The sequence below is a fragment of the Vibrio intestinalis genome, from assembly GCF_025195085.2.
GTDB lineage: Bacteria > Pseudomonadota > Gammaproteobacteria > Enterobacterales > Vibrionaceae > Vibrio > Vibrio intestinalis.
This window is the reverse complement of sequence record NZ_JANAVY020000009.1, coordinates 57,672-115,342: the sequence shown is the minus strand read 5'-3', so window position 1 is coordinate 115,342 and position 57,671 is coordinate 57,672. Positions and strand designations below refer to the sequence as shown.

The 57,671-nt window shown below is 46.2% G+C and carries 39 protein-coding genes; 25 read left to right on the top strand and 14 right to left on the bottom strand.

All coding sequences use genetic code 11. From position 1 onward, the window contains the following. Positions 1–305: 305 nt before the first annotated feature. Positions 306–779, bottom strand: coding sequence for an aminoacyl-tRNA deacylase (locus tag MU515_RS13135; protein WP_260260910.1), 474 nt, complete (start codon positions 777–779; stop codon positions 306–308). Then, a complete protein-coding gene (gene ygfZ, locus MU515_RS13130) occupies positions 772–1,737 on the bottom strand; it encodes a tRNA-modifying protein YgfZ (protein WP_260260884.1) in 966 nt (321 codons plus the stop codon). Before ygfZ ends, MU515_RS13135 begins: the two co-directional genes overlap by 8 nt. A 228-nt stretch (positions 1,738–1,965) precedes the next feature. On the opposite strand from ygfZ, the gene MU515_RS13125 reads away from it, so the two are divergent. Continuing rightward, a complete protein-coding gene (locus tag MU515_RS13125) occupies positions 1,966–2,226 on the top strand; it encodes an FAD assembly factor SdhE (RefSeq protein WP_260260883.1) in 261 nt (86 codons plus the stop codon). Between the two features lie 102 nt (positions 2,227–2,328). Here the strand turns inward: MU515_RS13125 and nadB are convergent, their stop codons facing one another. Further along, the gene (gene nadB, locus MU515_RS13120) at positions 2,329–3,942 is read right to left on the bottom strand and encodes an L-aspartate oxidase (RefSeq protein ID WP_260260882.1); all 1,614 of its coding nucleotides are present in this window, start codon (positions 3,940–3,942) and stop codon (positions 2,329–2,331) included. A 314-nt stretch (positions 3,943–4,256) separates the two neighbouring features. Between nadB and rpoE the strand changes: the two genes are divergently transcribed. From rpoE to acpS, 11 genes are all read left to right on the top strand, one after another. Beyond that, positions 4,257–4,835, top strand: coding sequence for an RNA polymerase sigma factor RpoE (gene rpoE / locus MU515_RS13115; RefSeq protein WP_260260881.1), 579 nt, complete (start codon positions 4,257–4,259; stop codon positions 4,833–4,835). A 25-nt stretch (positions 4,836–4,860) separates the two neighbouring features. Next, positions 4,861–5,478 carry a sigma-E factor negative regulatory protein gene (locus MU515_RS13110; RefSeq protein WP_260260880.1) on the top strand — a complete coding sequence of 206 codons (618 nt, stop codon included), beginning with the start codon at positions 4,861–4,863 and terminating at the stop codon, positions 5,476–5,478. After that, a complete protein-coding gene (gene rseB / locus MU515_RS13105) occupies positions 5,475–6,431 on the top strand; it encodes a sigma-E factor regulatory protein RseB (protein ID WP_260260879.1) in 957 nt (318 codons plus the stop codon). Before MU515_RS13110 ends, rseB begins: the two co-directional genes overlap by 4 nt. A gap of 5 nt (positions 6,432–6,436) precedes the next feature. Next, positions 6,437–6,907, top strand: coding sequence for a SoxR reducing system RseC family protein (locus MU515_RS13100; protein ID WP_260260878.1), 471 nt, complete (start codon positions 6,437–6,439; stop codon positions 6,905–6,907). Between the two features lie 156 nt (positions 6,908–7,063). Then, positions 7,064–8,857, top strand: a complete 1,794-nt coding sequence (gene lepA / locus MU515_RS13095) for a translation elongation factor 4 (protein WP_260260877.1) — start codon at positions 7,064–7,066, stop codon at positions 8,855–8,857. Between the two features lie 178 nt (positions 8,858–9,035). Then, complete coding sequence (gene lepB, locus MU515_RS13090) at positions 9,036–9,932, top strand: signal peptidase I (RefSeq protein ID WP_260260876.1); 897 nt, start codon at positions 9,036–9,038, stop codon at positions 9,930–9,932. A 68-nt stretch (positions 9,933–10,000) separates the two neighbouring features. After that, positions 10,001–10,678 (top strand): ribonuclease III, encoded by a 678-nt coding sequence (gene rnc / locus MU515_RS13085; protein WP_260260875.1) that lies wholly within the window; start codon positions 10,001–10,003, stop codon positions 10,676–10,678. Next, complete coding sequence (gene era / locus MU515_RS13080) at positions 10,671–11,651, top strand: GTPase Era (protein ID WP_260260874.1); 981 nt, start codon at positions 10,671–10,673, stop codon at positions 11,649–11,651. Before rnc ends, era begins: the two co-directional genes overlap by 8 nt. Before the next feature lie 96 nt (positions 11,652–11,747). Beyond that, entirely contained in the window at positions 11,748–12,470 is a 723-nt protein-coding gene (recO, locus tag MU515_RS13075) for a DNA repair protein RecO (protein ID WP_260260873.1), read from the top strand. Further along, positions 12,467–13,201: a pyridoxine 5'-phosphate synthase gene (pdxJ, locus tag MU515_RS13070; RefSeq protein WP_260260872.1), complete on the top strand. Its 735-nt coding sequence runs from the start codon at positions 12,467–12,469 to the stop codon at positions 13,199–13,201. Before recO ends, pdxJ begins: the two co-directional genes overlap by 4 nt. Positions 13,202–13,225: 24 nt before the next feature. Then, positions 13,226–13,606 (top strand): holo-ACP synthase, encoded by a 381-nt coding sequence (gene acpS / locus MU515_RS13065; RefSeq protein WP_260260871.1) that lies wholly within the window; start codon positions 13,226–13,228, stop codon positions 13,604–13,606. Positions 13,607–13,691: 85 nt separating this feature from the next. On the opposite strand, the gene barA is transcribed toward acpS, so the two are convergent. Beyond that, positions 13,692–16,481 carry a two-component sensor histidine kinase BarA gene (gene barA / locus MU515_RS13060; RefSeq protein ID WP_260260870.1) on the bottom strand — a complete coding sequence of 930 codons (2,790 nt, stop codon included), beginning with the start codon at positions 16,479–16,481 and terminating at the stop codon, positions 13,692–13,694. A 154-nt stretch (positions 16,482–16,635) separates the two neighbouring features. Here barA and rlmD point away from each other — a divergent pair, with 154 nt between their 5' ends. The 5 genes from rlmD (at position 16,636) to eno (ending at position 24,660) form a co-directional block, all read left to right on the top strand. After that, positions 16,636–17,961: a 23S rRNA (uracil(1939)-C(5))-methyltransferase RlmD gene (gene rlmD / locus MU515_RS13055; protein ID WP_260260909.1), complete on the top strand. Its 1,326-nt coding sequence runs from the start codon at positions 16,636–16,638 to the stop codon at positions 17,959–17,961. An 89-nt stretch (positions 17,962–18,050) separates the two neighbouring features. Continuing rightward, a complete protein-coding gene (gene relA / locus MU515_RS13050) occupies positions 18,051–20,270 on the top strand; it encodes a GTP diphosphokinase (protein WP_260260869.1) in 2,220 nt (739 codons plus the stop codon). A 366-nt stretch (positions 20,271–20,636) separates the two neighbouring features. Continuing rightward, positions 20,637–21,440, top strand: a complete 804-nt coding sequence (gene mazG / locus MU515_RS13045; protein ID WP_260260868.1) for a nucleoside triphosphate pyrophosphohydrolase — start codon at positions 20,637–20,639, stop codon at positions 21,438–21,440. Between the two features lie 201 nt (positions 21,441–21,641). Then, on the top strand, positions 21,642–23,282 hold the full coding sequence (gene pyrG, locus MU515_RS13040; protein ID WP_260260867.1) for a CTP synthase: 1,641 nt from the start codon (positions 21,642–21,644) through the stop codon (positions 23,280–23,282). A gap of 79 nt (positions 23,283–23,361) precedes the next feature. Beyond that, complete coding sequence (gene eno, locus MU515_RS13035; RefSeq protein ID WP_260260866.1) at positions 23,362–24,660, top strand: phosphopyruvate hydratase; 1,299 nt, start codon at positions 23,362–23,364, stop codon at positions 24,658–24,660. A 394-nt stretch (positions 24,661–25,054) separates the two neighbouring features. On the opposite strand, the gene MU515_RS13030 is transcribed toward eno, so the two are convergent. Next, positions 25,055–26,296, bottom strand: coding sequence for a multifunctional CCA addition/repair protein (locus tag MU515_RS13030; RefSeq protein WP_285892441.1), 1,242 nt, complete (start codon positions 26,294–26,296; stop codon positions 25,055–25,057). 59 nt (positions 26,297–26,355) lie between these two features. Here MU515_RS13030 and MU515_RS13025 point away from each other — a divergent pair, with 59 nt between their 5' ends. Together MU515_RS13025 and MU515_RS13020 are read left to right on the top strand one after the other, a co-directional pair. Beyond that, complete coding sequence (locus tag MU515_RS13025) at positions 26,356–27,963, top strand: ExeA family protein (protein ID WP_260260865.1); 1,608 nt, start codon at positions 26,356–26,358, stop codon at positions 27,961–27,963. Continuing rightward, positions 27,963–28,742, top strand: a complete 780-nt coding sequence (locus MU515_RS13020; RefSeq protein ID WP_260260864.1) for a general secretion pathway protein GspB — start codon at positions 27,963–27,965, stop codon at positions 28,740–28,742. The genes MU515_RS13025 and MU515_RS13020 overlap by 1 nt, the downstream gene beginning before the upstream one ends. Positions 28,743–28,816: 74 nt before the next feature. Here MU515_RS13020 and MU515_RS13015 read toward each other — a convergent pair whose 3' ends face one another. The 3 genes from MU515_RS13015 to MU515_RS13005 all read right to left on the bottom strand — a co-directional run bounded on the left by MU515_RS13015 (position 28,817) and on the right by MU515_RS13005 (position 31,651). Then, positions 28,817–29,428, bottom strand: a complete 612-nt coding sequence (locus tag MU515_RS13015) for a TIGR04211 family SH3 domain-containing protein (RefSeq protein WP_260260863.1) — start codon at positions 29,426–29,428, stop codon at positions 28,817–28,819. A 152-nt stretch (positions 29,429–29,580) separates the two neighbouring features. Next, positions 29,581–30,840, bottom strand: a complete 1,260-nt coding sequence (locus MU515_RS13010) for an inorganic phosphate transporter (protein WP_260260907.1) — start codon at positions 30,838–30,840, stop codon at positions 29,581–29,583. A 130-nt stretch (positions 30,841–30,970) separates the two neighbouring features. Then, on the bottom strand, positions 30,971–31,651 hold the full coding sequence (locus tag MU515_RS13005; protein ID WP_260260862.1) for a TIGR00153 family protein: 681 nt from the start codon (positions 31,649–31,651) through the stop codon (positions 30,971–30,973). Positions 31,652–31,856: 205 nt separating this feature from the next. Here MU515_RS13005 and MU515_RS13000 point away from each other — a divergent pair, with 205 nt between their 5' ends. Then, positions 31,857–33,374, top strand: a complete 1,518-nt coding sequence (locus MU515_RS13000; RefSeq protein WP_260260861.1) for a CYTH and CHAD domain-containing protein — start codon at positions 31,857–31,859, stop codon at positions 33,372–33,374. Between the two features lie 25 nt (positions 33,375–33,399). Here MU515_RS13000 and MU515_RS12995 read toward each other — a convergent pair whose 3' ends face one another. Beyond that, positions 33,400–34,194 carry a potassium channel family protein gene (locus MU515_RS12995; RefSeq protein WP_260260860.1) on the bottom strand — a complete coding sequence of 265 codons (795 nt, stop codon included), beginning with the start codon at positions 34,192–34,194 and terminating at the stop codon, positions 33,400–33,402. Between the two features lie 120 nt (positions 34,195–34,314). On the opposite strand from MU515_RS12995, the gene MU515_RS12990 reads away from it, so the two are divergent. From MU515_RS12990 to hldE, 3 genes are all read left to right on the top strand, one after another. Then, on the top strand, positions 34,315–35,571 hold the full coding sequence (locus tag MU515_RS12990) for a methyl-accepting chemotaxis protein (RefSeq protein ID WP_260260859.1): 1,257 nt from the start codon (positions 34,315–34,317) through the stop codon (positions 35,569–35,571). A 185-nt stretch (positions 35,572–35,756) separates the two neighbouring features. Further along, the gene (gene glnE / locus MU515_RS12985) at positions 35,757–38,597 is read left to right on the top strand and encodes a bifunctional [glutamate--ammonia ligase]-adenylyl-L-tyrosine phosphorylase/[glutamate--ammonia-ligase] adenylyltransferase (protein ID WP_260260858.1); all 2,841 of its coding nucleotides are present in this window, start codon (positions 35,757–35,759) and stop codon (positions 38,595–38,597) included. Between the two features lie 60 nt (positions 38,598–38,657). Beyond that, a complete protein-coding gene (hldE, locus tag MU515_RS12980; RefSeq protein ID WP_260260857.1) occupies positions 38,658–40,088 on the top strand; it encodes a bifunctional D-glycero-beta-D-manno-heptose-7-phosphate kinase/D-glycero-beta-D-manno-heptose 1-phosphate adenylyltransferase HldE in 1,431 nt (476 codons plus the stop codon). A gap of 101 nt (positions 40,089–40,189) precedes the next feature. On the opposite strand, the gene MU515_RS12975 is transcribed toward hldE, so the two are convergent. From MU515_RS12975 to gltB, 5 genes are all read right to left on the bottom strand, one after another. Then, positions 40,190–41,953: a diflavin oxidoreductase gene (locus MU515_RS12975; RefSeq protein ID WP_260260856.1), complete on the bottom strand. Its 1,764-nt coding sequence runs from the start codon at positions 41,951–41,953 to the stop codon at positions 40,190–40,192. A 31-nt stretch (positions 41,954–41,984) separates the two neighbouring features. Continuing rightward, entirely contained in the window at positions 41,985–47,444 is a 5,460-nt protein-coding gene (locus MU515_RS12970) for a glutamate synthase-related protein (protein ID WP_260260855.1), read from the bottom strand. A gap of 293 nt (positions 47,445–47,737) precedes the next feature. Beyond that, positions 47,738–48,166, bottom strand: coding sequence for a DUF1499 domain-containing protein (locus MU515_RS12965; RefSeq protein ID WP_260260854.1), 429 nt, complete (start codon positions 48,164–48,166; stop codon positions 47,738–47,740). 172 nt (positions 48,167–48,338) lie between these two features. Next, entirely contained in the window at positions 48,339–49,808 is a 1,470-nt protein-coding gene (locus MU515_RS12960; protein WP_260260853.1) for a glutamate synthase subunit beta, read from the bottom strand. After that, positions 49,808–54,346 carry a glutamate synthase large subunit gene (gene gltB / locus MU515_RS12955; protein ID WP_260260852.1) on the bottom strand — a complete coding sequence of 1,513 codons (4,539 nt, stop codon included), beginning with the start codon at positions 54,344–54,346 and terminating at the stop codon, positions 49,808–49,810. Before gltB ends, MU515_RS12960 begins: the two co-directional genes overlap by 1 nt. A gap of 539 nt (positions 54,347–54,885) precedes the next feature. Here gltB and mnmL point away from each other — a divergent pair. Further along, a complete protein-coding gene (gene mnmL, locus MU515_RS12950) occupies positions 54,886–55,824 on the top strand; it encodes a tRNA modification radical SAM protein MnmL/YtqA (RefSeq protein ID WP_260260851.1) in 939 nt (312 codons plus the stop codon). A gap of 65 nt (positions 55,825–55,889) precedes the next feature. Continuing rightward, positions 55,890–57,641 carry a GGDEF domain-containing protein gene (locus MU515_RS12945; RefSeq protein WP_260260850.1) on the top strand — a complete coding sequence of 584 codons (1,752 nt, stop codon included), beginning with the start codon at positions 55,890–55,892 and terminating at the stop codon, positions 57,639–57,641. The last annotated feature ends 30 nt before the right edge of the window (positions 57,642–57,671 follow it).

Genomic DNA, 57,671 nt, shown 5'->3' with positions numbered 1-57,671 from the left:
CCCGCGTGGATTTGCGGGCGAATAGTCACAGATGCATTACACAAAAAGTGGAAATCCTGAACTATACAGTGGACTCACTTTTTACTCATGTGAGGAGGGACTCACTAGCAGACTTAAGCTCTCTTAAAGTTCTACTAGAAGCTCAACAGATGTCACATGAGTGATTTCAGAGTAATTCAAAAAAACACCCGTGACTATATATGCTTATTAAATGAATAAAAATTTATCGATAATGGAGTGGCATCTGCGATCGAGATCTCGTTTTTGGTGGGTGTTTGTATCGCTTTGTCGTCACTATTTAATGATTAGCGGCAAATGTTGGTGATTTGTGGTTGGCAAAGTTGAATAAGATCTTGGCATGAAAGTGCGACTCCAGCCATACGACTGCCACTACTAATGGTGATTTCATCCTCAGCTAATAGCTGCTGATCAAAAAAGATCGGCATATGACGTTTGAGCAGCAAAGGCGCAACCGTACCTGCTTTATAGCCAGTAATTGACTCAACTTGGCTCAAATCTACACAGGTCATTCTGCGGCAATCCAACAATGCGCGTACTTTTTTAGGATCAACCGCTTGATCGCCAGGCACACAAGCTAGCGCGTATAAGCCACCCATATCGCGAAGCACCATTGTCTTAACCATTTGAGCTGGGCGAATGCCACGCTGCTGAGCCGCATCTTCAATGCTGGTGGCTTCTGTTTTGTGCATCAACAATCGGTACGGAATTCCTTGTAGTTCAAGGAACTCCGTAATTTTCGAGGTGAAGGGATTATTCATCATCAAGTGAGTATGGAAGTGGTTCCATTGTCCAGATTGAGTTTGGCTGCGATGCTAAGCGAAGCTGAGTATCACTGTCTAAGTTGTTTGGCAGTACTACGGTGGCAATGGTTTCGCCATCAGAATATTGGTAACTCGCAAGTAGTTTACCTGCAGTTCGCCAGTTATCGCCCACTGAACGCTCAATGGTTTCATCATCAGATAGAGGCTTGTCCGCGTGGCCTTTGACAATAAATAGGGCACGCTTATTTGTACCGCGGTATTTCGCTCGCGCCACCGTTTCTTGTCCGGTGTAGCAGCCTTTTTTAAAGCTAATGCCATCCAGCGCCTGAACGTTTAATGCTTGTGGAATGTGCTCAATTTGTTGACTGGCTTCAAGCATAGGTACGCCAGCTTCGATCTCAAGCTTGCGCCAAATGTCTTGATGCACTTTCTCGGCTGGGAGTGTTCGGCTGAGCAGTTCCGCCGAACCCGCTTCCATCACAATCAACCAACGCAGGTGATCGATTTTCACGGCCGTACCATTATTTAATGGACGAACATCGCCGCGATCAGAGGTCATTTGGTCGATCGTTGCTTCTGCTTTTTCACCAATAAGACCTAATAGAACCTGTTCACTCTCTACTAGCTCGATCTTTGAGAAGATCGCGTATTTCTTTAGCTCAACCAGTTCTTTCTCCATCGCTGATTTCGGTTGAACAAGAGCATAGCCATCAAGGTGATGGAATAGGCGGAACACATTCCATACTTTGCCTTTTGCATCACAGTGCGCGCCAAATGTTAGGCTCTCTTTCGCTAACTGCACAACGTCACAGGTAACTTGACCTTGTAAGTAAGATTTGGCATCAGCGCCAACAGCAGTGATAACACCCCAATCGCTTAAATGAGTAAGCGTCAATTCTGGTAATGGGTCTCTAGCGGTTAAAGAAAGCGGAGAAAAGTCGTTGAGCCAATCCATGAGAGATACCTAATAATTATCGAATTTGAATATGTTAAGGCTTACTCGCAGCGAACTGCAAGCAGAGCTTAAAGCTTTTACCGTTATAATGTGGGTTGTAAGTCGCGATAACTCAAGGGCAAAGGTTTGCGACTCTGTACGGTGGCGTTAGTGTGACTCACTTAGTAGTTGTCAGTCGGCTTGCTTGTTACACTCGGGGCAAATAACCGATTAAGGTGAGGAAGAAAAATGTATTCCCCGGAAGAGAAAGCGCGGATTAAGTGGGCATGTCGCCGCGGTATGTTAGAACTGGACGTTGTAATCATGCCATTCTTTGAAGAGTGTTTTGATGAGCTTTCAGAAACCGAGCAGCGTGATTTTGTTTCATTATTAGAGTGCGATGACCCAGACCTATTTACTTGGATCATGGGACATGGCCGCAGCGAAAACCTCGCACATGCCTCAATGGTTGATAAAGTGGTAGCACATAACTTGAGTAAAGTGCGTTAAGCCATTTAATTGAATTTACTGGCCTAGTTTAGATGGGCTTAAAAATAGAAAAGGAGCGATATCATCGCTCCTTTTGTTTTTTCAGTTCCCTAATGTAAGCGCTTATTGAAGCTTTTCAGGTACCAAGATAGTTGGGCCGCTATCTTCTTGCTTCTCTGGGTAATCTAACGTGTAGTGCAGGCCACGACTTTCTTTACGCTCCATCGCACAACGCACCATCAGTTCTGCCACCTGCAATAGGTTACGCAGTTCAAGTAGGTTGTTAGACACCTTAAAGTTACTGTAATACTCGTGCGTCTCTTGTTGCAGCAACTGGATTCGGCGCAGCGCGCGTTCCAAACGTTTGTCAGTACGAACGATGCCCATGTAGTCCCACATAAATAGACGCAGTTCATGCCAGTTATGCTGGATAACCACTTCTTCATCTGAACAAGAGACTTGGCTTTCATCCCATGCTGGTAGGCTTGGTGGCAATTGGGCATTACCAAGATTGGCAATGATATCGTTGGCTGCAGCCCAAGCGTAAACCACACACTCAAGCAGTGAGTTAGAAGCCATGCGGTTAGCACCATGAAGGCCTGTGTAGCTCACCTCACCAATCGCGTACAACTGGGAAAGGTCAGTTTGGCCGCGTTGATCGACCATTACGCCACCGCAAGTATAGTGCGCAGCGGGAACCACAGGAATGGGTTCTTTGGTCATATCAATGCCCAACTTCATTAGGCGGTCATGGATGGTTGGGAAGTGCTTTTCAATAAAGTCTGCCGGTTTGTGGCTAATGTCCACGTACATGCAGTCTGCACCTAAGCGTTTCATTTCAAAGTCGATAGCGCGCGCTACGACATCACGCGGGGCAAGTTCAGCTCGCTCATCAAAATCAGGCATAAAGCGTGAACCATCAGGTCGACGCAGGTAAGCGCCTTCACCACGAAGTGCTTCAGTAAGCAGGAAGTTACGAGCTTCTGGGTGGTACAGGCAAGTAGGGTGGAATTGGTTAAACTCTAGGTTTGCTACACGACAGCCAGCACGCCAAGCCATCGCAATACCATCACCTGATGAAACGTCAGGGTTAGAGGTGTATTGGTATACCTTGGAAGCGCCACCGGTTGCTAGCACTACAAACTTACTGCGAACGGTTTCGACGTGTTCGTCATTACGGTTCCATATGTAAGCGCCAACGATTTTCTTGCAGTCACCGCCAACTTTATCTTCGGTGATTAGGTCAAGGGCGTTGTGTCGCTCGAGTACAGTAATGTTCGGGTGGTTGTGGACGTTATCTTGCAGAGAGTTTTGCATCGCCATACCAGTGGCATCTGCGGCGTGCAAAATACGGCGATGACTATGGCCACCTTCACGAGTCAGGTGATAGCGAGGTTTATCATCGCTGTCATTCTCTTCTCGGTCGAAAGGCACACCACCATCAATTAGCCATTGCACACAATCTTTCGCATTCTCGGCAATGAATTTTACGGTATCTTCTTCACAGATGCCGCCACCGGCAATCAGTGTATCTTCAACATGCGAGTCGATGCTGTCTGACTCATCGAATACCGCTGCAATACCACCTTGCGCGTAATATGTCGCCCCTTCACTGCGTGGTCCTTTACTTAACACAATGACCTTGCCGTGTTCTGCAACACGCAACGCTAACGATAGACCGGCAGCGCCACTACCTACCACTAACACATCACATTGATGTTCACGGTTTGCGTTCATAAAACTTTTAAATTCCTGAGTTATTTTAGAGTGGGAGCACTCTGTCCAATTCAATTAATGGCAATAATACCACTGCGTGGCATGCAATTGTTGCGAAATGCCATTGCTTTTGCTCGCCTTCATCCTCACAATTCATTTTTATAAGGGTGTTGGTCATCACTTCCTAAGAAAAATTTGAAATAACTTTGAACTTTCTTTTTTTTGCTAGGTCACAATAGTGCTCAAGTAAACAGTGGTGTCAATACTACATTTTGCATAATTAATACTCATACCGGTGTAGGTAGGGGTTGATAACGACAGGAGTACCCGCTCGAATGAACGAGCAACTGACCGATCAAGTATTAATTGAGCGAGTTCAGAGTGGAGATAAGCAAGCATTCAATTTATTGGTTTTGAGATATCAAAACAAAGTCTGCAATCTTATTTCTCGTTACATCAACAATCCCGGTGATGTTGCTGATGTAGCACAAGAAGCATTTATTAAGGCATATCGAGCAATACCAAGTTTCCGCGGCGAAAGCGCCTTTTATACTTGGTTATACCGAATTGCGGTTAATACTGCGAAAAACCATATTGTCGCGCAGAGCCGTAGGCCACCAGCGCAAGATGTGGACACTGAAGAAGCTGAATATTACGAAAATGGTGGTGCATTAAAAGAAATATCGAACCCTGAGAACTTAACGTTGTCCAAAGAATTGAAACACGTTGTTTTCAGTGCGATAGAAGCACTGCCAGACGATTTAAAAACTGCGATGACTTTGCGCGAGCTTGATGGCTTGAGCTATGAAGAGATTGCCGCAGTGATGGATTGCCCAGTAGGAACGGTACGCTCGCGTATCTTCCGTGCACGTGAAGCGGTGGAAAAGAAAATTCAACCACTTCTACAACGCTAGTACCAGCAACATAATGGTGAAAATAATGGCTGACAAAGAGAAACTTTCAGCACTCATGGATGGAGAATTGATCGATAAAGCTTTAATCAGTGAATTAGAGCAAGATCAAGATAGCTTACAAGCCTGGAAGAATTACCACCTAATCGGTGACGTTCTTCGCGGTGAGGCACCTGAAAAGCCAGAATGGAATATTGCTGAAAGCGTTGCTTTAGCGCTAGAAAATGAACCGGCACATAATTCATTTAGTCAATCACACAATGTCTCTGACATCGGTGATGCACGTATTGAACCTCAACCAACACCAGAAAAGGCGAGACGCTACCTACCAGCGTGGTTAACGCACTTTGGCCAAGTAGGTATTGCTGCTTGCGTCTCGCTTGCGGTGATTTTGGGTGTTCAACAGCAAGGCGGTTCTGATGCGCAATCAGAGCAGTTACCTGTGCTGCAAACTGTTCCGTTTTCAGGTTCAGTTGAGCCAGTGAGCTTAACGCGTCAAAACGTAGATACGCCGAGAAGTGAAGTGAACGTACAAGAGCAACGTCGCCGTATTAACGCGATGCTGCAAGATTACGAATTACAACTTAGACTAAATAGTGAAAACTCTATCGATCGTAATGATCACTCAGATACGGTAGTTGAATGAAAAAATTCCTGATCAGTGCGCTGACACTGTTCAGTTTGAATACACCAATGGCCTTTGCAGAGCAAACCTCTGCAGAGGCTTTGTTGCTTCAAATGAACGACGCAAGTCAGCACCTTAATTATGAACTGTCTTATATCCTGATTAAGAAAAACAGTATTGAACCATTACTTTATCGCCATGCGCGCGATGAAGAGAACCAACTTGCCCACTTGTTGTACTTGGCTGGCCCTATTCGTGAAGTGATTCGTCGTGGTGATGAAGTGAGCTATATCGAGCCTGGTGTTGAGCCATTCACGATTGAATCGGGCAATATGGTAGCGCCTACCATTCCTTTACTGAACTCAGACATCAAAGAACTTTCAACAAATTACGACTTCATTCAAGTTGGCCGTGCGCGCGAGGCTGGCTCTGCTTGTCAGGTTGTCCGCGTGGTACCAAAAGATGGCCTGCGTTACTCCTACATTCTTTGGGTCGATGAGAAAACACATTTGCCTCTCCGTGCTGATCTTGTTGATCGCGACGGTGAAGTGTTAGAGCAATACCGCACCATTTCTTACAGCGTAAATGATCATATTGCTGAGATCTTGGGTAAACTGAATGAAGTGAAACTGCCTCAAGTCCTATCTCTACCGAAAGGTAAGTTGAAAGAGACGTTTTGGGATGTTGAATGGATCCCGAAAGGCTTTGAAGCAAAGGATCTTAATCGCTATCGTATGGCGATCACTGAGCGTATGGTCGAGAGCCAAATGTACAGTGACGGCCTATTTTCTTTCTCTGTGTATATCTCAGAGCGAGACGATCAATCAGTTAAAGGGCAAGTGGTGCGTCAAGGGCGCAGAACCATGCATACCTTAGTCAATGGCAATATGGAAATCTCCGTTATTGGTGATATTCCACCAACCACGGCTAAGCGCATTGCCCAGTCGGTCAAATTGACCATTCAAGAGAAGTAACCGCTATGATGACGGCACTTGCGACAGTCTCGTCTGTAACCAAAAATATAAAAGGTTACGATGTCGAGTTAAGTTGTGAGCAGCAAACCAGCTGCTCTAGCTGCTCGTCGCAAAAAAGTTGTGGAACAGGCATTGTTTCCAAAGCGATTGGTAGTAAGGCGCTGCATTGGCATCTTGTTACAAAGAAAATGGTTAAAGTCGGCCAAGTGGTTGAAATTGGTTTGGCGGAAAAAAGCCTATTGCAGTCGGCTGCTGTGGTGTATTTGATTCCTTTGTTTTCTTTGATGGCTGGCGCTTTGATTGCTAACTGGTGGATAGCCCCGTCACTTGGTTTAGGAGAAGGGCTGGTTATTATCCTTTCGGCCTTATCTGCATTGGCGGGTATCTATGCGGCGAAACACTTGGCCTCACGAATTGAGCGACAATCTTCCGAACAAGTCATATTATTAAGAGTACTGGGAGAGCCCGTTTCCTAGCTATGCACGATATCGTACGAGAGTTTCTCTCGCTTAGGTAAGGTTATATAGTGCGAAGCGCCTAGAAATTGGGTAGAATCTGCCAACTTGATTGAAATGCCGTCAAATGACGGCTTTCTTATGTCCCTATTTACAAGAGTTTAGTCACACCAAATCATGAAGCACATTCGTAACTTTTCGATTATCGCCCACATCGACCATGGTAAGTCGACCCTATCTGACCGTTTAATCCAAGTTTGTGGTGGTTTAAGCGATCGTGAAATGGCAGCCCAAGTCCTTGACTCAATGGATCTTGAGCGTGAGCGTGGCATCACCATCAAATCTCAGAGTGTGACTCTTGACTACACGGCTAAAGACGGTGAAACCTATCAATTAAACTTCATCGATACTCCAGGACACGTAGACTTTGCGTATGAAGTATCTCGCTCACTAGCAGCGTGTGAAGGTGCACTATTGGTTGTTGACGCTGGTCAGGGTGTAGAGGCTCAAACTCTTGCTAACTGTTACACAGCAATCGAAATGGAACTAGAGGTTGTGCCAATCCTAAACAAGATTGACCTACCAGCAGCAGATCCAGAGCGTGTAGCAGAAGAAATCGAAGAGATCGTTGGCATCGATGCGATGGAAGCGACTCGTTGTAGTGCGAAAACAGGTATTGGCGTTGATGATGTTCTAGAGAACATCGTTTCTGCGATTCCAGCGCCAGAAGGTGATCCTGAAGCGCCACTACAAGCACTTATTATTGACTCATGGTTTGATAACTACCTTGGCGTAGTTTCTCTAGTTCGTATCAAAAACGGCGAATTGAAGAAGAACGACAAGATCAAAGTAATGAGCACTGGCCAAGTCTGGGGTGTAGACCGTCTGGGTATCTTCACACCGAAACAGGTAGACACAGATGTACTACGCACAGGCGAAGTAGGTTGGGTTGTTTGTGGTATTAAAGACATCCTAGGTGCGCCAGTAGGTGATACGCTAACCCTAGCTAAACACGGCAGTGACAAACCACTACCAGGCTTTAAGAAAGTTAAACCTCAGGTATACGCAGGTCTATTCCCTGTATCGTCTGACGATTACGAAAACTTCCGTGATGCACTAGGTAAGCTAAGCCTAAATGATGCATCTCTATTCTACGAGCCAGAAAACTCGGCTGCACTAGGCTTTGGTTTCCGTTGTGGTTTCCTTGGCATGCTGCACATGGAAATCATCCAAGAGCGTCTAGAGCGTGAATACGACCTAGACCTAATCACTACAGCACCAACCGTAGTGTACGAAGTTGAAGAGACCAACGGTAACCTGCTTTACGTAGATAGCCCAGCTAAGCTACCTGCGGTTAACGATATCGAAGAAATTCGTGAGCCGATTGCACGTTGTAACATCCTAGTGCCTTCTGAATACCTAGGTAACGTTATCACTCTATGTGTGGAAAAACGTGGTATGCAGGTAGACATGGTTTACCACGGCAACCAAGTTGCGGTTACTTACGACATTCCAATGGCAGAAGTAGTGTTAGACTTCTTCGACCGCTTGAAGTCAACATCACGTGGTTATGCGTCTCTGGATTACAACTTCCAGCGCTTTGAAACATCGAACATGGTTCGTGTAGACGTACTTCTAAATGGCGACACTGTGGATGCGCTAGCGATGATCACTCACAAAGATCAATCGCAAACTCGTGGCCGTCAGCTCGTTGAGAAGATGAAAGAGTTCATCCCTCGTCAGATGTTCGATATCGCAATTCAAGCTGCGATAGGTAACCACATCATTGCTCGTTCAACCGTTAAGCAGTTACGTAAAAACGTAATCGCGAAATGTTACGGTGGTGACGTAAGCCGTAAGAAGAAACTGTTGAAGAAACAGAAAGAAGGTAAGAAACGTATGAAGCAGATCGGTAACGTTGAACTGCCTCAAGAAGCGTTCTTAGCGATTCTTCACGTAGGCAAAGACTAATACCCATCATATTTGAAGCAGCAGCATGTTGTCTGCGTTAACTCAGCCCGATAGGGTTGAGTTAGCTTGTCGATTAGCTGCAACTCCAACGAGCTAGGGTATTGCGTGAGCAAAATAATTAAATAGGTGAAAGAGCTTCGGCTCTTTCACTTTCGCATTTCTAAAGGTAAGGGAACACATGGCGAACAAATTTTCTCTGTTCTTAGTTATTCTGACTATTGTCACCGGTATTGTTTGGTGTCTAGAAAAGTTGGTATTTGCTAAGAAGCGCGCTGCAAAGCTTGCAGAAATCGAAGCTCAGACCAACGGTCTAGATGCGGAGACTATCGAGAAAGTAAAAAAACAGCCGTGGTGGGTTGAGAACAGTGTTTCTATCTTCCCTGTGATTGCCGTAGTTATGTTGCTGCGCAGCTTTGTTTACGAACCATTCCAAATTCCATCTCAATCTATGATGCCAACGCTGCTAGTCGGCGATTTCATCTTGGTTGAGAAATACGCCTACGGCCTAAAAGACCCAGTATGGCGTAAGCAGCTTATCGAAACAGGTAAACCAGAGCGTGGTGACCCGATTGTATTTAAGTTCCCGCTTGACCCAAACGTTGACTACATTAAACGTGTTATCGGCTTGCCGGGCGACATCGTAAGATACAGTGCCGATAAGCAAATTTGCCTACAGAAGAAAGGCGAAACCAGCTGTAATCCAGTTGCTCAGCTAAATAAAACCAATAGCGGTTATTACTATGGCCGCACGGCGATGATTGAAGCGGACGAGCAGCTTGATGGGCATGAACATAAGATTCTAATTAACCCAGCACGACACGACATTGTTGAGAACTATGCGCCTCGCAGTGGTGTGAATGAGTGGGTTGTACCTGAAGGCCATTACTTTGTTATGGGTGATAACCGTGACCACAGTTCTGATGGCCGCTTCTGGGGTTTTGTTCCTGAAGCTAACTTAGTTGGTAAAGCCGTTGCGATTTGGATTAGCTTTGAGCGCGATCGTGATGAAAGCAGTATTTTACCTACTTGGGTTCCAACAGGTGTGCGTTTTGAGCGCATCGGTGGGATTAACTAAATCTCTGACATCGTTGAGCTAACCCGTTTCACGATTTAAGAGATTATTTAATAGATTAATGAGAGAGCATGAATTCTCCAATTGCATTGCTAGAAAAAAAGCTCGGCTATCAATTTAAAGATGCTGAGCTTATCAACTTAGCGCTGACGCACCGCAGCGCTAATGGTAAACACAATGAACGTCTTGAGTTTCTGGGCGATTCAATTTTAAGTTTTGTCATTGCTGATGATCTTTACCATCGTTTCCCTAAAGTAAACGAAGGAGATATGAGCCGTATGCGTGCAACGCTAGTACGTGGTAATACATTGGCTGAGCTAGGTCGTGAATTCGAACTAGGAGATTACTTAAAATTAGGTCCAGGTGAGTTGAAAAGTGGCGGCTTCCGTCGTGATTCAATCTTAGCTGATGCTGTAGAAGCCATCATTGGCGCTATTTATTTAGATAGCGACATTGAAAACGTACGTGGCATTATTTTGAGTTGGTACAACTCGCGTCTTGAAGCGATCAAGCCGGGTGTTTCTCAAAAAGATCCAAAAACTCGTCTTCAAGAGTTTTTACAAGGTCGAAGAAAACCACTACCTGTGTACACAGTGACTAATATTAAAGGTGAAGCACACAACCAAGAATTTACTGTGTCGTGTGAAGTAGCAGGTATTGGATCACCTGTAATCGGTAAAGGCACCAGCCGTCGCAAGGCAGAACAAGCGGCTGCGGAAACAGCATTAGAGCAACTAACCAATGGCTGATTCAACAGACAACCAAAACGAAGAATTTGATATCGATGCGTACTTCTCATCGAGCAGTGAGCCGAGCTCGCCGGAAAACCAACACTGTGGCTTTGTCGCGATTGTTGGTCGTCCAAACGTGGGCAAATCTACGTTACTGAACAAAATTCTGGGTCAAAAAATTTCAATCACTTCTCGTAAGCCGCAAACGACGCGTCACCGCATCATGGGCGTGGATACGGAAGGTGATTACCAAGCGATTTTCGTTGACACTCCAGGTCTACACATTGAAGAGAAGCGTGCGATCAACCGTTTGATGAACCGCGCGGCAAACTCTTCCCTGAGTGATGTAAACCTCGTGTTCTTCTTGGTCGATGGTACACACTGGACGAAAGACGATGAAATGGTATTAACCAAACTTCAAAAGTCTAATTTCCCAGTGGTTTTATGTGTTAACAAGGTAGACGTAGTTCAAGACCGCAACGAAGTCATGCTGCACATGCAAGAGATGTCGAGCAAGATGGACTTCGTTGATGTTGTGCCAATTTCGGCTAAGCACGGTAAGAACATTGACGTACTGCGTAAGCACGTTCGTGAACATCTACCAAAAGCGACTCACCACTTCCCTGAGGAATACGTGACTGACCGCTCTCAACGTTTCATGGCCTCTGAAATCGTGCGTGAAAAGCTGATGCGTTTCACTGGTGAAGAACTGCCATACTCGGTAACGGTTGAGATTGAGCGCTTTGATTACAACCCTGAAACTGATGGCTTCCACATTAATGCGCTTATTCTTGTTGAGCGTAATGGCCAGAAGAAGATGGTCATTGGTAAAGGCGGCGAGAAGATCAAAACTATCGGTCGCGAAGCACGTCTAGATATGGAAGAGCTTTTTGGTCGTAAGGTTTACCTAGAAACTTGGGTTAAAGTGAAATCAGGTTGGGCTGACGATGAACGCGCACTGCGTTCTCTAGGTTACATCGACGATTTGTAATACAGTGAAGCGTGTACGCTTCGCTCCGAGTTTAGAATGAAAGGAGCCTCTGGCTCCTTTTTTAGTCTCTGATAGTCAGGTAATTGTAAGGTTTATATGTCCGCAGAAGGTTTACAGCGCTGCTTTGTTCTTCATCGCCGACCATACAGTGAATCCAGTTTGATTCTCGATGTGTTCAGTGAGGAGTTTGGCCGGGTGACCTTAATGTCAAAAGGGGCTCGTAGTAAGCGTTCTAATCTAAAAGGGGCGCTGCAACCCTTTACGCCATTATTGCTTAAATGGTCGGGCGGCGGCTCAATGAAAACGTTGCGCCAAGCGGAGCCAATCAGCCTTGGGTTACCTCTGACCGGCATTAACCTTTACTCAGGCATGTATGTCAACGAGTTGATTGGGCGTGTGTTAATGGCCGAGGTGCCAATGCCTGCACTGTTCCACGATTATCTGCACGCTTTAACTGAGCTCGCTCAGGCCGATAACCCAGAACCAGCGTTACGTCGCTTCGAATTAGCTTTATTGCAAGCCATGGGTTACGGCGTGGACTTTCTGAATTGTGCGGGCTCTGGTGAGCCGATTGATCCAAAGATGACCTATCGTTATCGCGAGCAAAAAGGATTTATTGCCTCGGTGAGAAACGATAACCTCACGTTCATGGGCGATGAACTGATCGCCATTAGTGAACGTAGATTTATAACCAAAGAACAACTTAAAGCTGCAAAACGCTTTACACGTATAGCGTTAAAGCCTTATCTTGGCGGCAAACCATTAAAAAGCAGGGAACTCTTTATAAGCATGGTTCCCAAACGGAGTATTGGAAAATGAGCTCAATCTACCTAGGTGTAAACATCGACCATATCGCGACACTACGTAATGCACGTGGTACGAAATACCCAGATCCTGTGCATGCAGCAGAAATTGCTGAGCGTGCGGGCGCGGATGGCATCACTATTCACCTACGTGAAGACCGTCGTCATATCAACGACCGCGATGTTCGTATTCTACGTGAAACGCTACAAACACGTATGAACCTTGAAATGGCCGTTACGGATGAGATGGTAGAGATTGCGTTAAGCACTAAACCTGAATATGTATGTTTAGTGCCTGAAAAGCGTGAAGAGCTTACTACTGAAGGTGGCTTAAACGTGGCTGGTCAACTGGAAAAAGTAAAAGCCGCAACTCAAAAATTAACAGCAGCGGGCATTAAAGTATCGCTGTTTATTGATGCTGACCGTGAGCAAATCGACGCAGCGAAAGCATGTGGCGCACCTTTTATTGAGCTGCACACTGGCCACTATGCTGATGCGATTAGCGAAGAAGATCAGCAAGATGAGCTAAAGAAAATCGCAGCGGGCGCAAGCTACGCGGCTGATCTAGGTATCACGGTAAATGCTGGTCATGGTTTGACTTACCACAACGTTGCGCCTATCGCAGCAATCCCAGAGATCTACGAGCTAAACATCGGCCACTCAATCATCGGCCGCGCAGTATTTGATGGCTTAGAGAAATCAGTGGCAGATATGAAAGCAATCATGGTTGAAGCGCGTAAATCATAGCGATAGTTGAGTTTAGGTAGTGATATGGCAATTGTTGGTTTAGGCACTGATATCGCAGAAATTGAGCGCGTTGAAAAAGCCTTATCTCGCAGTGGCGAAGCGTTCGCTAAGCGCATCTTGACCGATGTTGAAATGGCGAAGTTTGATAGCCTAAAGCAGCAAGGTCGCTTTTTAGCTAAGCGCTTTGCTGCCAAAGAAGCCGCCTCTAAAGCATTAGGCACAGGTATTGCGATGGGCGTGACCTTTCACGATTTTACCGTGACTAACGATAAGCACGGCAAGCCAGTTTTAGCACTAGCCAATAAAGCGTTAGAGCTCGCCCAGAGTAAGCAAATCAATCATATCCACTTATCTATTTCTGATGAGCGACACTACGCAGTCGCTACGGTCATCTACGAAAGCTAGGTGACAACTCTAAGGAACTAAAAACTCCAAGATACTAAAAAGGCAGCTCCTCAAGAGCTGCCTTTTGTTTAGGTCCAAGCGAACTTTACGCCTCGGTTAAATAAGGCTCCGCACTGGCGGTGACTTTTTCCATTTCATCTTGCAGTTCAAACAGCTCAGGTTCGATATCTTCAATGCTTGCACCTGAGCGTAGCTGTTTCTCGATGGTCGCGCACACCTTCTTCAAGCGCGGGACGCCACTGTACGAACAGCTGCCATGCAGTTTATGTACGTGGTGAATAAGTTGTTCAATATCGAACTCTTCATTTTCCAAGGCTTGCTCCACGATGCCATCGACTTCTGGCATGTAGTCGATCAGCATTTGCAGCATTTCTTTAGCAAGATCTTCTTTGTTGGCCGATTGTTTGAGTGCCGCTTGCCAATCGATGATGATGTTCTGATGCTCGATGGCCGCAGCGTGGGCTTGCACGATAGGATCTGGATGAGCAGGAATATCGAGCTTTTCTAATTCATCCGATTTCGTTAAAGGGCTCCAGTGCATCAACACTTGTTGCAGCACATGCTCTTCAATTGGCTTAGTGAGATAGTCATCCATGCCTGCTTGTAGCAGGCGGTCTCGCTCGCCACTCATAGCATGAGCAGTCACTGCTATTACTGGTGTGTGAGTATTGAGTTCGCCCTGTTTAATCTTGCTACATGCGGTGACACCATCCATATGCGGCATTTGAATGTCCATTAAGATGATATCGAATTTTTGCGATTCCGCTTTTGTAACTGCATCGGCACCATTGGTCGCGGTAACCACTCGTTCAACACGTTCATCGAGCAGAGCCGCAATCAACTTCAAGTTAGCTGGGTTATCGTCGACCGCCATTACTGTTAGTGGCAAGGTTTCATTATAAACTGGTTCATCCTGCTCAATTTCTGGCAAGCTTTCTTGGTTCGCCGCTAGGGTTTGCAATAGCTTCTTACGTGACAATGGCTTAGTAATACAGTGAATCTGATACTTCTGAATCAAGTGATCAGAGAGTGCCAATGCGGTACTCGGCGTACCCACCACCACATGTGGGGCGCAGGTGAGCGCTTTTTCTACCCATTGCTCTACTTGCTCAAGCTCATTTGACTTGTTGGGTGCTAGGTTAAGCAATACGTAATCGAATTTCTCCACTTCTTCTGGCAACGAAGAGCGGTAGCTAACCGAAAGACCATGCTGCACCAACATCTGACGGGTAATTGAGGCGGCCTGCATATTGGGTTCAACCAACAGCAGAGAGCGTTGGTTAAGCACTTGCGCTTCAATCAACTCACTCATTGGCATGTCAGTGGCGTGCAGACGTAGAGTAAACCAGAAGGTAGAGCCTTGGTGCAGGCGACTGGTTAAGCTAATTTCGCCGCCCATTTGGCTAACCAGTTTTTGGGTAATAACCAAACCAAGGCCAGTACCACCGTAGCGACGAGAGATACTTGCATCGGCTTGGCTGAATGCTTGGAATAGCTGCGCTTGCTGGCGCTCAGAGATACCGATACCGGTATCACGAACCATAAATTGCAGCTCGACCACATCGTCTTTCTGTGAGCGTAGCTCAACACTGATATCAATGTTGCCGCGCTCAGTAAATTTAATTGAGTTGCCGACCAAGTTGGTCAGAACTTGCTGAATACGCAGTGGGTCACCCACAAGGCCTGTCGGAACTTTAGAATCCACTTTAAGTGTGATTTCCAACCCTTTTTCATGGGCGCTGGTGGCTTGTAAGCTCACTACTTCTTCTAAGGTTTCTTGGAACTCAAAAGGAATGTTTTCAAGAGCCAGTTTACCGGCTTCAAGTTTAGAGAAGTCGAGAATGTCGTTGATGATGTTGAGTAGGTTGTTGGCCGACTTCTCAATGGTTTGTAGATAGTCAGTTTGGCTATTAGTCAGCTTGGTTTTCAGCATTTGGCGGGTAAAGCCGATGACACCATTGAGCGGCGTCCGCAGCTCGTGTGACATATTAGCCAAGAATTCAGATTTCACCCTTGCGGCTTCTTGGGCGCGTTTTTTCGCGATATCGAGCTCAACGTTTTGAATCTCTAACTGCTCTAAGGTTTCACGTAAGTCAGACGTTGCTTGGTCGATACTGTGCTGCATTTCAACATGGTATTCAGACAGCGAAACTGCCATCGCATTGATACCATTTTTCAGAGAATCCAATTCACCATGCATCTTGCCTTCGATACGTACATCTAAGTGACCGCGACGAATTCTATCCACCATGTTTTTCATGTGAGAGATTGGGCGAGTCACATCATGCATTAATCGCATGGCGAAGAAACCAGAAAGGCTTAGCCCGATTAACAGTACCAAGAAAGCTGAGAATATCTCTTGATATTGCTGTAAGCGCAGTGAAGAAAGGTCTAGCTCAATGGAGATATAACCCAGAGCTGGTGCACTGTTGCGTCCATCCGGCGTGGGTACGACGCCTGATTCTGTGATGATCGGCGCCCGTAGAATCAAAGTATTGTCTTGCAAGTCAGAGGTGACTAACAGTGGAATAGGTGCAGTGCGCGGAAACGTCAGTGATTCAAAATTAGGGTGGAAGTTCGAGGTAACAAACAGTTCGTGGTTGTAATCAAACACCGCAATACTGCGGACAAATTTAGAGTTCTTACGGTGGGCATAGCTGATAATGCGACGTACCGATTCTCGACTGTTGTTTTTAATCCCATCTTCACTGGCAATCGCTAACGGCTCAATGATACTTAGACCAGAATTGATCACCTGTTTTTCTAAGTCGTGATAGCGATTGAATGAAAAAATTGCACTCAAGATTAAGCCAATGATGAGGGTTGGCGCTAGAGTAAGAGTAATAACGCGGGCGCGTAAGCCATATCTGGTCATTATTGTCTAAACATCGTGGTGTGGATATGGGAAAATATTAGATAAATCCCGTCGAAGCGATAAGCATAATCGCCCAAGCAAGGGACTACAATGATTCAGGCGCGAAAAGGTGACGCCTGAACTGCAATTTGAAGCAATATTACAGGCACTGAGCATGGCGCGTTTTTTCCAACCTAAAAAGAAAACTCAAATAAACACCAAACACCAAGCGTTTAAGGTCGAAAAACTTGACCATCAAGGCGCGGGGATAGCGTATCAAAATAAAAAACCAGTGTTTATTGAAGGGGCGTTGCCGGGCGAGCAAGTTCTGGCTCAATTTACAGAGTCCAAAAGTAAGTTTGCGCGCGCTCAGCTGATCAAAGTACAGCAGGCGAGTAGTGAACGAGTTGAACCGTTTTGTAAACACTTTGACCAGTGTGGTGGCTGCAACATGCAGCACTTGGAGTTGGCGAGTCAGCGTGAACACAAACAACAAACGCTAAGCCAGTTAATGAGCAAGTTCTCGGGGCAAAACCAGTCGTTAGTACCGTCTATCGTTGGGGGCGATAAAGGCTATCGCCGCCGTGCACGCATTAGCGTTATGCTCGATAAGAAATCGCGCCAGTTGCAGTTTGGGTTTCGCCGTAAGCAGAGCAAGCAAATTGTCACGGTGACCCATTGCCCAGTGTTAGCACCAGAGCTTGATGTCATGTTGCCTGAGCTGCATCAATTACTACAAAGTTTTGACCGTCAAGAGAGCTTAGGTCACGTAGAATTGGTGAAAGGGGATAACACCAATGTGATGGTATTGCGCCATACTAAGTCTCTAACGAATAAAGATCAGGCGGCGCTAGAAAAGTTTGCACGAGAAAAGCAAACCACGCTGTATTTAATGCCTGAAGCGGAGCAATTGAATTTAGTTGCCGGAGAAGAAGCCCATTACACCGAGGTTGGAGTAACGGTACCATTTTCACCGAATAACTTTATTCAAGTGAACCAAGGCGTAAACCAGCAGATGGTAGAGCAGGCGCTTACTTGGTTGGAACTGAGCAGCGAAGATCGCGTATTAGATCTATTCTGTGGCTTGGGGAACTTCAGTTTACCGATGGCAAAACAGGTAAAAGCTGTGATTGGCGTCGAAGGTGTGGATGCGATGGTTGAAAAAGCGACCCACAATGCCCAGTTAAATCAGATAGACAATACGCGGTTCTACCAAGCAAATTTGGAACAAGATTTGTCACAAGCGCCATGGGCTAGCGAAAAGTTTGATAAAATACTGCTCGATCCAGCCCGAGCGGGTGCGAGTGGTATAGTCGAACAATTGTCTGCACTTGGTGCGGCAAGGGTAGTTTATGTTTCTTGTAATCCTGCTACTCTAGCCAGAGATAGCCAAAGCTTGCTGCAACAAGGCTACCAACTTGAAAAGCTCGGCATGTTGGATATGTTCCCACACACCAGCCATTTGGAATCAATGGCGCTGTTTGTGAAACAGAAAAAATAAAAGTTTGTTAAAACGACGGATGTAAAAACTAACGGCGCGACCTATATAGGATGAGTCGTTAGATAAAAAGAAAAACTAGGACGAAAAAGATGGTTGCGGTACGAAGCGCTCATTTAAATCAAGACGAACAGTTTGAGCTAGACAAATGGATTGCTAGCCTAAAACAGGAGCCAAAGACGGCTCAGCGCTTAACGACTATATATCACCAGTGTGAAAGCTATTTGCAAGGCAGAGAGGATGCCGCTCTGCTCTTGTGGCGTGGCCGTGAAATGATCGAAATCCTCATCACGCTGTCGATGGATAAAGCCACATTGGTTGCCGCGCAATTGTACCCGCTCGTTGCGAGTGGTGCGCTAGACAGAGAAACCTTCGAAGAAGATCACAGTAAAGAAACCGTTAAACTGATTGATGGCGTGGCTGAAATGGCGGCGTTGGGTCAGTTGAATATAGCACTAGAAGGAAGTGCGGCTTCAAGCCAAGTGGATAACGTGCGCCGCATGTTATTGGCGATGGTGGATGATTTCCGCTGCGTGGTCATCAAGCTTGCAGAGCGAATCTGTAACTTGATTGAAGTAAAAAAAGCGCCTGATGAAGTGCGCCGTGCAGCAGCGAAAGAGTGTGCCAATATCTATGCACCGCTGGCTAACCGACTTGGTATCGGTCAGTTAAAGTGGGAAATCGAAGATTACGCGTTTCGTTACCAACAACCAGACACCTACAAACAGATCGCTAAACAGCTTTCTGAGCGTCGTATTGTTCGCGAGCAATACATTAAAGATTTCGTTGATGATTTAACTTCAGAGATGAAAGGCTCGGGCATCAATGCCGAAGTGAGCGGTCGTCCAAAACACATCTACAGTATTTGGCGCAAAATGCAGAAAAAAGGGCTCGCATTCGATGAGTTATTTGATGTGCGTGCAGTGCGAATCATTGCTGACCAACTGCAAGACTGTTACGCAGCACTAGGCGCTGTGCATACCAAATACAAACACCTGCCAAGCGAGTTTGATGACTACGTTGCCAATCCTAAGCCCAATGGCTACCAATCCATCCACACCGTAATTCTGGGCCCTGAAGGCAAAACCATCGAGATCCAAATTCGTACCAAACAGATGCATGAAGATTCGGAGCTCGGCGTTGCCGCGCACTGGAAATACAAAGAAGGTGGCAGCGGTCGTAGCGGTTACGATGAGAAGATTACTTGGCTGCGTAAACTGCTCGATTGGCAAGAAGAGATGTCAGACTCTGGCGAGATGCTGGATGAAGTTCGAAGCCAAGTTTTTGATGATCGTGTGTATGCCTTTACTCCACGCGGTGACGTTGTCGACCTACCAATGGGCGCAACACCACTTGATTTTGCCTACCACATTCACTCAGAGGTCGGTCATCGCTGTATCGGTGCCAAAGTCGCAGGTCGAATCGTTCCGTTTACCCATAAGCTGCAAATGGGCGATCAGGTTGAAATCATCACCTCGAAAGAGCCAAACCCATCACGTGATTGGTTAAACCCTTCAACAGGTTTTGTGACCTCAGGTCGCGCCCGCGCGAAGATTAATGCTTGGTTCCGCAAACAGAGCCGTGAGAAAAACCTCGAAGCTGGGCGTGAAATCCTAGAGCAAGAACTGGTAAAAATTGGTGCAACACTGAAACACGCCGAGCAATATGCGCTCAAACGTTTCAACGTGAACAGCGCAGATGAGTTGTATGTCGGTGTCGGTAGCGGTGATTTACGTATCAACCAAATCATTAACCACATCAATGCACTAGTGAACAAACCAACCGCGGAAGAAGAAGATCAACAAGCGTTAGAAAAGCTGCAAGAGGCCGAGAACAAAGCGCCAGCGCAAAGTCGTCCGAAAAAAGATGCAGTCGTGGTCGAAGGGGTAGATAACCTTATGACCCATCTAGCGCGTTGTTGTCAGCCAATTCCTGGTGATGAGATTGCAGGTTACATCACTCAAGGCCGCGGTATTTCCGTGCACCGTAGTGATTGTGAACAGCTCGAAGAGCTGCGCCATCACGCGCCTGAACGTATTATTGAAACGGTATGGGGCAGCGGCTTTGTCGGCTCATACATTTTAACGGTGCGCGTAGAAGCGATGGAGCGTGGTGGTTTACTGAAAGACATCACGTCATTGTTTGCCAACGAGAAAATCAAAGTAACCAGCATGAAGAGCCGTGTCGATTACCGCACACAAATGTCGATCATGGACTTTGATTTGGAAGTGACCAACGTTGAGATTCTGCAACGCGTGTCGAAGCGAGTGGAACAGATCAAGGATGTGATGTCCGTTAAACGCCTAGGCTAAAATTCTCGTCATACTTGAAGCTGATAGCGTCGTTGACTGCGCTTGCTCCGGAGTGCCGGCCCAGGCCCATCACATAGGCGAGCTATGCTCAGGAGTCTCGCTCGCTTGTCGCCTAGCTACAACTTCAATTATTTAGAGAATTGGTCACTATTTTACAAAGGTGAGTAGGCTAACTGCTCGCCTTTATTTATATCTGAACAGAATATAACTGTGACGAGCTTGAAATTGAAAGGTAATGCATTAGCGAAGTGTTGTTGGCATGGATGCCAACGTTAAGCATACAGGGACGTACTTGCTGCGTCTTCGTGTTGTATTGCCTTTCTATTGCACTATCACTCCTTGTATCAAACAGAAGAGTAACTATTAATGAGCCACCCAATCGAACAATTAGAACAAATTATGGCGCAGCTTCGTGATCCGGAGAGTGGTTGCCCTTGGGATGTGAAACAGACCTTTGACACTATTGTGCCGCACACTATTGAAGAAACTTATGAAGTGGTGGATGCCATTCATAATCGTGACTGGCCTAACTTGAAAGAAGAGTTGGGCGATCTTCTCTTCCAAGTGATTTTCTATAGCCAAATGGCGAAAGAGCAAGGGCTGTTTGATTTTCCTGATGTGGTGGAGACGGTGAATGAGAAACTGACGCGTCGCCATCCGCACGTTTTCTCGGATGCTGAATTTGAATCCGACGAACAAATTAATGCCAATTGGGAAGCAGAAAAAGCAAAAGAAAAAGCCCAGATAGGCAAATCGGAACAAAGTATTCTAGACTCAATACCAAACTCTCTACCTGCTATTTCTCGTGCTACAAAGATTCAGAAAAAGTGTGCTCGCTATGGCTTCGATTGGGACTCTTTAGGCCCTGTGGTTGATAAGGTTCGCGAAGAAATTGATGAGGTTATGGATGAAGCACTTCAAGTGGATGTTAATCAAGATAAGCTGGAGTTAGAGCTGGGGGATTTGCTGTTTGCTACGGTCAATTTAGCCCGTCATGTGCAGGTGAATCCTGAATCTGCACTGAGTAAGGCCAACTTGAAATTCACTCGCCGTTTCCAAGGAGTAGAGAGAAAGGTTGCTGAGCAAAACAAGCAATTACAGCAATGTTCATTGCAGGAGTTAGATGAGTGTTGGAATCAAATTAAGCGCGAGGAAAACGCTTCCGAGTAGTCAAACTGTAGCGAAATGGGACAAGATTGACTCAACTATGTTTCTTGCTTGCATGTTCTATTAACGCAGTTTGATTTGAAGCAAAAAATAAATAATCGTGGTGTGATAGATTTCACGTTGTGGCGGTAAGGGGCTTCTGGTATATTTATATCCCGTCCAGAAGAAATCCATTTCCCTCATTCAACCAATTTCAGGTTAAACATGACGACAAATTACATTTTTGTTACTGGCGGGGTTGTATCCTCTCTAGGTAAAGGTATTGCAGCAGCATCTCTTGCGGCTATTCTAGAAGCTCGTGGTCTAAAAGTGACTATGATGAAGCTTGACCCTTACATCAACGTTGATCCAGGCACTATGAGCCCAATTCAACATGGTGAAGTGTTCGTTACGGAAGATGGCGCTGAAACTGACCTTGACCTTGGTCACTACGAGCGATTCATTCGCACCAAGATGACTAAGCGTAACAACTTCACTGCAGGTCGTGTTTACTCAGACGTTCTAGCGAAAGAGCGTCGTGGCGATTACCTAGGTGCAACTATTCAGGTAATCCCTCACATCACTAACTCAATCAAAGACCGTGTAATTGCTGGCGCTGAAGGCCATGACGTAGCGATCGTTGAAGTTGGTGGTACTGTTGGTGATATCGAATCTCTACCATTCATGGAAGCGATTCGTCAGCTAGCTGTAGAACTTGGCCGCGAGCGCGCTATGTTCATGCACCTAACTCTAGTTCCTTACCTTGCAGCAGCAGGTGAAGTGAAAACTAAGCCAACTCAGCACTCTGTAAAAGAGCTGCTATCTATCGGTATCCAACCAGATATTCTAGTTTGCCGCTCAGATCGTATGATCCCAGCGAACGAGCGTAAGAAGATTGCGCTATTCTGTAACGTTCCTGAGAAAGCGGTAATCTCAATGAAGGACGTAGATTCAATCTACAAGATCCCTCAACTAATCAAGGCTCAAGGTCTAGATGACCTAGTATGTACTCGTTTTGGCATCAACGCGCCAGAAGCTGACCTTTCTGAGTGGGAACAAGTAATCTACGAAGAAGCGAACCCAACCGGTGAAGTGACTATCGGTATGGTTGGTAAGTACATCGAACTGCCTGACGCATACAAATCTGTAAACGAAGCACTTAAGCACGCAGGCCTTAAGAACCGTCTAAGCGTTAAGATCCAATACGTGGATTCTCAAGACGTAGAGAACAAAGGTGTTGAGATCTTAGAAGGTCTTGATGCAATCTTAGTTCCAGGTGGTTTCGGTGACCGTGGTGTTGAAGGTAAGATTCGCGCTGCACAATTCGCACGTGAAAACAACGTTCCTTACCTTGGTATCTGTTTAGGTATGCAAGTAGCACTTATCGAATACGCGCGTAACGTTGCGGGTATGGAAGGTGCGCATTCAACAGAATTTAACAAAGAGACGAAGTACCCTGTGGTAGGCTTGATCACAGAGTGGGTTGACGGCGAAGGTAACGTTGAAGAACGTACTGAAAAGTCAGACCTAGGCGGTACAATGCGTCTTGGTTCACAGCTATGTCACCTAGAGAAAGGGACTAAAGCACGTGAACTTTACGGTAACGCGACGATTCACGAACGTCACCGTCACCGTTACGAAGTGAACAACAATCTTCGTCCGCAAATCGAAAAAGCTGGCCTAAAAGTTTCTGGCCTATCTGCGGACAAGAAATTGGTAGAAGTTATTGAGAACCCAGCTCACCCATGGTTTGTAGCTGCTCAATTCCACCCAGAATTCACATCAACACCTCGCGATGGTCATCCGCTATTTGCAGGTTTCGTGAAAGCTGCGGGTCAGTACCAACGCGGCGAATTTGAGAAGTAAAAGGATACGGGCGGTTGCGAAGGTTTGCGACTGCCCTTTTAATTTCGACATTTATTTTTGAATACGAGAGGAAACATTAATGTCTAAGATCGTTAAAGTTCTAGGTCGTGAAATCATCGACTCACGTGGTAACCCAACTGTAGAAGCTGAAGTACACCTAGAAGGCGGTTTCGTAGGTATGGCAGCAGCTCCATCTGGTGCATCTACAGGTTCTCGCGAAGCTCTTGAGCTACGTGACGGTGACAAAGCACGTTTCCTAGGTAAAGGTGTTCTTAAAGCAGTTGAAGCTGTAAACGGCGAAATCGCTACAGCTCTAGTTGGCAAAGACGCTAAAGACCAAGCTGCAATCGACGCAGTAATGATCGACCTAGACGGTACTGAAAACAAATCTAAGTTTGGTGCTAACGCAATCCTAGCTGTATCTCTAGCAAACGCTAAAGCTGCTGCAGCGGCTAAAGGCATGCCTCTATACGAGCACATCGCTGAGCTAAACGGTACTGCTGGTCAGTTCTCTATGCCTCTACCAATGATGAACATCATCAACGGTGGTGAGCACGCTGATAACAACGTTGACATCCAAGAGTTCATGATCCAACCAGTTGGTGCTAAAACTCTTAAAGAAGGTCTACGTATCGGTGCTGAAGTATTCCACAACCTAGCTAAAGTTCTTAAGTCTAAAGGCTACAGCACTGCAGTTGGTGACGAAGGTGGTTTCGCTCCTAACCTTAAGTCTAACGCTGAAGCTCTAGAAGTTATCGCAGAAGCTGTTGCTGCTGCTGGTTACGAACTAGGTAAAGACGTTACTCTAGCTATGGACTGTGCTGCATCTGAGTTCTTCGACAAAGAAGCTGGCATCTACAACATGAAAGGCGAAGGTAAGACTTTCTCTTCTGAAGAGTTCAACCACTACCTAGCTGAGCTAGCTAACCAATTCCCAATCGTTTCTATCGAAGACGGTCTAGACGAGTCTGACTGGGATGGCTTCAAGCACCAAACTGAACTACTAGGTGACAAGCTTCAACTAGTAGGTGACGATCTATTCGTTACTAACACTAAGATCCTTGCTGAAGGTATCGAGAAAGGCGTAGCTAACTCTATCCTTATCAAGTTCAACCAAATCGGTTCTCTAACTGAGACTCTAGCTGCAATCAAGATGGCTAAAGACGCAGGTTACACAGCTGTAATCTCTCACCGTTCTGGCGAAACTGAAGATGCAACTATCGCTGACTTAGCGGTAGGTACAGCTGCAGGTCAAATCAAAACTGGTTCTATGAGCCGTTCTGACCGTGTTGCTAAGTACAACCAACTTATCCGTATCGAAGAAGCTCTAGGCGCTAAAGCTCCTTTCAACGGTCTTAAAGAAGTTAAAGGTCAATAATTCATAGTTTGAATTATTAGCTTAAAGCTTTAATGAATGCCTCACTTTTTAGTGAGGCATTTTTCGTTTAGGGCTTTAAGAACAATGATATGTTCTAACCGTGTTGCTGCTACACCTAAAAGAAAGCAACCAACTTATCCGTATCGAAGAAGCTCTAGGCGCTAAAGCTCCTTTTTTTTACAACGAAAGCGGTCTTAAAGAAGTTAAAGGTCATTAATTCATAATTTGGATTATTAGCTTAAAGCTTTAATGAATGCCCCACTTTTTAGTGGGGCATTTTGCGTTTAGGGCTTAGAGTTTCGAGAGGCTCTACTTCGGTGGGGCTTTTTTGTATCCAGACAAAACAAAAACACCTCCGCGAAGGAGGTGTTTAATTGAAATTTTAGTGAGCCAATTAGAGTGCTGCAATGGCTGAGATACGGCGCTTTTGCATCTCTTCTCTAATCGCTGCGCCTTTAAATCCGTCTTGGATGATTTGCTGAACATCGACGCTGAGTGCCGCTTGATAGGCGCGTTCAAAGAGCGCTTTTTGTGGGTAGTCGATCTCATCATGGCCAGTGCGGCCGCGGCTATCGGCCATGCAGCAAAGTAATATTTCTTCCAAGCGCTCTGGGCGACGCCACACATCGAACTTATCCAATACCTTGAGCTTGGTTTGTGGTTTTAATTCTGCCGCTCTGTGGATGTTAGAGTGCTGCTCGCAAACCATTAACGCTAAGTCTCGATACTCATTGGGTACGCGAACACGTTTAACCAGTTTCTTAATTAGTTTTAAACCTGTGTGGCAATGCATCTTATGGCTTGGCCATTCCTCTTTGGGGGTGATGCCTTTACCTAAATCATGCACTTGTGCTGCAAAGCGCATTGCGGTCGACTCGCTGAGTAATGCTGCTTGCTTCGCTACCATTAAAGTATGAATGCCAGTATCGATTTCAGGGTGCCATTTTTCTGGTTGAGGCACACCAAATAGCTGATCTATTTCAGGTAGTACGATAGCCAAAGCGCCGCAATCTCGTAACACCGATAAGAATACTTGTGGATCTTGCGTCGACAGCGATTTATGCCACTCTTGCCAAACACGTTCAGGAGTTAGGTGGTCGATCTCGCCTTGTTTAACGATGTCGGCCATTAAGGCCAGTGTTTCTGGGGCAACGATAAAGCCAAGGTGAGCCAGTTTGGCGGCAAAGCGAGCCACACGTAGCACACGAAGAGGATCTTCGGTGAACGCATCCGATACGTGGCGTAACACCTTGTCTTGCAGGTCTTGCTGGCCATTGTATGGGTCTATGATGTTACCCGCATCATCCATCGCCATTGCGTTGATGGTGAGATCGCGGCGCAGCAAATCATCTTCAAGGGTAACGTCCGGGGCGAAGTAGCATTCAAAGCCAGTGTAGCCAGAGCCCACTTTGCGCTCAGTACGGGCGAGGGCATGTTCCTGCTTAGTTCTAGGGTGCAGGAAAACAGGAAAGTCTTTACCAACAGCAGTATAGCCAAGCTGCAACATTTCGGCCGGTGTCGCGCCAACCACTACCCAGTCTTGATCGTATACATCTAACTTAAGTAATTGATCGCGAACTGCGCCGCCAACTAGGTATCTTAGCACTTTTGCCTCTCTAAATATTACTTCTGCCATTGGATATTCGCGCTAGCAATGGTACTTTCCTTAGCAATAAATTCCCAGCGGCTATTAGCATGTATAACCAACATTTTGGATTCGTAGAGCTACCGTTTTCGATAGTGCCTAATTCTCGTTTCCTTTATCTAAGTCAACGCCATAAAGAAGCTATTTATCATCTCCAATCAGGCTTAGGTGATGGTGGTGGCTTTGCGATGTTAAGTGGTGAAGTCGGCACGGGTAAAACTACCGTAGCGAAAGCCATGCTAAATGGGCTCGATGGGTCAACTCAAGCGGGCTTTATCTTAAATCCTACTTTCTCAAATATAGAACTGCTCGAAGCAATCTGCGATGAGTTTGGTTTAGATTATCAACCGAACGCTTCTCTCAAGCAGCTTAATAGCTTGATAAAACAGTTTTTGCTTGATAGCTATGCCAATGGCAAACAGACCTTATTGTTGATTGATGAGGCGCAGCATCTATCGGTGGATGTACTAGAGCAACTGCGATTGCTGACGAACTTAGAAACCGATCAGCACAAGTTGCTGAAGGTTCTGCTTATCGGTCAGCCAGAACTGCAGCAAAAATTGCAGATGCCGCAATTGCGTCAGTTGGCGCAGCGTATCACTGGTCGATACCATCTATTACCGCTAGATGCACAAGAAACCGCGAAATACATTCAGTTTCGCGTGCAATTGGTCGGTGGCAATGATGAGCTGTTTTCAAGCAGAGCGGTTAAGTATATCGCTGAGCAAACACAGGGAATTCCGCGCTTAATCAACTTGGTTTGCGATGCGAGTTTGAAGCGTGCTTACCAGTTAGGTGAAGAGAAGCCAAGTTACCAATCGGTAGAGTTTGCTTGTGATGAAGTGATGAGCTTTCAAGCGTCGTTTCAACAACCGCAATTACAGCGACAGCAAAGACAAAGCCGAAACTCGACCTTACTATCTGCTGGTGCCGGTTTGTTACTCGCAGCTGGCGTGTGGTGGAGTGTGCCGAATTACTTGCAACAGCCGATACACAATTGGGTGGTGGCACAAAACCCCGCAAAACCAAACATCGAGACGACCAAACAGATCTTTCCTCCTCAACTTGGAGAGTTAGTACTTACTTCGCAGCAGTTTGAATCTTCATTAGCGGATCTCTATGCGTTGTGGGGCTATCAAGCTTCCCGAGTGGATAAGCTTTGTATTGAGAATAACCAGTCGCTATTTCACTGCCAATCATTCCATGGTGATTTGGCGGAGTTAAAGCAGCACAACTTACCTGCTGTGGTTACTCTAGAGCATGAAGGGCAAACTCGCTATGCAGTATTGGATAGGCTTGATGACACTCAAGTGGAGCTGGTACTGCAAGGTAAACGGGTGATTGTGGCGACAGAGTGGTTTGAGCAAATGTGGCAAGGAGACTATCACTTGATTTGGCAGCGAGGATGGTACCGACCTCTTGCTCCAGGAATGAGTGGGTCAGAAGTGGCAAGCTTAGACAGTTCTTTGTCTCATGTATTAGAGCTTGCGCCATCAAGCAGCTCCCGTTATGGCGCCGAAGTGAAAGAGAAGGTAGAACTTTTCCAGCGCTGGCAAGGGCTAAGTGTTGATGGCATTGCAGGAGCGGAAACCTTGCAAAGATTAGAGCTGTATAGCCAAGGTGATGCGCCTAAGCTTCAATTAGAGGAGCGCAGCTAATGTCACAAACTTTAAAAGCGCTACAGAGTTCTGAGCAAGGCTACAATAGTCATCAAGCGAGTACTCCACTATCAATGGGTGTCGCGCCGCAAAAACGCTCGCCTATGGCGATTCACTTAACTTGGCTACTTTTGCCTGCCATCGTCGCGGGTGGTCTAGCGGTGTACAACCAATATCAAGTTCAGTCGGTTGAGTGGCAATTGGCGAATCAAGGCCAAGAGGTAACAGTAGAAGTACCGGCTCCAGTTATCATTGAACCTTATGTTGGCATTCAGAAACTGGCATCGACGGAAGCGGAACAACCTTTTGTTGAAGAAGTTGCTGCTGCGCCTGTTGCTTCATCTAAAGCGATTAAGCCAGCACCAATATCGGATGCCACGCCAAAAGTAAAAGTCACCAAGAAGAGACCGCAAATTACCGCGCAACCCGCAGATGAACCATTGTTAGAGAACATAGATCTGTCTGAACTTTCACCCGAAATCCTTCAGCGCGTTGAAGCAGTCATGGCGGGCTCAGGTACTACTCAAAAGACGGACATTGATGATTTATCGCAATCGGCCAGTAAATGGCAAGGTAAATTACCCGCATTGAACTTCCAAACCCATGTCTATACGACAGATGTGAACAAACGTTGGGTGAAGATCAATGATGTCGAGTATAAGCAAGGCGACTGGATTTCGGATAACCTGAAACTCGTGACGATAGAGCCGCAAGCATGTGTGATTCGCTACAACAAGGATTTGATACGCGTGCCAGCGCTTTATGAGTGGAATGGCTAACTGAGTAGGCCAGAAAAGCGTTAAATACAAAAAAGGTCACCAATGGGTGACCTTTCGTTTATCGGGTGTGACGATTATGCCCAACCTGATGGGGAGCGTTTCTTACGCGGAATAATATGCGGAAGAATCAAGCCAAACAGTAGACCGATACCAGCGATACCACCTCCGTACATCAAGTACTTCATCAGTAGATCATCTTTTTGTGTATCTAGTTTAGCGCGTAGGTTACGAATCTCAGTTTGAGATGCTGTAAGCTGCTGACTGATCTCGCTGTAGTTTTGCTCTAGTTCAGAGATTTGCTTATTACGAGTCTCAAGCGAATCAACGAGACCATCTTTCTCTTTGTTCGCAATTTCGTTGGCGTTTTCTAATTTGTATTTTACTTCAGAAAGCTCTTTTTCAAGACGAGGAAGGCGCAGTGCCATACTTTCTTGTGCAGTCACGAATCGAGAAGCAACCCAACCTTTGCGTCCCTTTTCATCGATAATTTGGCTGTAGCCAGTTTCTTTGTTGGTAGTAAGAAGGTTCACTTTGTCGCCAGCATTCACGCTGCCGATAATTTTGTACTGGTTCGAAGGGCCAGTGTGCATGTAGGTGAACAAATTATCAGAGATGTAGCGATCTTTAGCCATTGCAGCAGGGGCTGCAAGAACACATGCTAAGATCATAAAAACCAGTTTTTTCACGGTAAATCCTTTAACAGTCATCAAGCTTTCAGCTAGAGGGCAAATAGTATGAAGTTTCTTTAGACTGTGCAACAAAGAAGGGAGGCTGAGCCTCCCTTTCTGCGGTGTTGAGTCAATAATGACAGTGTTCTAACAAAACACTGACCTATTGATTAGGCGAATGAAGCTTGAATTGCATAGAAGAACACAACCGCTAATAGCGCGCCCGCAGGTAACGTTACAATCCATGATGCAACGATATTACGTACAACACCCAAGTTCAGAGCAGCAATACCACGTGCAAAACCTACACCTAGAACCGCACCTACAAGAGTTTGCGTTGTCGAGATTGGCAAACCAGTACCTGAAGCCAGTACAACTGTACATGCGGTAGCTAGCTGAGCTGCAAAGCCGCGGCTTGGTGTTAGCTCAGTGATACCTGTACCAACGGTCGCCATAACTTTATGGCCAAGCGTTGCTAGACCAACTACGATACCAAAACCACCTAGAGGTAGAATCCACCAAGCAATCGTGCTCTTGCCTGTGATTTCACCCATGTGCTCCACAGTTGAAACAACCGCTGATAGTGGACCAATCGCGTTTGCTACGTCGTTTGAGCCGTGAGCAAATGCCATTGCACAAGCTGTGATAACCATTAGTACGCTGAAGATACCTTCTACGCCTGCAAAGCCGTGGTCATCTTCACGTTCAGCAAATTTCTTCTGAATGTAGATGTAACCGCCAATCATGATAAGGCCAGAGAAACCAGCAGACCATAACCATGCTTCAGTGTTGCTAAGGTGAAGACCTACGTGCTTAAGACCTTTCTTGATGGTTACTAGTGCGATAACCATAGTGGTGATAAACATGTAAACAGGTACAAAACGTTTTGCATTGAATAGTGGCTTTTCAGTGTCGAAGATCAGACGCTGAGCACTTACGAAGATGACGTAAGCAAAGAAACCAGAGATAACAGGCGTAATAATCCAGCTACCTACGATACCTTGAACACTCGCCCAATCGACAGCTTCTGTACCTACTGATACACACGCAAAACCGATGATAGCACCGATGATTGAGTGAGTAGTAGATACTGGCCAGCCCATGTAAGACGCTAGTAATAGCCAAGTACCAGCAGCAAGTAGAGCTGACATCATACCGTAAACAAGAACATCTGGCTGATGAGCAAACAGTGAAGTTTCAATTACACCTTTACGGATCGTATCGGTTACTTCACCGCCGGCAAGATATGCACCAGCAAATTCAAAGATCATTGCGATAATGATCGCTTGTTTAACGGTTAGCGCTTTTGAGCCCACAGAAGTGCCCATTGCATTGGCTACATCATTCGCACCAATACCAATGGCCATCAAAAAGCCGAAAATCGCTGCAACAATAATCAGGACAGTGCCGTAGTTCGCAAGGATATCCATCGTAATACCTAGTTGTTGATAACAAGCGGAGCAAAAATTAGACACGAAAAAGCCCCGTTAGCGTAGAAATATTCATCGCCTATATGGGGTGTGTCGAAAAATGCTCTTCGTTATTGAGTTAACTTATCGTTTATGAGCGAGATAGCAATAATTCCAATCGAGCGCCAACACGTTGTGCTTGATCGGCAATACCGCCTACCCATTCTAAAATTTTGTACAGGAACATCACATCGATAGGATTTAGATCTTGTTCGATTAGCATTAGCTGCTGACGAAGTTCAATCTGCATCGCATCGGTGTCGTCTTCAATCATGTCCAATTGATTAATCATCTCTGCAACCAGAGTGACTTCACGGCCTTTAAATCCAGTTTCCAACAGTTCATCTAGCTCGTTGATCACTTTTTGCGCTTGGTTTGCTGCATCTAAACAACGTTTCAAGTAAGCAATAAAATTCTCTTGTAGCGGAGCTGGGATAGTTAGCTGGCGGCCATAAACACGACCTGCGATATCTTTAGCAAGGTTTGCTAGTTTGTCTTGTTGCGTTAGTAGTTCAAGCATATCGCTACGATCTACTGGCATAAACAAACCGCGAGGAAGTTTTAGACGAATTTCGCGCTTTAAAACGTCGGCTTCTTTCTCAAGGTGAGAAATTTGTGCACGAATTTCAGATGCTTTTTCCCAATCGCCTTGTGAGATCACTTCAAAGAAGTTCACAAGGTGAGAACAACATTCGTTCACGCACACGACGTGGCGTTGCAAAGGCTTAATAGGGGACTTTGCAAATAACCCCATGATTGTATTTACTGGCATGGTCATTCAACCTAATTAATATAACCTATAAATAACATACACCGATTTGAGGTGAAATGTTGAACGATGGCTATAAAGGCGCGCATGTTAACCCATTAAATCTCTCTTTAAAACTGTTTTAGATCATCATTGGGGCGATATTTCTCTCTTGCCGAGTGAGAAATTAGGCAATATCCTGTTCGTATCTGCTTTTAAAGGTATAACTATGGAAACCGAGATAGAACTGAAGTTTTTCGTTTCTCCTGATTTTTCAGAAACTTTACGTAACAAAATATCAGAAACAAAGGTACTTCAGCACAGTTGTCGTGAATTGGGTAACACCTATTTTGACACTTCTGATAACTGGTTAAGACAGCACGATATCGGCTTGAGAATCCGCCGTTTTGACGATGTATTCGTCCAAACAGTGAAGACAGCAGGACGTGTTGTAGCAGGGCTGCATCAAAGACCAGAATACAATGCAGAACATAACAGCAACGACCCAGATTTAACGCTGCACCCGCAAGACATTTGGCCAAATGGTAAAGATGTCGCGACGCTGCAATCTGAGTTGTCTCCTCTATTCTCGACTAACTTCACCCGTGAGCAGTGGCTACTTGGCATGCCTGATGGCAGCCAAATAGAAGTGGCTTTTGACCAAGGTGAAGTGATTTCCGGTGAGCTGCGCGATGATATTTGCGAAGTGGAACTGGAGCTAAAATCAGGTCAAACCGATGCGCTGTTTACCTTAGCTCGCATGCTTAGTGACAACGGCGGCATGCGTTTAGGTAACCTTAGCAAAGCGGCTCGTGGCTATCGCCTCGCGATGGGTTATACCGGTGATGAGGTGCGCGCTTTAGAGCTGGTGAATACCGATAAGCATGACAACGTCGAATCTTGCCTGATTAACTCGCTTGAGCATGCACTATCTCATTGGCATTACCATGAGCAAATCTACTCAGAGCGTGAATCGATTGAAGCACTGCATGAAATTAAGAACTCGATTAGCTTTATTCGCCAAACCTTAACCATTTATGGTGGCATTGTGCCGCGCAAAGCCAGTGCACTAATTCGCCAAGAGCTTAAATGGTTAGAGCAAGACTTAGAGTGGATTAAACACTACGATTATCTGGAAGACCTGCTGGAAGACAAAGGCCATGCGCTGCGCAAACTGGATGCACGTAAGTTCTTGGTTGCTGAGCTATCAGAAATGCAGCAGCAATTGCCTACCCGCGAAGATACCCTTGCTCAATTTAACTCGGCACGTTACACCGCATTATTGCTCGATTTAAGCCGTTGGATCTTAACTCGTGGTTGGCAGCCGTTCTTAGATGATAAATCACGTCAAAAGATGGCGCTGGGTATTGAGCACTTCTCAGTTCGTCAATTAGAGCGTACTTGGAACGAACTGATTGATGCTTTCCCGCCAGAGAAGATTTTATCTCGCCAAGAGTATATCGATCAGCAATATCGCTTGATGCGTAACCTCTACACAGGGGTGGGGTTCGCCAGTTTGTACGACGCAGAAGAGCGTAATAGCTTCCGTCTACCTTGGGCTGACTTACTGCAAGGGATTGATGACTTGTTGATTCTGAAAGTGCTAGAGCCACTGGTTGAAAAACTAGAAGGCGAAGAGCGTGAGCAGCTAGAGCGCTGGTTAAGCCGTCAAGAGACTTCAATTTTGCATGCGATGGAACAAACTCGCATCATGAGTATTGAAGCTGAACCATACTGGCAAGAATAGCTAGAAGGTTAATTACAAAGGAGAGCTATTGCTCTCCTTTGTTGTTTTGGTCTGATAGTTTCTCGAGATCTCGATTCATCTTACTTTCTAACTTCTCCAATCGGCTGAGTAACTTTTGTTGCTGTTCGAGCATTTCCGTCATCTGCTTCTCTTTTTCCGCTGCTAACAGACTTTGTCTTTTGGTCGGTGAGGTAATAATTGAAGTGATTAAGCCTGAGATCATACCAAATAAGCCAACACCACAGATGATCAAAGCCGAGGCCAAGATCTTACCGCCCTCAGTCACAGGGTAGTGATCGCCATAGCCCACCGTAGAAATGGTTACTAACGCCCACCATAATGCTTCACCACCTGTCTTTATATTTGCTTCGGGGGAGTGCCCCTCAATAAACAGCATAGAGCTAGAGCCAAGCGTCATTAGCACCACCAACAACAATAAAATTGAGGCGACCGTGGTTTCTTTGCGATTGGTGAATAACTGCTGCACCAAACCACGACTGGATCGAATGACTAAAATCACGCGCAAAATATGAAAGATGCGTGCAAAGCGTAAAGGTTCGATCATTGGCACACTGGCAATGAAGTCGATCCAGTGTCTTTTCATAAATTGCATTCGATCTGCGGAGCGGATCAAATCAATCAATAGTTGTAGAAGGAAAATGCTACAGATGAGGAAGTCGAGGCCGATAAGAACCTGACGAGTTTCTGGACTGATTGGTAGGAACAATAAGCCCGAGATCACAAATAGCGCCATAAAAGACAGAATAAGTGACAATAAGCTCATCGGCTTGGTGTCGTCTTTGGTATTATTTCTTTTCATACGAGGCTCAAAATAAATCGATGTACTTGCTATCTAATTACATTTACTAGCACTAAAGTACCCAAAAGAGTCCACTTAAGATAGAACTCTTATAACCCTGACTTTAGCGGAGAACGGACAATGACGACAATGGCTTTTAAGCCTTGGGAGCGAGTGGTTACGGACATTCGACTGGTTCCTAAGATGGCATTGCTAATGGTGTTCAGTACCTTACTGATCGTCGGCAAGCAATTATGGGACGCGAATACCTTCTACGAATCAATACTACTTGTTACTGAAAACGCTGCTGTTGCTCAAGAGCATTATGAAGCTTATCTAATGCAAGTAGTTTGGCAAACCATCGTATTGATCGGTGTTTTTGTCGCTATTCTGTTGTTCGCTGCACGCATTATGTTGCGCCAAACTAGCTACCTTAATCAAGCGATTAAGCTAATGGCGAGCGGTGACTTGTCTTCACCGATTAACCTGCAATGTAAAGACGAGTACGGCGATGTGGCGCGCGAGCTTGAGAAAACCCGTTCTCGTTTACAAGAGCTGATCAAGATGCAGGTAAGCTCGTCACAAGAGCTTGCAGGCCTAACTGAGATCATGACATTGAGTATGTCTGAGACCAAAGAATCTGCGCAGGAAGAGTTCAACGAAATTGACCAACTTGCGACCGCAATGAGTGAGATGACTTCTACGGTTCAAACGGTTGCTGATCATGCGCAAAACGCTTCGTCACTCACTGAGAGTGCTTCAGGTCAGGCGGCAACAGGTCAACGCTTCGTTCAAGATACCGTGGGTAAGATTAGCGAGCTTTCGCAAGATATCGCAGCGTCTGCACAAGCGGTAAACCAAGTTGAAGAAAGTGTCGACTCTATCGGCAGCGTTGTTGGTACCATCCAAGGCATTTCAGAGCAAACTAACTTACTTGCATTGAACGCCGCGATTGAAGCTGCGCGTGCTGGTGAAGCCGGTCGTGGCTTTGCGGTCGTAGCGGATGAGGTTCGTAATCTTGCACAACGTACTCAACAAGCGACAGTAGAAATTCAAGAAATGATCACTCAACTTCAATCAAGCGCAAATTCTGCGGTTGAGTTGATGGAGAAGAGTGTGGTTGAAGCGGCAGAAGGCGTAGAGCTAGTGACCAACGCGGGTAGCGAGCTTGATGGCATCGTAACGCAAGTAAATCAAATTAATGACATGAACTTCCAAATCGCGACGGCTGCAGGTCAGCAAAGCAGTGTGGCGGAAGAGATGAACCAGAACTTAACCAATGTACGTGAGCTGGTGGAAGCATCAGTAACCGTGGTTAGTGAGCTGTTAGAAACGTCTGAAATCATGCAGCAAAATGCTGAAGAGCTAGATAAGAAGATCACATCGTTCAAGGTGTAATCTAACTTTTAGCTAATCTTGACCTCACAGAGTGACTCAATAAACGCCTGCTACTAAATAGCAGGCGTTTTTTATTGGATAAAATCTGTTATAAAAGACAGTAAATCAGCACCATACCTAAGCTGTGGCATTGTTACCCAGCAGGAACATCGCATGTATATTAAGGCTCTCATCAAGGAAGAACTATGACACTGCCTTCATCTCTCAGTCCTATCTCTCAATCTGCTTTGACTCAGTTGGAAGAGTTCGAACTCGAAAAACATTGGCCGCAAGAGGTCTATTCTCAACTTGTTTACGTCGCGGGTTTGAGCAAATTTGTTGTTGAGGCGCTCGCTAAAGATGAAGGGTTACGGCAACAACTGCCAGAAATGCTAACGATGGAAAACCGAGCAGACCACTACAGACAACATTTAACGGCGCTGTTAGCAGAATGCCATGATGAGATGGCAGGACAGCGGGTACTGCGCCAGTTTCGATACCGTGAAATGGTCAATATTGCTTGGCGGGATTTTAACGGCAGTTGGTCTTTAGAGCAGAGCTTGCAGCATTTGTCTGAGCTAGCCGAGGCGATGATTTTTGAAACTTATCAGTGGCAATACAAAGCGTGTTGTGAGCTGTGGGGAACGCCATGCAATGCGCAGGGCGAAGCGCAGCCAATGCTGATTATTGGCATGGGCAAACTTGGTGGCGGTGAGCTGAACTTCTCATCGGATATCGACCTTATCTTTACCTACCCAGAAAATGGCGAAACGCAAGGGGCACGCCGCAGCCTTGCCAATGCGCAGTTCTTTACCCGTTTAGGTCAACGTATTATCAAAGCGCTCGATCAACAAACGTTTGATGGCTTTTGCTATCGCGTTGATATGCGTTTACGTCCGTTTGGTGATAGTGGACCATTGGTAATGAGTTATGCCGCACTGGAAGATTACTACCAAGAGCAAGGGCGTGACTGGGAACGCTATGCGATGATCAAAGCGCGGGTGATGGGACGAGAAATGTACCCGGAATATCAAGAGCTGCGCCAAATGCTGCGCCCATTTGTATTCCGTCGCTATATCGATTTCAGTGCCATTCAGTCGCTGCGCCGCATGAAGTCAATGATCAGCAGCGAGGTTCGTCGCCGTGGCTTGAGCAATAACATTAAGCTTGGTGCGGGTGGCATTCGTGAAATTGAGTTTATCGCCCAAGTGTTTCAGTTGATTCGTGGCGGTCGAGAGCCAAGCCTGCGCCAGCGTGGTCTTTTGGTTACCTTGGATGCGATTCAAGAATTGGAACTGCTAGAGCAACATGAAACTAATCATCTGCGCGACGCTTATAAGTTTCTGCGCCGATTAGAAAATTTGCTGCAAGCGATGGCTGATAAGCAAACGCAAACCTTACCTGATAATGCTCAAGAGCAACTTCAACTTGCGGTGGCTATGGGCTTTGAGGGCTGGGAAGATTTACTTGAGCAAGTGCGCTCGCACATGGCGAATGTTCATCAAGTGTTTACCCTGTTGATTGGTGATGACGAAGAAGAGCAGACCGAAGTTGCTAAGCATTTCCATGAGCTGTGGGATATGGCGCATAAAGCGGATGTGATAGAGCATGTGCTTGAGCATGATGTGGCGGTAGAAGAGCCGGCCATCATGGCGCAAACCATCATTCAATTTAAGAGTGATTTAGCTAAGAAGACTCTTGGCCCTCGCGGTCGAGAAGTGCTGAACCACTTGATGCCGAAAATCTTCCAAGCGATCTTTGCCCATAAAGACGCTAAGTTTGGTTTATCACGCGTGCTGCATCTGCTGCAAAAAATCGTCACTCGAACCACCTATCTCGAACTGCTAGATGAGCATGAAGCTGCTTTGATACAGTTAGTGCGTTTGTGTACTGCTAGCCCGATGATTTCAGAGCAGCTAGGCCGTTATCCTATTCTTTTGGATGAACTTATTGACCCGCAGCAACTCTATAATCCTGTGCCACTTGAGTCGTATCGAACGGAATTGCGCGATTATCTTGCGCGTATTCCAGAAGACGATATGGAACAACAAATGGAAGCGCTGCGCCAGTTTAAGCAGATTTGTATTTTACGCATTGCGGCTGCTGATATCGCAGAAGTGCTGCCGGTGATGAAAGTAAGTGATCACTTAACTTACCTTTCTGAAGCGATTGTGGAATCAGTGGTCAATCAAGCTTGGCTACAAATGACCGAGAAATATGGTCAGCCGACTCATGTTCACGATCGTGACGGAAAAGGCTTTGCCGTCGTAGGTTATGGCAAAGTCGGTGGTTGGGAGCTTGGCTATAATTCCGATTTAGATATCGTGTTTATGCATGATTGTCCGGTCAACGTGTACACCGATGGTAAAAAGGAAATCGATGGTCGCCAGTTCTACTTACGTTTAGCGCAGCGCATCATCCATATTTTCTCAACTCGCACGGCATCTGGCATTCTGTATGAAGTGGATACTCGCTTACGCCCATCGGGCGCTTCCGGTTTGTTGGTTAGCCCAACCGATGCGTTTGATGAGTATCAACGTGAAGATGCGTGGACATGGGAACATCAAGCACTTGTACGAGCGCGAATGATTTATGGTGATCAAGCGCTGCAAACCGCGTTTGCTGACATTCGCCACAACATACTGACCTTGCCTAGAGACACGGACAAACTGAAAAAAGACGTCACTGAGATGCGTGTGAAGATGCGCGATCATCTGGGTGGCAAAAAAGCAGGGCGCTTTATGCTCAAGCAAGACCCCGGTGGCATTACTGACATCGAGTTCTTGGCGCAATATTTAGTGCTTAACTATAGCCATGACAAACCGAAATTAACCCGTTGGTCTGACAATGTACGCATCTTTGAATCCATGATGGCGCAGGGAATCATGGATGAAGTCGAAGCGATGGCAATCACACACGCTTATACTCAGATGCGCGATCAGATCCACCATCGAAATTTGCTTAACTTGGATGCCGATTTAGCCGATGACAAATTTACTAAAGAGCGTGAGTTGGTGACTAAGGTTTGGCAGCACTGGCTAGAATAGGGTTTAGGCTATGAAAACCCTATGTTAAACTTCGCTTGAATTACATAATGGAGATCCATAATGAAACCAATCCTACCTGACTACAGTCAATCAGGCGTACTTATTATCGGCGACGTAATGTTAGACCGTTACTGGCATGGTCCTACTGGCCGTATCTCGCCAGAAGCCCCTGTGCCTGTAGTGAAAGTAGAAAACAACGAAGAGCGCCCTGGTGGTGCAGCTAACGTAGCAATGAATATTGCCTCGCTAGGTGGTCACGCGCATATCGTCGGGTTAACAGGGATCGATGAACCAGCAAAAGTGCTGAACGAGACATTATCTTCACTGAAAGTGAAATGTGATTTCGTTGCACTGCCAGAATACCCAACCATTACTAAGCTACGTGTGCTTAGTCGTGGTCAACAACTTATCCGTTTGGATTTCGAAGATAAGTTTGAAAATACCGATCCAGAGCTGATTCTAGATCGCATGGAGCAAGCGCTACCAAAAGTGAAATCAGTGGTTCTTTCTGATTACGCGAAAGGTGCTCTTGAGCACGTGCAGCAATTTATCCAAAAAGCTCGAGCAGCGAATGTGCCTGTCTTTATCGACCCGAAAGGTGCGGACTTTGAACGCTACCGAGGTGCAACGCTTCTAACGCCAAACATGGCTGAATTTGAACACGTTGTAGGTAAAGTGAAATCAGAGCAAGAGCTAGTAGAGAAAGGCCTAGCACTGATCGAAGAGTACGACTTTGAAGCGCTGCTTGTGACTCGTAGCGAGCACGGTATGACACTTCTTCGTCGCGGTCAGGAACCATTCCACCTACCAACTCAAGCGAAAGAAGTGTATGACGTAACAGGTGCAGGCGACACGGTTATCTCTGTGCTTGCAGCTTCTGTTGCAGCAGGTAAGCCATTAGACCAAGCGTGTGCATTAGCGAATGCTGCAGCTGGTGTGGTTGTCGGTAAATTGGGCACATCTACTCTTTCGACCATCGAGTTAGCAGAAGCAATTCACGGCAGCCAAGATACTGATTTCGGAGTCATTACTGAGTCAGCATTGATTGAAGCTGTGAAGCAAGCGCAAGCGAAAGGCGAGCAAGTGGTGATGACTAACGGTTGTTTCGACATTCTGCACGCAGGCCATGTTTCATACCTAAACCACGCAGCAGAGCTAGGCGATCGCCTAATCGTTGCGGTAAACACTGATGAGTCTGTTAAGCGTCTTAAAGGCCCTGGTCGTCCGGTTAACCCGACTGATCGTCGTATGGCGGTGTTGGCGGGTCTAGGTGCCGTTGATTGGGTGGTGCCATTTGGCGAAGATACACCTCAGCGTTTAATCTCTGAAGTACTACCTGACTTGTTAGTTAAAGGTGGTGACTACAAACCAGAAGAGATTGCTGGTGGTAAAGAAGTGATCGCTAATGGCGGCCAAGTTAAAGTGCTTAACTTTGAAGATGGTTGTTCAACCACAGAAATTATTGACGCTATCAAAGGCGGTAAGGGTTAATCCCTTTGACTAAGCCAATTATTTGCTAAGCAATAGATGCGAAAACGCCCACTTAGTTAAGTGGGCGTTTTTATTAGGCGTAATTTAAAGCGGTGAGCAGTTTAGTACACATCTCGCACGTAACGTTTTTGCTTCTTCAGATTTGCCACATACTCTTTCGCTTCTTCTTCGCTGACTTTACCGTGCTCTGCGATAACATCGTGCAGCGCTTTATCAACGTCTTTAGCCATGTGGTAAGCATCACCACAAACAAAGAAGTAACCGCCACGCTCAAGCCATGCAAACAGCTCAGCACCACTTTGACGCATCTTGTCTTGTACGTAGACCTTTTCTTCTTGGTCACGAGAGAAAGCCAGATCTAAGCGAGTCAGAACTTCTTTCTTTTGTAGTGCTTCTATCTCTTCTTGATAGATATAGTCGGTCGCACCATTTCGGTCACCAAAGATAAGCCAGTTGTCACCGGGTGAAGCTTGAACTTCACGTTCTTCTAGAAAGGCACGGAATGGGGCAATACCGGTACCCGGCCCAACCATAATCATCGGCGCTTTGTCATCTTCTGGTACTGCAAAGTTTTTGTTTGGTGCGAAGTAGCAAGGGACTTTTTCACCTTCATCGACGATGTCAGCTAACCAAGTAGAGCAGGTGCCGTTATAGTCACGTTCACCGCTTTGATAGCGCACACTACCTATGGTTAGATGAACTTCATCGTTGTGTTTGTTTAAGCTTGATGAGATGGAGTAAGCGCGCGGTGCAATTGGCTTTAGCAGAGACAATACTTCCGCCAGCGACAGCGTTACATTTGGGTAAGCACGCAGAATATCTAAGGTGTCTTTGCCCCATAAGAAGTCATTCAGAGCAGAGCTGTCTTCATTGGCAATCATTTCAATCAGTTTATGATCACTAGATGCTTCCGCCATTGCTTTGACAAACTCTTTCGATGGAGTTCGAATATCCAAGTGGCGAGTGAAAATTTCGCGCAGACTGTGATTCTCACCATTCCATGATGGCTTTTCGTCGCCAGAGAAATGTAAGTGCGCTAAGAAATCTTCCACCAATTGAGGTTGGTTCTGTGGGATTACGTTGAGTGCGTCACCCGGTTTGTAAAATTCACCTGAGCTTTCCAACGAAAATTCATAATGAACGATCTCTTTCGATGATCCTTCTTTATTAAGAACACGTTTGTGCTTCAACGTCGCTTGCAGCGGGTTCTTACGACCGAACTTAGACTTCTGCTTTGGGCTAGAGGCTGCTCCTTGTGCTGAGCCGCTTTCACCATCTTCACCTTTGTCTGCGATGCCAGGTAGAGTGGCAATCATCCACTCTTCAGATGGTTGTTCAAAATCGATATCGCAATCGACACGTGTGGTAATACGGGTTGCGCCGAGCTCTTCTAGGCGTTCGTCCCAAAGCTTACCAGCCAAACAGAATTCGTCGTAGCTAGTATCACCCAGAGCAAGCACTGAGAAGAAGGTGCCATCGAGCTTAGGCGCATTGTCGCTGCTCATGGTTTGCCAGAGGGTTTCTGCATTGTCTGGCATTTCACCTTCACCGTAAGTACTGGTCACAATCAGTAGGCGAGATGATTTAACAAAGATTTGCGCATCGACATCATCCATGTCGTAAACGCTCGCCGTCATGCCGTATTCTTTGGCTTTTTCCGCTGTATCGTAAGCAACGCTTTCTGCATTACCTGTTTGTGAACCATAAAGAATCGTCAGTGCTTTCACCTGAGGTTTAGATTCAGCGTGGACGACGGATTCTTCTTTTACCAATAGACGTGAGTGCAGGCCAGAAAAGAAGCCCGCTAACCAAGTCTTTTGGTCTTCGTTAAATGGTATATCTTGTGGCAAATGAGGTACTTTCATTGTTCTTCCTATCTTAAGATACGCGCCTTCCCTAGGCTGCTGGGGCTTCTTGTTCAGTTTGTTTTGCGAGTGCTCTTTCTTGCTCAATATCCGCTCGAATCACATCGGCAAAGGCGTGGCAGTACAGTGTTGCCATGCGCTGGTTAATCAGTTCGATGGATTGCAGTTGTTGGCTAATGTCAGCTTCTCGCGCAAGGATCCAAACAGTGGTTCCTCGGGAATGGGTATCCCAAACATCGCGTCGTGCTAGTGATGATTTGTAGTCTTGCACTCGCTTATCAGCAAGCAATACCGCAAGCTCTTCATCTTTGTAGTTGGAAACGGCTTCTTTGACGTCTTTGCTAATCGCATCAAGCAGTTTTTTGTCACGGTGCTCAAACAAGCGCTTAACCAGAACGGTTTGTTCTTGTTCGTCGCTGGTTTGTGTTTTGACTAATTGCTGTGCTCGGTGCAACACACCGCTGTGAGTCAGTAAGTCACAAATCAGAGAGGTATCCATATCCCCATATTGCGGGCTTAAGCCATGAGCAAGATCGATACCGTCACGGTAAGCAAAGTGAACCTGCTCAATTAAGCGACCCGCTTCACCGCTGATAAGCTCTTCGAGCATTTTCTTTCGCGGGTGAGATTCGAGAATGCTTTCTGGATGTTGGCTTTGTACTAATGCAAGCGGCATCACCAAGGTAAACATGGTGCGGCTAGTTGGCCAATCAGCCAGAATTTGTTGCACTTTTGCCGATTGGGTAAAGCGCAGGTGCTGTTCTAGGTGCCACTTTAGTGCTTCTTCATAACCTGGATCATGGTCGATCAGTGGCAGCGCCATCACAGAGTCTTTACTGCAACTGTCTGCAAATTTTCCATCAACGTTATACTGGTAAGCCACACCTCCAGACATGCCATTACCAAAGCCTTTTCCGTAACCACCTAAGTTGATCACCGAGCCGTTGGTCATGTATTCACAACAAAAATCACCAACGCCTTCGACAACCGCAACCGCACCAGAGTTACGCACTGCGAAACGGTCGCCCGCTTCACCGTCAATAAAGGCTTGGCCACCCGTCGCACCAAATAGGGCGAAGTTACCAATCAGTACGTTATTTCCTGCGCTTAACTGTTTGTCACTTGGTGAGCGAACCACAATGTGACCACCACTAGAGCCTTTACCGACACCATCGTTACAAGTGCCAGTGTGCTCCATGATTAGGCCACTGTTGTTAAATGCAGCGTAACTTTGGCCTGCGCTACCACGGCTTTGCACTAAAATGGATTCTGCGTCTAAGAAGCGGCGGCCATTACCACTGGTTAGAACCGCTGGGTGATTTTGGCCAACTTGTTGGTAGTTAAGGCTACGTTCGATGTCTATCGATAGCTGGCCACCGGTAGATTTATTGCAGTTATTCAGCTTACCGCCATCGAGTACGATTTGGCGTTGCTCAGATTCGAAGTAATCCCCAAGTAGTTGTTCGATGAGCTTGTCATCGGGTGTGAAATCCGCTTCAAGGTAAACAGGTTTAGCAATCTTGACGATGTCTACGTCACGCAGTAAACCAGTGACATCTAAGCGACCAACAATACTGTGGTGGTTGGCTAAATGTAGTAGCTCTGTGCGGCCACGAATTTCTTGTAATGAGCGGTAACCCAGTTTGGCGAGAATCTCACGTACTTCATGAGCGACGTTCAAGAAGTACTGCGCTAGGGCACGAGGGTCGCCTTGGTAAAGCTCAGGGTTGGTGGTTAAGCCAGCAGGACATTTGACGTTACAGTTCTTCGCCATGACACATTTCAGCATCATTAATGCAGTGGTACCAAACTCAAAGGAGTCACCACCCATAATGGCTGATTTGATGACGTCCATACCAGTTTGGTGCGCATTTGAACAGCGCAGCGTCACTTTGTCTCGCAAGCCGTTTTCACTCAGGGATTGGTGAACTTCGGCGATACCGATTTCGGCAGCACGGCCGGTGTTCTTCAAACTGGTTACTGCAGCTGCACCCGTACCACCGGTGTTACCGGCTACGTTAATGACATCGGCACCTGCTTTCGCCACACCAACAGCAATTGTGCCGATACCTTCAGACGACACCAGTTTGACGATGACGCGAACACGAGCAGCTTTGGCATCGTGAATTAGCTGACCTAAATCTTCGATAGAGTAAGTATCATGATGTGGAGGAGGGCTGACTAATTCAACGCCTGGCGTACCGCCACGAGCTGCTGCAATTTCTACCGTTACTTTTGGCGATGGTAGCTGACCACCTTCACCAGGTTTTGCCCCTTGAGCGATTTTGATTTCAATCTCTTCAAGCTGAGGGTCTGCTAAATACCCGACCCATACGCCAAATCGACCAGAAGCAAACTGTTTGATTTTGCTCGATTTGATGGAGTTAAAACGAGATGAATGTTCACCACCTTCACCAGAGTTACTCATCGCGCCTGCAATGTTAGTCCCTTGTGCGACGGCTTGGTGAGCATTGGAGTTGAGTGCGCCGTGACTCATTGCGCCGGACGCGAAGGTCGGCGTAATTAAATGTGCTGCGTCGACCTGATCTAGCTCGATGGGTTTACGCGCTGCGCGGATTCGGGTTAAAAACCCTGCTAGCTCTGGCTTGGCTTTTAGCTCTATTGCATCGCCATTGCGTGTCACTGACGATACTTTTTCACTCCAAGCTTGTTCGATAGCTGTCTGTAACGCATCAGTGGCGTTTGAGTTAGTCAGCTTTAGGACAAAGTGATCGCCTTGTGTATCGACATCTAAGCCAGACCACAAGTAGTCAATGTTGCCATCAAAATGGAAACGATCGAGTAGGTGAGCAAACTGCTCGACGGTAGTCACTGCGCCAAAATCGAGCGGCAATAACAGAATGTCGCGCAGAGTCGCTGGGCGAGATTCCCGTTCAGTATAAAGATTGTTGGCGAATGAACGGTATGAAGGGGTAACGTTAAATGCATCAATCTGCTCTGGTGTGAGTTTGTCGTAACCACGTTCTTTGTAGCCGAGGTCATCGTTAGTGACGATCGCTGACTCAAGTGCTTTCTCTGCTTGGTCATCGTTGGCGTACTGAACAGACTCTTGAGTCATGTTGATGTATTCGCGAACAGCCGTGTTACCAAAGCTGTGTCCCGCACCGTCTTGACGCTCTTTAAATAGGCCGAGTAGCGGGATTTGGTTTTCTTCGTTGATCGCCAATGCTTTGAAGTGCCATTTTGCTGCACTCCATGCCAAATCATCTAAACGAGCACCACCAACCGGTGAGCTGATGTTGGGGAAGTAACGCTTTAAACAGTCAGAGTCAGTATCTAAGAAGTTGGATTCAAAGAACTCGCCACCGATATAACTTTCCGCAGTACAAAGACCGAACTTACCCATGGTCTTCATTAGTGATTTTTCACACGCTTTCTGGAAGTTGTTTAAACCCGTTTCAACACTCTGATTGTTAGATAAGGTTTTCGCTCGGTGGAATACCGATATTGGGCAGATAGCTGATGCACCAAAGCCAAGTAAGCAGGCAATATCGTGGCTGCTCACCGCCTGACCCGTTTGATAAACGATACTGGTATCAAAACGGAGGCCTTTCTTAATTAAGCGCTGATTGACGGCGGTTACCACAAGTACCGCAGGCAGAGCCGCTTTATCACTGGCGATGTTTTTATCGCTTAATACGATAATGCCGCAGCGATCTTTGGTCGCTTGTTCAACTTGGTCGCAAAGCTGCTGAATCGCTTGCTCAACGCGTTGAGTGTTATCTTCCCTGCTGTTGAGTGTTGGTGTGAAAACAGCGTCTAAAGTGGCAATTTTGATGCGATCTTGCTGGAAAATCTGCTCAAGTTGTTGTGGTTGAAGAATCGGTGAGCGCAACACCAGTTGCACTGTATCTTGTGGGCTGAAGTTTGGTTTTGCACCTAATGCGACACGCAAAGTCATGCCGTCAGACTCACGTAGTGAATCTAATGGTGGGTTAGTCACCTGAGCAAAACGTTGGCTAAAGTACTTCGACATGCCACCTTCTTCATCGGTCAGCACGTTAGGTGCGAGACCAAAACCCATCGCAGTGATCTTTTCTGCGCCGTTTTCTAACATTGGGTCGAGGAAGAATTTGAAACTCTCTTGGTTGAGCGAGTAAGCCACGTGGCGGCTGTACGAGCTAAATTCGGTGTTTTCTGTTACCTCATCAATCGATGAAGATTCAAGATCATTGAGAGTAATACGTGCTGACTCAAGTAACGCACTGTAGTTACGTTCTTTAGCAAGGTTCTCTAGAATCTCTTTCGTTTCGTAAGATTGGCCTGTTGCGTGATCGAAATAGATCATGCCGCCTGCTTGAATGCGGCCAAAGCGGGTAATTTGCTCGGCCGGGAAATCAATTTGTCCAGCTTCACTCATTACCGCAAGGTAACGATCCGTTTCGACACTACGCAGTGGGCGTAAACCAAGACGGTCTAGACGCGCACCTACTTTTTGACCATCAGAGAAGATCAGCGCTGCAGGGCCATCGTTTTTCTCTTCCGACAAACTGAAATATTCCAGCATGTCGCGGACTTGTTGTGAAAGGTTATGATCGTTTTCCCATGCTGGTGGCATCATGGCCAATACTGCGGTGACGATATCGAGATGATCTTCCACTACGCGACGGGCAAGAGTTTGGTCTAGACGAGCAGAATCTGATTGCCCTTTAGGGAAAATAACTTTTTTATGCTGCTGACGCGCGATGGCATCTTCGCTCAATCGGTTCTTCTTATCGGTGTTTAACTCACCGTTGTGCGCCATTCTGCGAAACGGCTGAGCCATCATGGTCGCAGGCGCAGTGTTAGTTGAGAAACGGGTGTGGAAGAACAGCGTGGTAATTTGGTGTTCTGGATTCGCTAAGTCAGCAAAGTAGGGCACCACTTCCCAAGAATTTAGACGACCTTTGTAGACTTGAGTATTTGAACTCATTGAAAGTGGATAAAAACCTTCAAGTGCGTCATCAGTAAATCCGGTCGATTCAAGTGTGCCGAGCGCTAGGTTAATCTGTTGCTCAAATTCAGCGATGTTGCGCGAAGAGTCACCATTGATGAATACCACTTGATGAATAGTTTGCTGAACTTGCAATGAAGCTGCGTTCACCGCTTCTGGGTTGATTGGCACTTCTCGCCAGAGTTGAATGGTAAGCCTATATTGGCTCAGGGTTTCTTCTATCAGGGCTTTTGCAGCATCAAACTTGGATGGGTCAAAAGGGAAGAAAAAGTTGGCAACGCCAAAGTCACCTTTATTAAGGTGAGGCTGACCAAGTAAAAAGCGATAGAAGTTAACCGATAAATCGATATTTACACCAGCACCATCACCAATACCTTCGGCGTTCATGCCGCCACGGTGGGGAATCGTGCATAGAGCTTGGTGAGCAAGAGAGAGCATTTCATGGGTTTGTTCACCGGTTTTATCGGTGATGAATCCCACCCCACAGCTCGAGTGCTCATGCTCGCGATCATACAGCGAGCGATATTCCTGATTCATTCGATCATTTCCTTGATTGCTAGCAGTGCAACACTGCGGGTTCCTTTGGCATGTATCACTACGGTGCCGAAGCCTTCAGCTATGTTTTACATGAGAACGATTCCGATTCGCTCTTATGATTAGGCTCAATAATTATCACGAGCGGTGCTATATGGCAAGCATTCTGTGATTAAGATCGCCTATTTTTCAGATCCCGATAGCGAAAAGTTAATGAATAGTTGTTCGTTTTTTCTGCTTATATTGTCAGAATGCTTCGGCCTGTTATCGAATGAATTTTAGTGGTGAGTGTGGCTTTATTCCAATAATCCTGAACTATTTAGCGATTCTCTTAGTGACTCTGCGCGTTTTCGGTTTACTCCAAAATCTGAATAACCAACCCGAGACTCAGAACGAACCAGTAGTTGGTTGCCGTCGATTTTTAACTCTAAGTCATCGACGAACTTCATAATTTTACTGGTGCACTCGATGCGTAGGTAATCAGACTGTTTGTCTGCGGTTTTCGCACCGGGTAATTGCAGCGCGATTTGTTCTATTTGGTCGATGGTGACATCAGGTTTGAGTGTGAAGGGCGCAATTTGATGCTTTTCTCTGTCGTCTAACGTAGAAACGCAGTTAGGTTTATCGCCACAAAGTTGATTGATTTTGCTCGCCATGCTTTGTTCTCCTTGGCTACATCCGGCAAGAATGAATAGCGAAGTAAAGGGGATTAGATATGAACGCATTTGTATTTTCCCTGAATTATCAAGCTTTTTCAGTGTAGCAAATTACGTAGCGGGTGGAAGTGGCGATCAGAGAGTTAGAGAAAAGAGTGAATAAAAAAGACCAGCGCAAGGCTGGTCAAAACTATAGACGGAAGGAAAGAGTGGCGGAATAGCGTTATCCCGCCAATAGAGATTATGCTGAAAGCATGAGTGAATTAGCTTTTGCTTCTAAGTTGGTGCCACCCATGAGGTAGTCATCAATTGCGCGAGCACATTCACGGCCTTCATTGATACAACGAACAACCAGAGACTGACCAGTTCGCATATCACCTGCGGCAAATACACCTTGTTGATTGGTTGCAAAACCATTCGTTGCCACGTTACCGCGGTCATCAAGTCCGATGTCTAGCTGAGCCAGAACACCTGTTGGTTCTGGGTGTAAGAAGCCCATTGCAAGGAAAGCCATATCACATGGAATTACTCGCTCGCTGCCTTCCACTTCATTGAAGCTCGGACGCTCACCTTCTTTCGCATCTTGCCAAACGATGTCAGCGATACGAAGACCGGTTACTTCACCTTTATCGTTACCGATGAACTCTTTAGTTAAGATATTCCAGTGACGATCAACCCCTTCTTCGTGCGAAGTCGAAGTACGCATGATCATTGGATATTGTGGCCAAGGCATGTTTGCTGGGCGTTTCTCTGGTGGGATCGGCATGATTTCAACCTGAGTAATACTCTTCGCACCATGACGGTTAGATGTACCCACACAGTCAGAACCGGTATCACCACCACCAATAACCACAACGTGCTTATCTTTCGCGTGAATTTCTTCGGTTTTCAGATCCATGTCGTTGGCACGACGGTTGTTTTGCGCAAGGAACTGCATCGCAAAGTAAACGCCATCTAGCTCACGGCCAGGAACTGGCAGATCGCGTGGCACTGTAGAACCGCCAGTCAGTAGTACAACATCGTATTCTTGACGTAGTTGCTGAGCGTTCACATCCACACCGACGTGTTGGTTCACTTTGAACTCAACGCCCGCTTCAGCCATCAGGTTCACTTTACGGTCGATGACATCCATACCGAGTTTGAAATCAGGGATACCAAAGCGAAGTAGACCACCGACTTTTTCATCACGCTCAAATACTGTCACAGTGTGGCCAGCGCTATTAAGCTGCTCTGCCGCGGCAAGGCCTGCTGGGCCACTACCGATAATGGCTACTGTTTTACCAGTGCGAGAACGTGGTGTTTTTGGCTTCGCGTATCCTTCGCGGTAAGCCGTCTCTACGATGGTTTTCTCGATGTTACAGATGGTGATTGGGTCTTGGTTGATACCCAAGACACAAGCACTTTCACAAGGAGCAGGACATACGCGGCCTGTGAACTCAGGGAAGTTATTGGTTGAGCTTAGAATGTTCCAAGCTTCTTCCCAGCTATCACGGTAAACCGCATCGTTGAATTCAGGAATGATGTTGCCAATAGGGCAGCCGTTATGACAAAACGGCACACCACAGTCCATACAGCGAGAAGCTTGCGTACCAATCTTCTCACCAAATTCTTCGTTGAGTACGAATTCTTTGTTGTTTTGAATTCGTACGGTTGGGTCGAGCTTCTTTGGAAGCTCGCGACCATGCTCTAAAAATCCAGTAGGCTTACCCATTACACTGCCTCCGCTTCTTTTTGTTGTGCCTCTGCCTTACGTCTTTGAAGAACTGCTTTGTAATCACGTGGCATTACTTTCACCATGCTTTGCAGACTTACTTCAAAGTTGTCTAGGAAAGACTGAGCCACTTCACTTCCTGTGAATTGAACATGCTTGGTTAGCATGTCGAGTAGTAGGTCTTTATCTTCTTGCTCGATAGGGTCTAGGTCGACAAGTTCTGGGTTTAGCTTAGATTCAAAGTCACCCGACTTATCCCACACGTAAGCTACACCGCCACTCATACCTGCCGCGAAGTTACGACCTGTAGAGCCAAGGATGATAGCCGCGCCGCCAGTCATGTATTCACAACCGTGGTCACCCACACCCTCAACGACGACTTTCGCGCCTGAGTTACGTACACAGAAACGTTCGCCCGCTAGACCGCGAATGAAGGATTCACCAGAGGTTGCACCGTAGAAACATACGTTACCCACCACAATGTTATCTTCTGGTACGATGCTTGATTTAGCATCTGGGTAGAGCACTAGTGTACCGCCCGAAAGGCCTTTACCCCAGTAGTCGTTCGCGTCGCCTTCTACTTCAAACTTCACCCCTTTAGCAAGGAATGCACCGAAAGATTGACCTGCAGAACCGGTGAACTTGACGTTCATTGGTTGAGGTAGACCTTGGTCTTTGTACACTTTCGAGATTTCGTTCGACAACATCGTACCCGCAGAGCGGTCTGTGTTGATGATAGGGAACGCCGCATCGACAGCTTCACCTTTTTCAAGCGCAGGAATCGCCGCTTGAATCAGCTTACGGTCTAACACTTCTTCTAGGTTGTGGTTTTGTACTGTCTGGTTGTAGATACCATCCGCTTCACGCGCTTGTTCTACGTGCAGAACTGGAGACAAATCTAGGTTAGTGTATTTCCAGTGACTAATGTCTTGACGAAGTTTCATCTTCTGACCTTGGCCAACCATCTCATCGATAGTACGGAAGCCAAGCTCTGCCATGATTTCACGTAGGCCTTCAGCCATGTACTGGAAGAAAGTCACAACATCTTCTACGCGGCCATCAAAGCGCTCACGAAGAGTTTTGTTTTGCGTTGCGATACCAACTGGACAAGTGTTCTTATGACACTTACGCATCATGATACAGCCTTCAACCACAAGTGCCGCTGTGGCAACACCCCACTCTTCAGCACCAAGTAGTGTTGCCACTGCTAGGTCGCGAGGAGTCTTCATTTGGCCATCCGCCTGAACGACGATACGGTTACGTAGGCCGTTTTTCAGCAGCGTTTGATGCGTTTCTGCTAGACCGAGTTCCCAAGGTAGACCCGTATGACGAATAGACGACATCGGAGATGCGCCAGTACCGCCATCGAAGCCTGCAATCAGTACAACATCAGCTTTGGCTTTTGCTACGCCAGAGGCAATCGTACCGACACCTGCTTCCGATACCAGTTTCACGTTGACGCGGCCTGCGCGGTTTGCGTTTTTCAAGTCGTAGATAAGCTGCGCTAAATCTTCGATTGAGTAGATATCGTGGTGAGGTGGTGGTGAAATTAGGCCAACTCCTGGAGTGGAGTGACGTGTTGCACCGATCCAATCATCAACTTTATCGCCCGGTAGCTGACCACCTTCGCCTGGTTTCGCACCTTGCGCCATCTTAATCTGAATTTCATCAGAGTTAGTTAGGTAGTAAGACGTTACACCGAAGCGGCCTGATGCTACCTGTTTGATCGCTGAACGTTCCCAATCGCCATTCTCTTTGCGCTCAAAACGAGTTGGGTCTTCACCACCTTCACCCGAGTTAGACTTCGCGCCGAGGCGGTTCATCGCTACTGCTAGCGTAGAGTGCGCTTCGTAAGAGATAGAGCCAAATGACATTGCACCTGTTGCAAAGCGTTTCACGATGCTTTCAATTGGTTCAACGTCTTCAAGTGGGATTGAACCTGCTGGGTTCTTAATGAACTCAAGCTGACTACGTAGAGTAACTGCGTTGTCACCTTGTTTATCTACGGCATCGGCATACTGCTTGAACTGAGCGTAGTTCTTGTTGCGAGTCGACTCTTGCAATAGTGAAATTGTTTCTGGGTTAAACAGGTGTTTTTCACCACGCTGTTTCCACTGGTAAACACCGCCCACATCCAGCATTTGAATTGGGATTTCACGTGTTGGGTAACCCACACGGTGACGAATCAATACTTCTTTAGCGATATCGTCTAGGGTTAGACCTTGGATGCGTGAAACAGTACCTGTGAAGTATTTATCAACCACTGACTTGTGAATACCGAGCGCTTCGAAGATCTGTGCGCCTTGGTAAGATTGCAGTGTTGAGATGCCCATCTTAGAGAAGATCTTCAATAGACCGCCATTGACACCTTTACGATAGTTATCAAATAGGCTTTCTAGCGAGGCTTCTGGATCAAGCTTCTTACGACGTTGAAGATCAACCAGTGTTTCAGTCACTAGGTATGGGTTAACTGCGTTTGCACCGTAACCGACTAGGGTTGCGAAGTGGTGCGTTTCACGTGCGTCACCGGTTTCAACCACAATGCCACATTTCGCGCGTAAACCTTTACGGATTAGGTGGTGGTGAACTGCACCAACGGCCAGCATTGCTGGAATCGCTGCGTGGTTAGAGTTAACCGCACGGTCAGTCAGTAGGATGATTGAGTAACCATCAATCACCGCATCTTCTGCGTATTGGCAAATACGTTTTAGAGCGCGCTCTAGCTTGCCTTGGTCTTCATTGGCTTGGAAAACGATATCGAGCGTTTTCGCTTGTAAGTGCTCGTTATCAATCGCACGTAGCTTTTCTAGCTCAGCGTTTGAGATAACCGGTGACTCAAGTTCTACTTTACGACAGTGAACAGGTGACTCAGCCAGTAAGTTCTGATCTTTACCAATGTAAGTGTTCAGCGACATCACCATACGTTCACGAATCGGGTCGATAGGTGGGTTGGTTACCTGCGCGAACAGCTGTTTAAAGTAGTTAGCTAGATGCTGAGATTGGTGTGAAAGCACAGCCAAAGGCCAGTCAGCACCCATAGCAGAAAGCGGCTCTTTACCTTCTTTCGCCATTGGCACGATGATTTCGTTCACTTCTTCTGAGCTGATGCCAAACGCTTGTTGACGGTGCAATAGGCGCTCAGGAGATGGTTGGCTATGAACGTTATCCGCTTCTGGAAGTTTATTTAGGCTTAGTAGGTTTTCTGCTACCCATTTTTCGTATGGTTGAGCAGTTGCAATACCATCTTTCACTTCTTCATCAGAAATGATGCGGCCTTGCTCTAGGTCAGCAACAAAGATGCGTCCTGGTTGCAGACGACCACGGAACTCAACGTTCTCAGGCTCGATTTCAACTACGCCAGACTCAGACGCCATCACTAGGAAGTCATCTTTAGTTACTGTGTAGCGAGAAGGACGCAGACCGTTACGGTCAAGGGTTGCACCTACTTGAACACCATCAGTAAAACATACTGATGCTGGGCCATCCCATGGTTCCATGATGTTCGCGTGGTATTGGTAGAACGCACGACGAGTTGGATCCATGTTCTTATTTTCTTGCCATGCTTCAGGAATCATCATCATTAAGGCATGTGGCAGGCTACGACCAGAGAGAACTAGGAGCTCAAGTGCCATGTCAAAGTTAGATGAGTCTGAGCTACCTTCCTGACAGATAGGCAGTAGCATGTCGATTTCAGCTTGAGTGAACAAGTCTGATTCAATGATCGCTTCACGCGCCTTCATCCAGTTCAAGTTACCGCGAACTGTGTTGATCTCACCGTTGTGGGCAATGTAACGGAAAGGCTGTGCTAAGCGCCATTTAGGGAATGTGTTGGTAGAGAAGCGCGAGTGAACCAGTGCAAGCGCAGTTACCATGGTTGGGTTTTGTAGATCTAGGAAGTATTGTGGTACTTGCTCAGTGGTTAGCTGACCTTTATATACCAGTGTCTTATAAGACATTGAGTTGATGTAGAAATCATCACCAATGTTCGACACGCTTTCCAGACATACGCGTACTGTGTAGTTACGCAATACATAAAGCTTACGCTCTAGTTCCTCAGGAGAGGTATTTGGGCCACCAGTAACGAATACGTGTTCGAACTGTGGCTCTGTGCTGAGCGGGTCTGCACCGATCATTGAGTTGTCGGTTGGCAGTACGCGGTAGCCAATCACCTCTAGATCAAGGCGTTTAGCGTTACGCTCTAAAATGTCACGACATTGTGCGCGTTTATGCTCATCTTTCGGGAATAGCACCACACCAACGCCGTACTTTTCAAAAGAAGGCAGCTTAATCCCAAGCTTTACTGCTTCTTCTAAAAGAAATTCGTGGGGCTTTTGCAACAAAATACCCGCGCCGTCACCACTGCAAGGATCACAACCTTGGCCGCCACGGTGTTCCATACGGGCAAGCATATCCAATGCTTGAGTTACGACATCATGAGATTTACGGTTTTTTAGGTGAGCAACAAAACCGATACCACAGGCATCATGCTCCAATTCTGGAGTATAAAGACCCTGTGCACTATGCTCTCTATCTACCATAGATACATCCTTCCAATCTAATCTGGACGCAGCACTATTAAGCGAACTTAATCCGCGTCTCTTCCTTTTATAGTTTTGATTCGCACCTGAACGAGGTTGCTCAGGTTTGATTCCTTTCTGCTTCTCACAGGAAAAATGTTGCGAGAAAAACAATCCTTGGTGTAATCCATTTTACAGCATCACTTTTGTAGTGATTTATATAGGTGGGGGATGAATAACACCGATTTTCTTACAGTTTGTTTTGTAATTTAACCGAAGTTCTGCAAGTAAAACCTGTAAGTATCCTACAATTTACTCGGTACGAAATGCAATCAAAAGTCGGCACTGTTGCGCAGTTTTTTCGTCGCATAAATAGTTTTTATGTTGGCAATGTGCCTAATTTATAGTTTGAAGCACGTATTTTTGCATGTTTATTGATTTGTGATAGGGATCATGCTGTGAATTATGGTTAGATCAATTGTGATAAAAAAGGGTTTCAGAATTGTAATTAAATTACAGAAATCTTAATGATTGTTATTCTCATTCTCAAGTAAGTACTCATGCAATTACACGAACTGGTTAACACCATTGGACAAGATCTTCAGCGCCGTTACGGAGAAAAGGTGCACAAACTAACGCTGCATGGCGGTTTTAGTTGCCCTAATAGAGATGGCACGATTGGCCGTGGTGGCTGTACGTTTTGTAACGTAGCTTCGTTTGCCGACGAGCAAGCACAAATCAAAAGTATTCAAGACCAGTTGCAAGATAGAGCGGGTGAGATCGCTCGTGCTAAGAAGTACCTTGCTTATTTTCAGGCTTACACCAGTACTTACGCGGAAGTACAAGTTCTCAAGAACATGTATGAAGAAGCTTTAAAGGCTGCGGATATTGTTGGCCTATGTGTGGGTACTCGTCCTGATTGTGTGCCTGATGCTGTGCTCGACTTACTATCTGAGTATGTGAATAAAGGTTATGAAATCTGGCTAGAGCTAGGCCTACAAACGGCCAATAACGATACTTTAAAGCGAATTAACCGCGGCCACGATTTTGAGTGCTATGCTGAAATTACTCAGCGAGCACGAGCTTTGGGTATTAAAGTGTGTACCCATTTGATTGTCGGTCTGCCCAAAGAAACCCGTAGCGACAATATTGAGACCATGCGTAAGGTGCTCGATGTTGGTACCGATGGCATCAAGCTGCATGGTTTACATATTGTTGAAGGCAGTACTATGGCTAAGGCGTGGAAAGCTGGGCGTTTACACGCACCAGAACTGGAAGAGTATGTTGCAACCGCCAGTGAACTTATCCGCATGACTCCAGCGAATGTGGTGTATCACCGCGTATCTTCAGCGGCGAGAAGACCAACGTTACTTGCTCCTTTATGGTGTGAAAACCGATGGTTGGCGATGACTGAGATAGGTCGAGAGCTGAATAAAGAAGGTGCTCAAGGCAGTTTAATTGATGATACATTTGAATATGTTAAACCTGTATTGCAATAATTGAGACTAACCATACAGAAACTGGTATCTTCTTCTGTTAACCAAAGTTAATTTTAGATGACGCAATGATAGAGCTATTAGGAACGTGGATATATGAATCCGTGCATTTGCATGGGTTTGAGTTAATTCTTATATTCGCGGTCATTATTGTTGTTGCGCATCTTTACGTAAATTTCAATCGCCAGATTGAAGTCATGTTCCAAGATACCCCTTGTTCGCTACTATTAGTTGATGCGAAAACTGGGCAACTGATCTTATCTAACAATATTGCCGCGCAGTTATTAGGCGTGCGCTTTGTCGGTAAATCCTACCTCCTACCGGACTCCTTACATCAGTCATTTATCAGCGAAGTGACCGCTAAGTTCTCTGGTGATGGCTTTACTGGTTATCAAATTGAATGGCCAGTCTCGGCGACTAAATCGATCCAAGTCGAAGTCACTGGGCGCAAAACTCACTATAAAGGCCGTTCCGTTTGGTTGATGTATGTGACGCCTTATCGTGCCAGTGACGATGAAATACAGGCTGAAATCAAATCCCTATCTGTGATTAAAAGTGCGTTTGATAACCTATCTGAGCTTATTTACGTTAAAAGCAGTCACGGCGAGAAAATGGTGACTAACCGAGCTTTTGACCGTTTTTGGCAAGAGCGTATTGACGAGGGTAGCGCGGAAATAAAAGGCATTATGAAAGGCCGCGCCAGTAATCGCCGCTGGACCATCGATTCTGATGGCCGCAGTTGCTTGCTCGAAACACACCAAAGCGTGCTGATGTCGGCGGAAGGGGAATCGCTGGGCATGCTTGGTATCAGCCATGACGTGACAGACTGGTACAACATGCAGCAAAGCCTGCGTGATGAGATGGATAAGCGTAAAGACACCGAAGTGGCGCTGGCTCAGCGTGATACGATATTGCAAAACATCCTTGAGTCTAGCCCTGATTCCATCGGTATCTTCAATGAGAACCTGGTTTATCAAGCATGTAATGAGCCGTTTATCAAAGCGATGGGTATCTCAGACATTGATGAGTTGATTGGTAAACGACTGCAAGATGTTATCTCCAAAGAGGCGTACGAGCGCTGGTCTGAAAGTGACAATGTGGTGCTAAATGAAGGTAAGTCGCTGCGTTATATTGACCAGTTGATTCACAGTAACGGTGAAATAACTTGGTACGACGTGGTGAAATCACCATTTAGAGATCCAGCTTCCGGCACGAATGGCGTATTGGTCATGGCTCGTGACGTTTCTGAACGTTACCTTGCTGAGCAAAAACTCGAAGAAGCGAACCAAGAGCTTGAGCGTTTAAGCTTTGTCGATGGCTTAACTCAAATTTCAAACCGTCGCCGCTTTGATGAGCAACTTGAAACCTTGTGGCACTTGCATGTGCGTGAGAAACAGCCGCTCACCGTTATGTTGTGTGATATTGATGACTTTAAAGGCTTTAACGATCTCTATGGTCACCAAAAAGGCGATGAAGCTTTGATTGCCGTAGCCAAAGTATTCCGCCAAGTGGTGTCTCGCTCAAGTGACTGTGTGGCCCGTTACGGCGGCGAAGAGTTTGGTTTCATTTTACCTAATACCACTGCAAGCGGTGCCAAGTTAGTCGCGGAGCGCATTCATGATGAAGTGCGTAAGCTAGACATTCCTCATGCTAGCTCAATGGTGAATGAGCTACTGACGGTCAGTCTTGGCTTTGTCTCTGCCTTCCCTCATCCAGATGACAGCTGTGAATCTATCGTTGCCTTGGCTGATAGTGCGTTGTATCAGGCCAAAGCAGATGGTCGAAACCAAACTTGTGTGCATCACACATCAGAAAATTAAGCCTTGTGAACTAAGGGAATCCTTAGCCGA

What these genes read in the sequence shown, in the direction of transcription:
- MU515_RS13125 (WP_260260883.1), top strand. Translation starts at nt 1,966, where the DNA reads ATGTATTCCCCGGAAGAGAAAGCGCGGATTAAGTGGGCATGTCGCCGC.
- barA (WP_260260870.1), bottom strand. Translation starts at nt 16,481, where the DNA reads ATGACCAGATATGGCTTACGCGCCCGCGTTATTACTCTTACTCTAGCG.
- MU515_RS13135 (WP_260260910.1), bottom strand. Translation starts at nt 779, where the DNA reads ATGAATAATCCCTTCACCTCGAAAATTACGGAGTTCCTTGAACTACAA.
- acpS (WP_260260871.1), top strand. Translation starts at nt 13,226, where the DNA reads ATGGCAATTGTTGGTTTAGGCACTGATATCGCAGAAATTGAGCGCGTT.
- MU515_RS12965 (WP_260260854.1), bottom strand. Translation starts at nt 48,166, where the DNA reads ATGCGTTCATATCTAATCCCCTTTACTTCGCTATTCATTCTTGCCGGA.
- glnE (WP_260260858.1), top strand. Translation starts at nt 35,757, where the DNA reads ATGACACTGCCTTCATCTCTCAGTCCTATCTCTCAATCTGCTTTGACT.
- pdxJ (WP_260260872.1), top strand. Translation starts at nt 12,467, where the DNA reads ATGAGCTCAATCTACCTAGGTGTAAACATCGACCATATCGCGACACTA.
- MU515_RS13010 (WP_260260907.1), bottom strand. Translation starts at nt 30,840, where the DNA reads ATGGATATCCTTGCGAACTACGGCACTGTCCTGATTATTGTTGCAGCG.
- MU515_RS13030 (WP_285892441.1), bottom strand. Translation starts at nt 26,296, where the DNA reads ATGGCAGAAGTAATATTTAGAGAGGCAAAAGTGCTAAGATACCTAGTT.
- era (WP_260260874.1), top strand. Translation starts at nt 10,671, where the DNA reads ATGGCTGATTCAACAGACAACCAAAACGAAGAATTTGATATCGATGCG.
- ygfZ (WP_260260884.1), bottom strand. Translation starts at nt 1,737, where the DNA reads ATGGATTGGCTCAACGACTTTTCTCCGCTTTCTTTAACCGCTAGAGAC.
- hldE (WP_260260857.1), top strand. Translation starts at nt 38,658, where the DNA reads ATGAAACCAATCCTACCTGACTACAGTCAATCAGGCGTACTTATTATC.
- eno (WP_260260866.1), top strand. Translation starts at nt 23,362, where the DNA reads ATGTCTAAGATCGTTAAAGTTCTAGGTCGTGAAATCATCGACTCACGT.
- MU515_RS13005 (WP_260260862.1), bottom strand. Translation starts at nt 31,651, where the DNA reads ATGCCAGTAAATACAATCATGGGGTTATTTGCAAAGTCCCCTATTAAG.
- pyrG (WP_260260867.1), top strand. Translation starts at nt 21,642, where the DNA reads ATGACGACAAATTACATTTTTGTTACTGGCGGGGTTGTATCCTCTCTA.
- lepB (WP_260260876.1), top strand. Translation starts at nt 9,036, where the DNA reads ATGGCGAACAAATTTTCTCTGTTCTTAGTTATTCTGACTATTGTCACC.
- mnmL (WP_260260851.1), top strand. Translation starts at nt 54,886, where the DNA reads ATGCAATTACACGAACTGGTTAACACCATTGGACAAGATCTTCAGCGC.
- rnc (WP_260260875.1), top strand. Translation starts at nt 10,001, where the DNA reads ATGAATTCTCCAATTGCATTGCTAGAAAAAAAGCTCGGCTATCAATTT.
- rpoE (WP_260260881.1), top strand. Translation starts at nt 4,257, where the DNA reads ATGAACGAGCAACTGACCGATCAAGTATTAATTGAGCGAGTTCAGAGT.
- MU515_RS12995 (WP_260260860.1), bottom strand. Translation starts at nt 34,194, where the DNA reads ATGAAAAGAAATAATACCAAAGACGACACCAAGCCGATGAGCTTATTG.
- MU515_RS12960 (WP_260260853.1), bottom strand. Translation starts at nt 49,808, where the DNA reads ATGGGTAAGCCTACTGGATTTTTAGAGCATGGTCGCGAGCTTCCAAAG.
- lepA (WP_260260877.1), top strand. Translation starts at nt 7,064, where the DNA reads ATGAAGCACATTCGTAACTTTTCGATTATCGCCCACATCGACCATGGT.
- gltB (WP_260260852.1), bottom strand. Translation starts at nt 54,346, where the DNA reads ATGGTAGATAGAGAGCATAGTGCACAGGGTCTTTATACTCCAGAATTG.
- MU515_RS12970 (WP_260260855.1), bottom strand. Translation starts at nt 47,444, where the DNA reads ATGAATCAGGAATATCGCTCGCTGTATGATCGCGAGCATGAGCACTCG.
- recO (WP_260260873.1), top strand. Translation starts at nt 11,748, where the DNA reads ATGTCCGCAGAAGGTTTACAGCGCTGCTTTGTTCTTCATCGCCGACCA.
- MU515_RS13025 (WP_260260865.1), top strand. Translation starts at nt 26,356, where the DNA reads ATGTATAACCAACATTTTGGATTCGTAGAGCTACCGTTTTCGATAGTG.
- MU515_RS12975 (WP_260260856.1), bottom strand. Translation starts at nt 41,953, where the DNA reads ATGAAAGTACCTCATTTGCCACAAGATATACCATTTAACGAAGACCAA.
- rseB (WP_260260879.1), top strand. Translation starts at nt 5,475, where the DNA reads ATGAAAAAATTCCTGATCAGTGCGCTGACACTGTTCAGTTTGAATACA.
- MU515_RS13020 (WP_260260864.1), top strand. Translation starts at nt 27,963, where the DNA reads ATGTCACAAACTTTAAAAGCGCTACAGAGTTCTGAGCAAGGCTACAAT.
- MU515_RS13000 (WP_260260861.1), top strand. Translation starts at nt 31,857, where the DNA reads ATGGAAACCGAGATAGAACTGAAGTTTTTCGTTTCTCCTGATTTTTCA.
- relA (WP_260260869.1), top strand. Translation starts at nt 18,051, where the DNA reads ATGGTTGCGGTACGAAGCGCTCATTTAAATCAAGACGAACAGTTTGAG.
- MU515_RS12990 (WP_260260859.1), top strand. Translation starts at nt 34,315, where the DNA reads ATGACGACAATGGCTTTTAAGCCTTGGGAGCGAGTGGTTACGGACATT.
- MU515_RS12945 (WP_260260850.1), top strand. Translation starts at nt 55,890, where the DNA reads ATGATAGAGCTATTAGGAACGTGGATATATGAATCCGTGCATTTGCAT.
- mazG (WP_260260868.1), top strand. Translation starts at nt 20,637, where the DNA reads ATGAGCCACCCAATCGAACAATTAGAACAAATTATGGCGCAGCTTCGT.
- nadB (WP_260260882.1), bottom strand. Translation starts at nt 3,942, where the DNA reads ATGAACGCAAACCGTGAACATCAATGTGATGTGTTAGTGGTAGGTAGT.
- rlmD (WP_260260909.1), top strand. Translation starts at nt 16,636, where the DNA reads ATGGCGCGTTTTTTCCAACCTAAAAAGAAAACTCAAATAAACACCAAA.
- MU515_RS13100 (WP_260260878.1), top strand. Translation starts at nt 6,437, where the DNA reads ATGATGACGGCACTTGCGACAGTCTCGTCTGTAACCAAAAATATAAAA.
- MU515_RS13110 (WP_260260880.1), top strand. Translation starts at nt 4,861, where the DNA reads ATGGCTGACAAAGAGAAACTTTCAGCACTCATGGATGGAGAATTGATC.